The sequence below is a fragment of the Janthinobacterium sp. FT14W genome (assembly GCF_009208755.1).
GTDB classification, from domain to species: Bacteria; Pseudomonadota; Gammaproteobacteria; order Burkholderiales; family Burkholderiaceae_D; genus Janthinobacterium; species Janthinobacterium violaceinigrum.
Map to the genome: position 1 here is coordinate 1 of NZ_WFLL01000007.1, position 55,482 is coordinate 55,482.

At 66.3% G+C, this 55,482-nt stretch carries 54 protein-coding genes (1 of these 54 only partly in view); 31 read left to right on the forward strand and 23 right to left on the reverse strand.

All coding sequences use genetic code 11. From position 1 onward, the window contains the following. Positions 1-3,140, forward strand: a 3,140-nt coding sequence (locus GCN74_RS29515; RefSeq protein WP_152255982.1) for a CHAT domain-containing protein, incomplete at its 5' end; no start/stop codon positions are given. 6 nt (positions 3,141-3,146) lie between these two features. Here GCN74_RS29515 and GCN74_RS06950 read toward each other — a convergent pair. Then, complete coding sequence (locus GCN74_RS06950) at positions 3,147-3,908, reverse strand: GNAT family N-acetyltransferase (protein WP_152255983.1); 762 nt, start codon at positions 3,906-3,908, stop codon at positions 3,147-3,149. 145 nt (positions 3,909-4,053) lie between these two features. Between GCN74_RS06950 and GCN74_RS06955 the strand changes: the two genes are divergently transcribed. Further along, the gene (locus GCN74_RS06955; protein WP_152255984.1) at positions 4,054-6,378 is read left to right on the forward strand and encodes an FdhF/YdeP family oxidoreductase; all 2,325 of its coding nucleotides are present in this window, start codon (positions 4,054-4,056) and stop codon (positions 6,376-6,378) included. Here the strand turns inward: GCN74_RS06955 and fdhD are convergent. The 4 genes from fdhD to GCN74_RS06975 all read right to left on the reverse strand — a co-directional run bounded on the left by fdhD (position 6,354) and on the right by GCN74_RS06975 (position 10,780). Continuing rightward, entirely contained in the window at positions 6,354-7,172 is an 819-nt protein-coding gene (fdhD, locus tag GCN74_RS06960; RefSeq protein ID WP_152255985.1) for a formate dehydrogenase accessory sulfurtransferase FdhD, read from the reverse strand. The genes GCN74_RS06955 and fdhD overlap by 25 nt on opposite strands. Positions 7,173-7,262: 90 nt before the next feature. After that, on the reverse strand, positions 7,263-7,979 hold the full coding sequence (locus GCN74_RS06965; protein WP_193316993.1) for a hypothetical protein: 717 nt from the start codon (positions 7,977-7,979) through the stop codon (positions 7,263-7,265). A 93-nt stretch (positions 7,980-8,072) separates the two neighbouring features. Further along, positions 8,073-9,530, reverse strand: a complete 1,458-nt coding sequence (locus GCN74_RS06970) for a Ppx/GppA phosphatase family protein (RefSeq protein WP_152255986.1) — start codon at positions 9,528-9,530, stop codon at positions 8,073-8,075. A 167-nt stretch (positions 9,531-9,697) separates the two neighbouring features. Next, a complete protein-coding gene (locus tag GCN74_RS06975) occupies positions 9,698-10,780 on the reverse strand; it encodes a calcium:proton antiporter (RefSeq protein ID WP_152255987.1) in 1,083 nt (360 codons plus the stop codon). Positions 10,781-11,064: 284 nt separating this feature from the next. Here GCN74_RS06975 and GCN74_RS06980 point away from each other — a divergent pair, with 284 nt between their 5' ends. Then, complete coding sequence (locus GCN74_RS06980; protein WP_152255988.1) at positions 11,065-11,424, forward strand: hypothetical protein; 360 nt, start codon at positions 11,065-11,067, stop codon at positions 11,422-11,424. Positions 11,425-11,436: 12 nt separating this feature from the next. Here the strand turns inward: GCN74_RS06980 and GCN74_RS06985 are convergent, their stop codons facing one another. Both GCN74_RS06985 and GCN74_RS06990 read right to left on the reverse strand, forming a co-directional pair. Continuing rightward, on the reverse strand, positions 11,437-12,588 hold the full coding sequence (locus tag GCN74_RS06985) for a sensor domain-containing diguanylate cyclase (protein ID WP_152255989.1): 1,152 nt from the start codon (positions 12,586-12,588) through the stop codon (positions 11,437-11,439). A 37-nt stretch (positions 12,589-12,625) separates the two neighbouring features. Then, complete coding sequence (locus tag GCN74_RS06990; RefSeq protein WP_152255990.1) at positions 12,626-12,901, reverse strand: hypothetical protein; 276 nt, start codon at positions 12,899-12,901, stop codon at positions 12,626-12,628. Between the two features lie 218 nt (positions 12,902-13,119). Between GCN74_RS06990 and GCN74_RS06995 the strand changes: the two genes are divergently transcribed. Continuing rightward, positions 13,120-13,890, forward strand: a complete 771-nt coding sequence (locus GCN74_RS06995; protein WP_152255991.1) for a transferase spermidine synthase — start codon at positions 13,120-13,122, stop codon at positions 13,888-13,890. A gap of 153 nt (positions 13,891-14,043) precedes the next feature. Continuing rightward, positions 14,044-16,923, forward strand: coding sequence for an EAL domain-containing protein (locus tag GCN74_RS07000; RefSeq protein ID WP_152255992.1), 2,880 nt, complete (start codon positions 14,044-14,046; stop codon positions 16,921-16,923). Here GCN74_RS07000 and GCN74_RS07005 read toward each other — a convergent pair. The 5 genes from GCN74_RS07005 to GCN74_RS07025 all read right to left on the reverse strand — a co-directional run bounded on the left by GCN74_RS07005 (position 16,913) and on the right by GCN74_RS07025 (position 21,732). Continuing rightward, on the reverse strand, positions 16,913-17,161 hold the full coding sequence (locus GCN74_RS07005) for a hypothetical protein (protein WP_152255993.1): 249 nt from the start codon (positions 17,159-17,161) through the stop codon (positions 16,913-16,915). The genes GCN74_RS07000 and GCN74_RS07005 overlap by 11 nt on opposite strands. 9 nt (positions 17,162-17,170) lie before the next feature. After that, positions 17,171-18,052: a LysR family transcriptional regulator gene (locus GCN74_RS07010; RefSeq protein ID WP_152255994.1), complete on the reverse strand. Its 882-nt coding sequence runs from the start codon at positions 18,050-18,052 to the stop codon at positions 17,171-17,173. Positions 18,053-18,136: 84 nt separating this feature from the next. Further along, the gene (gene trhA, locus GCN74_RS07015; protein WP_152255995.1) at positions 18,137-18,754 is read right to left on the reverse strand and encodes a PAQR family membrane homeostasis protein TrhA; all 618 of its coding nucleotides are present in this window, start codon (positions 18,752-18,754) and stop codon (positions 18,137-18,139) included. 163 nt (positions 18,755-18,917) lie between these two features. Next, entirely contained in the window at positions 18,918-20,423 is a 1,506-nt protein-coding gene (locus GCN74_RS07020; protein ID WP_152255996.1) for an NYN domain-containing protein, read from the reverse strand. A gap of 112 nt (positions 20,424-20,535) precedes the next feature. Beyond that, a complete protein-coding gene (locus tag GCN74_RS07025) occupies positions 20,536-21,732 on the reverse strand; it encodes a dienelactone hydrolase family protein (protein WP_226938917.1) in 1,197 nt (398 codons plus the stop codon). 159 nt (positions 21,733-21,891) lie between these two features. Here GCN74_RS07025 and GCN74_RS07030 point away from each other — a divergent pair, with 159 nt between their 5' ends. Next, a complete protein-coding gene (locus tag GCN74_RS07030) occupies positions 21,892-22,263 on the forward strand; it encodes a flagellar basal body protein (RefSeq protein ID WP_152255997.1) in 372 nt (123 codons plus the stop codon). A gap of 25 nt (positions 22,264-22,288) precedes the next feature. Here the strand turns inward: GCN74_RS07030 and GCN74_RS07035 are convergent, their stop codons facing one another. Then, on the reverse strand, positions 22,289-22,888 hold the full coding sequence (locus GCN74_RS07035; protein ID WP_152255998.1) for a TetR/AcrR family transcriptional regulator: 600 nt from the start codon (positions 22,886-22,888) through the stop codon (positions 22,289-22,291). A gap of 139 nt (positions 22,889-23,027) precedes the next feature. On the opposite strand from GCN74_RS07035, the gene GCN74_RS07040 reads away from it, so the two are divergent. Genes GCN74_RS07040 through GCN74_RS07050 form a run of 3 tightly spaced genes read left to right on the forward strand, consistent with a single transcriptional unit; the run spans position 23,028 to position 25,917 of the window. Beyond that, the gene (locus GCN74_RS07040) at positions 23,028-24,089 is read left to right on the forward strand and encodes a sugar phosphate isomerase/epimerase family protein (protein ID WP_152255999.1); all 1,062 of its coding nucleotides are present in this window, start codon (positions 23,028-23,030) and stop codon (positions 24,087-24,089) included. Positions 24,090-24,124: 35 nt separating this feature from the next. Continuing rightward, positions 24,125-24,991, forward strand: a complete 867-nt coding sequence (locus GCN74_RS07045; protein ID WP_152256000.1) for an alpha/beta fold hydrolase — start codon at positions 24,125-24,127, stop codon at positions 24,989-24,991. Next, positions 24,988-25,917 carry an alpha/beta hydrolase gene (locus GCN74_RS07050; protein WP_152256001.1) on the forward strand — a complete coding sequence of 310 codons (930 nt, stop codon included), beginning with the start codon at positions 24,988-24,990 and terminating at the stop codon, positions 25,915-25,917. The genes GCN74_RS07045 and GCN74_RS07050 overlap by 4 nt, the downstream gene beginning before the upstream one ends. 52 nt (positions 25,918-25,969) lie before the next feature. On the opposite strand, the gene GCN74_RS07055 is transcribed toward GCN74_RS07050, so the two are convergent. Further along, positions 25,970-26,509, reverse strand: coding sequence for a molybdopterin-dependent oxidoreductase (locus GCN74_RS07055; protein WP_193316994.1), 540 nt, complete (start codon positions 26,507-26,509; stop codon positions 25,970-25,972). 30 nt (positions 26,510-26,539) lie between these two features. Next, entirely contained in the window at positions 26,540-28,537 is a 1,998-nt protein-coding gene (locus GCN74_RS07060; RefSeq protein WP_152256003.1) for a TonB-dependent receptor plug domain-containing protein, read from the reverse strand. Between the two features lie 289 nt (positions 28,538-28,826). Here GCN74_RS07060 and GCN74_RS07065 point away from each other — a divergent pair, with 289 nt between their 5' ends. The 8 genes from GCN74_RS07065 (at position 28,827) to GCN74_RS07100 (ending at position 37,037) form a co-directional block, all read left to right on the forward strand. Continuing rightward, complete coding sequence (locus GCN74_RS07065) at positions 28,827-29,651, forward strand: IclR family transcriptional regulator (RefSeq protein WP_152256004.1); 825 nt, start codon at positions 28,827-28,829, stop codon at positions 29,649-29,651. 38 nt (positions 29,652-29,689) lie between these two features. Then, positions 29,690-30,844: an acyl-CoA dehydrogenase family protein gene (locus GCN74_RS07070; protein WP_034782861.1), complete on the forward strand. Its 1,155-nt coding sequence runs from the start codon at positions 29,690-29,692 to the stop codon at positions 30,842-30,844. 11 nt (positions 30,845-30,855) lie between these two features. Continuing rightward, entirely contained in the window at positions 30,856-32,397 is a 1,542-nt protein-coding gene (locus GCN74_RS07075) for a class I adenylate-forming enzyme family protein (RefSeq protein WP_193316995.1), read from the forward strand. A 112-nt stretch (positions 32,398-32,509) separates the two neighbouring features. Then, positions 32,510-33,676, forward strand: a complete 1,167-nt coding sequence (locus GCN74_RS07080; RefSeq protein ID WP_152256006.1) for an ABC transporter substrate-binding protein — start codon at positions 32,510-32,512, stop codon at positions 33,674-33,676. Positions 33,677-33,781: 105 nt separating this feature from the next. After that, positions 33,782-34,654 carry a branched-chain amino acid ABC transporter permease gene (locus GCN74_RS07085; protein ID WP_141168659.1) on the forward strand — a complete coding sequence of 291 codons (873 nt, stop codon included), beginning with the start codon at positions 33,782-33,784 and terminating at the stop codon, positions 34,652-34,654. Continuing rightward, positions 34,651-35,625, forward strand: coding sequence for a branched-chain amino acid ABC transporter permease (locus tag GCN74_RS07090; protein WP_152256007.1), 975 nt, complete (start codon positions 34,651-34,653; stop codon positions 35,623-35,625). The genes GCN74_RS07085 and GCN74_RS07090 overlap by 4 nt, the downstream gene beginning before the upstream one ends. Continuing rightward, positions 35,618-36,331: an ABC transporter ATP-binding protein gene (locus GCN74_RS07095; protein WP_152256008.1), complete on the forward strand. Its 714-nt coding sequence runs from the start codon at positions 35,618-35,620 to the stop codon at positions 36,329-36,331. The genes GCN74_RS07090 and GCN74_RS07095 overlap by 8 nt, the downstream gene beginning before the upstream one ends. 4 nt (positions 36,332-36,335) lie before the next feature. Further along, positions 36,336-37,037, forward strand: a complete 702-nt coding sequence (locus tag GCN74_RS07100) for an ABC transporter ATP-binding protein (protein WP_152256116.1) — start codon at positions 36,336-36,338, stop codon at positions 37,035-37,037. Between the two features lie 39 nt (positions 37,038-37,076). Here GCN74_RS07100 and GCN74_RS07105 read toward each other — a convergent pair whose 3' ends face one another. Further along, the gene (locus tag GCN74_RS07105) at positions 37,077-38,063 is read right to left on the reverse strand and encodes an HDOD domain-containing protein (RefSeq protein ID WP_193316996.1); all 987 of its coding nucleotides are present in this window, start codon (positions 38,061-38,063) and stop codon (positions 37,077-37,079) included. 160 nt (positions 38,064-38,223) lie between these two features. On the opposite strand from GCN74_RS07105, the gene GCN74_RS07110 reads away from it, so the two are divergent. Then, on the forward strand, positions 38,224-38,808 hold the full coding sequence (locus GCN74_RS07110; RefSeq protein ID WP_152256010.1) for a DinB family protein: 585 nt from the start codon (positions 38,224-38,226) through the stop codon (positions 38,806-38,808). Position 38,809: 1 nt separating this feature from the next. Here the strand turns inward: GCN74_RS07110 and GCN74_RS07115 are convergent, their stop codons facing one another. Next, complete coding sequence (locus GCN74_RS07115) at positions 38,810-39,202, reverse strand: VOC family protein (protein ID WP_152256011.1); 393 nt, start codon at positions 39,200-39,202, stop codon at positions 38,810-38,812. An 81-nt stretch (positions 39,203-39,283) separates the two neighbouring features. On the opposite strand from GCN74_RS07115, the gene GCN74_RS07120 reads away from it, so the two are divergent. The 6 genes from GCN74_RS07120 (at position 39,284) to fghA (ending at position 43,137) form a co-directional block, all read left to right on the forward strand. Next, complete coding sequence (locus tag GCN74_RS07120; RefSeq protein ID WP_152256012.1) at positions 39,284-39,823, forward strand: GNAT family N-acetyltransferase; 540 nt, start codon at positions 39,284-39,286, stop codon at positions 39,821-39,823. 131 nt (positions 39,824-39,954) lie between these two features. Continuing rightward, complete coding sequence (locus GCN74_RS07125) at positions 39,955-40,200, forward strand: hypothetical protein (protein WP_152256013.1); 246 nt, start codon at positions 39,955-39,957, stop codon at positions 40,198-40,200. Further along, complete coding sequence (locus tag GCN74_RS07130; RefSeq protein ID WP_152256014.1) at positions 40,197-40,439, forward strand: hypothetical protein; 243 nt, start codon at positions 40,197-40,199, stop codon at positions 40,437-40,439. Before GCN74_RS07125 ends, GCN74_RS07130 begins: the two co-directional genes overlap by 4 nt. 191 nt (positions 40,440-40,630) lie before the next feature. Beyond that, a complete protein-coding gene (lepB, locus tag GCN74_RS07135; protein WP_152256015.1) occupies positions 40,631-41,302 on the forward strand; it encodes a signal peptidase I in 672 nt (223 codons plus the stop codon). A 45-nt stretch (positions 41,303-41,347) separates the two neighbouring features. Continuing rightward, complete coding sequence (locus GCN74_RS07140; RefSeq protein ID WP_152256016.1) at positions 41,348-42,211, forward strand: NAD-dependent protein deacetylase; 864 nt, start codon at positions 41,348-41,350, stop codon at positions 42,209-42,211. A gap of 56 nt (positions 42,212-42,267) precedes the next feature. Next, positions 42,268-43,137 carry an S-formylglutathione hydrolase gene (gene fghA, locus GCN74_RS07145; protein WP_152256017.1) on the forward strand — a complete coding sequence of 290 codons (870 nt, stop codon included), beginning with the start codon at positions 42,268-42,270 and terminating at the stop codon, positions 43,135-43,137. A gap of 5 nt (positions 43,138-43,142) precedes the next feature. On the opposite strand, the gene GCN74_RS07150 is transcribed toward fghA, so the two are convergent. The 4 genes from GCN74_RS07150 to GCN74_RS07165 all read right to left on the reverse strand — a co-directional run bounded on the left by GCN74_RS07150 (position 43,143) and on the right by GCN74_RS07165 (position 48,097). Further along, positions 43,143-43,808, reverse strand: a complete 666-nt coding sequence (locus GCN74_RS07150; protein ID WP_152256018.1) for a dienelactone hydrolase family protein — start codon at positions 43,806-43,808, stop codon at positions 43,143-43,145. Between the two features lie 172 nt (positions 43,809-43,980). After that, positions 43,981-46,299, reverse strand: coding sequence for a xanthine dehydrogenase family protein molybdopterin-binding subunit (locus tag GCN74_RS07155; protein ID WP_152256019.1), 2,319 nt, complete (start codon positions 46,297-46,299; stop codon positions 43,981-43,983). Further along, a complete protein-coding gene (locus tag GCN74_RS07160; protein ID WP_152256020.1) occupies positions 46,292-46,759 on the reverse strand; it encodes a (2Fe-2S)-binding protein in 468 nt (155 codons plus the stop codon). The genes GCN74_RS07155 and GCN74_RS07160 overlap by 8 nt, the downstream gene beginning before the upstream one ends. Positions 46,760-46,774: 15 nt before the next feature. Further along, positions 46,775-48,097, reverse strand: coding sequence for a cytochrome c (locus GCN74_RS07165; RefSeq protein WP_152256021.1), 1,323 nt, complete (start codon positions 48,095-48,097; stop codon positions 46,775-46,777). A 178-nt stretch (positions 48,098-48,275) separates the two neighbouring features. Between GCN74_RS07165 and GCN74_RS07170 the strand changes: the two genes are divergently transcribed. From GCN74_RS07170 to GCN74_RS07200, 7 genes are all read left to right on the forward strand, one after another. Then, positions 48,276-49,928, forward strand: coding sequence for a Na+/H+ antiporter (locus tag GCN74_RS07170; RefSeq protein WP_152256022.1), 1,653 nt, complete (start codon positions 48,276-48,278; stop codon positions 49,926-49,928). Between the two features lie 196 nt (positions 49,929-50,124). Next, complete coding sequence (locus tag GCN74_RS07175) at positions 50,125-50,706, forward strand: YfiR family protein (RefSeq protein ID WP_226938918.1); 582 nt, start codon at positions 50,125-50,127, stop codon at positions 50,704-50,706. Next, on the forward strand, positions 50,703-51,974 hold the full coding sequence (locus GCN74_RS07180) for a diguanylate cyclase domain-containing protein (protein WP_152256024.1): 1,272 nt from the start codon (positions 50,703-50,705) through the stop codon (positions 51,972-51,974). Before GCN74_RS07175 ends, GCN74_RS07180 begins: the two co-directional genes overlap by 4 nt. An 18-nt stretch (positions 51,975-51,992) precedes the next feature. After that, positions 51,993-52,496 (forward strand): OmpA family protein, encoded by a 504-nt coding sequence (locus GCN74_RS07185; protein ID WP_152256025.1) that lies wholly within the window; start codon positions 51,993-51,995, stop codon positions 52,494-52,496. Beyond that, entirely contained in the window at positions 52,493-52,999 is a 507-nt protein-coding gene (locus GCN74_RS07190; protein WP_226938919.1) for a gluconokinase, read from the forward strand. The genes GCN74_RS07185 and GCN74_RS07190 overlap by 4 nt, the downstream gene beginning before the upstream one ends. A gap of 70 nt (positions 53,000-53,069) precedes the next feature. Continuing rightward, positions 53,070-53,387: a DUF3144 domain-containing protein gene (locus GCN74_RS07195; protein WP_092712778.1), complete on the forward strand. Its 318-nt coding sequence runs from the start codon at positions 53,070-53,072 to the stop codon at positions 53,385-53,387. After that, complete coding sequence (locus GCN74_RS07200) at positions 53,387-54,328, forward strand: acyl-CoA desaturase (RefSeq protein ID WP_226938920.1); 942 nt, start codon at positions 53,387-53,389, stop codon at positions 54,326-54,328. Before GCN74_RS07195 ends, GCN74_RS07200 begins: the two co-directional genes overlap by 1 nt. On the opposite strand, the gene GCN74_RS07205 is transcribed toward GCN74_RS07200, so the two are convergent. Beyond that, positions 54,301-54,843, reverse strand: coding sequence for a gamma carbonic anhydrase family protein (locus GCN74_RS07205; protein WP_152256027.1), 543 nt, complete (start codon positions 54,841-54,843; stop codon positions 54,301-54,303). The genes GCN74_RS07200 and GCN74_RS07205 overlap by 28 nt on opposite strands. 40 nt (positions 54,844-54,883) lie before the next feature. Then, a protein-coding gene (locus GCN74_RS07210; RefSeq protein WP_193316997.1) for a CPBP family intramembrane glutamic endopeptidase crosses the window boundary here: on the reverse strand, positions 54,884-55,482 show its 3' portion. 145 nt of this gene lie beyond the right edge of the window; 599 of the gene's 744 nt are visible here — the last part of the coding sequence; its start codon lies beyond the right edge, outside the window; its stop codon occupies positions 54,884-54,886.

The window sequence follows — 55,482 nt, forward strand, 5'->3', positions numbered from 1 at the left end:
CCGTGGCCCTGCTGGATGCGGCCCCGCTCGACGCCCGCCATTGCAGCTACCTGGCCGGCTGCGCCGACACGCCGGTGGCGCTGCGCCTGCGCGGCGGCAGCATCGAGACGGCCTGGTCGCCGGACGGCGATGGACGCACGGCCTGGCAAGGCGCCGTGCCGGCCGGCGTGGAAGCCTGCTACCTGCCCGTCGCGCATGGCGACCTGCTGCTGCAAAAAGAGTACTACCCGGCCATCGCGCAACTGCTCGACAGCGGCCAGGGCGCTGGCCTGTCCCGGCGCCCGCCGCACGCGCCCGGCGGCATTCCGCCCCGCTTCCGCCCGTACGCGCCCGACGCGCAGCCGCTGTACCCGCAGCCGCAGGAACTGCTCGACGCCGCCATCGGCGCCGCCGGCCCCGCCAGCGCGCCGGAGATCTGCACGCCGCAGCTGAGCCTGTCCGTCATCCACGGCAGCATGGCTTCGGCCGACGCGCCCGTCATGAGCGGCTGCTATGCGTATGAATCGCTGCGCGGCAGCATGAGTTTCCTGGATCGCCTGCTGGCCGGCAAGCTGCAGGAAATCCACGCGCTGGGACGCTTTCCCCAGCGCCCCGACGCGGCCCTGGTGGTGCTGCAGCCCGATGCGGCGCGCCGGCCCGGCGGCGCCATCGTCATCGGCCTGGGCGCGCTGGGAGAACTGACGCCGGGCGAACTGGCGCGCGCGTTTGCCGGCGGCCTGCTCGAATACGCGTGCGTCTGCCTGCAGGTGCGCGCCGCCGGCCGCGTGCCGGCGCCGCCGGCGGGCGAACACGGCTTGCGCGTGGCCAGCCTGCTGTCCGGCTCCGGCTATGGCGGCTTGAGCATCGCCCTGTGCGCGCGCGCCCTGATCGACGGCGCGCGCAGCGCCAACCGGCGCCTGGAAGACGCGGGCATGGCTTGCCGCATCGGCCATATCGCCATCTACGAACAGTCCGAGGCGCGCGCCATCGCCGCCGCCGTGGCCATCGAGCAGATCATGGCCGAGGCCCGCTACCAGGGCAGCTTCGCGTTCGAGCAGCGCATCCGCCACAGCCCGGGCGGCTACCGGCGCATCCTGCCCAGCCTGAGCGGCGACAACGGCTGGCGCCGCGTGCAGATCGTCGCCGCGGATCTCTCGGGCGCCCTGCGCTTCACCGTGCTGACGGACCGCGCCCACAACAGCGTCGACGAAGAGCCGAACCAGCGGCAGGCCGTCGATGGCCTGATCATGGATGCCACCGACAACACCACCGACCAGCCGGGCCTGTCGCGCGCCCTGTACGAACTGATGCTGCCCAATGGCCTGAAGGCGGCCATCCCCGAGATGCGCGGCCTGATCCTGGCCGTCGACCAGAGCGCCGCCATCTATCCGTGGGAATTGATGCGCGACGAGGCGGGCAGCGAGGAAAGCCCGCTGTCGACGCGCATCGGCATGGTGCGCCAGCTGGCCAGCCTGCGCGAGCAGCCGCCCGCCGTCAGCCCGCCCAGCAACAGCGTGCTGGTGATCGGCGACACCGATTCCGGCCTGCCCGAGCTGCCCGCCGCGCAGGCCGAAGCGCAGGACGTGGCGCGCATGTTCGGCGCCTATGGCTACCAGGTGCGCGAGCTGCTGCGTCCGCAGGCGCAGCGGGTGCTGGTGCACCTGTTCGACGAGCGCTATTTCGCCATCCACCTGGCCGGCCACGGCGAAGTGGCGGGCCCCGGCATCGCCCATACGGGCCTGGTGCTGGGACCGAAGACGCGGCTGACGGCGGCGCAGGTGGGCAAGCTCAAACGCGTGCCGCAATTCGTCTTCATCAATTGCTGCCACCTGGGCGACATGCGCCCGGACGCCATCGCGCCGTGGTCGAAACTGGCCGCCAGCCTGGCCACGGCCTTCATTGAAATGGGCTCGCAGGCGGTGATCGCGGCCGGCTGGCGCATCGACGACCAGGCGGCCAGCATCTTCGCGCACAGCTTCTATCACGCCATGCTGAGCGGCGAATACTTCGGCGACGCCGTGCGGCTGGCGCGCGAAGCGGCCTACCTGCAGTTTCCCGCCTCGAACACCTGGGGCGCCTACCAGGCGTATGGCGACGACCGCTACCGTTTTCCGAACACGCAGAGCCGGCCCTGGCAGGCGCCCGACTACCACTACCACGGCCACCTGCTGGCCGACCTGGAAACCCTGCATGCGCGCCTGGCGGGCGCCGATCCTGCGCGCCGCGCGGCCATCGAGGAAAAGCTGGACAGCATCGAGGAAGCCGTGCGCGCGCGCTTCTTCGGCTGCGCCGACATCCGCGAAAACATGGCCGCCACGCGGGCCGGCCTCGGTGGCCTGGACAACACCTTGCGCGCCATCGAACACTACCGGGCGGCGCACAGCGCGGCCGACGGCAAGGTGGGCTTGCGCGCGCTGGCGCACTGGGCGGAACTGGAGATACGCCAGGGCGCGGCCCTGTGCGGCATCGATGCGGGCGCCGGCATCGACGTGCCGGCCGTGCCCGACCCGGTACAGGGACGGCAGCTGCTGCACGATGGACGCCGGCATATCGACCTGCTGGTGGCGCTGTCGCCCACGGCGCAGCGCCTGGCCCTGCTGGGACGCTACTGGGCCCTGCAGGCACGCCTGGCCTGCGCGGGGGGAGGCTCCGGCACGCCGGCCCTGCGCGCCATGACGGAAGCCTGCCTGGCTGCGCTGGAAGAGGCGCGGCTGCGCAGCGGCGTGGCCGACTGCGACCTCGTTTTCCAGGCGCTGGCGGGCGCCCTGCTGCTGAAAGCCCATGGCGACAGCGGCGCCTGGCGCGCGCTCGATGCGCAGCTGGGCGAGCTGCTGCACGACGCCATCGCGTATGCGCGCCAGCGCCACGCGGACGAACACCGCGCCATCGACGCGGGCGCCCCGTGCGCGCCGCCCTGCTGGCGGCCCTGTGGCAGGTGCCGGACGGCCGGCCCTTCGACGCGCCCGCGCGCGCCGCCTTCCTGGCGCTGTACCACGACGCCGTGCGGCGCCACGGCAGCATCGGCGAACCCGAAGCCATCGCCGTGCCCCTGCGCTTCCTGCTTGAACTGCTGCCGCCCGACAGCGCGGAAACCGGCTTGCGCGGCGCCGTGCAGGCGCTGGCCAGCCAGTTGCAGGCCTCACTGCCCGGCATTCACCTGAGCAGCCTCAGCCAGGCACCACTCCGTAGTGGCGCGCATAGCGCTCGTCCAGATTCGCCAGCGGCATCATCATGAACATGTCGGCGCTTTCGAAATCGGGGTCCCAGGCCGGTTCGCCGCAAATCCAGGCGCCCGAACGCAGATAGCCCTTGATCAGCGGCGGCACTTGCGGCTTGTGCGCCGCTTCCACCTTGTGGATGGGGAAAGGCAGGTGCGGCGTGACGCGGTATTCGGCGGGCGCCATGTGCTTTTCGGCCAGCGCCTGGTACACGGCGACGGCGTTATGCCCGCCATCGGCCAGGCTGATGCTGGCGCAGCCCACCAGATAGTCGCAGCGCTCGCGGCGCATGTATTCGGCCAGGCCGGACCACAGCAGCATGATCACGCTGCCGCCCCGGTATTTCGGGTGGATGCAGGCGCGGCCCGCTTCGACCATGCGTCCGCGCAGATTCTTCAGGCGGCTCAGGTCGAACTCGTTTTCCGAATACAGGCGGCCGATCTTGGCTGCCTTGGCGGCGCTCAGCACGCGGTAGGTACCCACCACTTTCAGGGTATCGGCGTCACGCACGATCAGGTGATCGCAGTGCGCGTCGAATTCATCGCTGTCGAGGCCATCGGCATTGGCCAGCGACGTCAGGCCCATGGTCTCGATAAACACCTTGTAGCGCAAACGCTGTACTTCGCGCAGTTCCGCCGCTGTAGTGGCCTGGCTCAGCACCAGTTGAACCGGCCTGGCCTTGGCTTCGTTTGACGCGCTGATATTTTGCATGGTTTCATCCCCTGTGATCAAGACGACTCCAGCGTACTTGTCTAATATGTCAGGAAAATGACAGCCGAATGTCATTTCCATGACGCAAGACAATGTCATGCGGGGATCGTGCATAATTACCACACTCGCCCAGCAGGAAGACAGCATGAAAGACCCGGACGCACCGCACATCACGCCCTACACCAGGCCCGCCGCCGGCTGGGACGCGCTAAAACACGTGGCCATCAGCCTGCGCCAGGAACGGGTCGCGCCCGGCAACCTGAAAGCCCTGTTGTCGCAGAACCAGCCGGACGGCTTCGATTGCCCCGGCTGCGCCTGGCCGGACCGCAACCACGCCTCCACGTTTGCCTTTTGCGAAAACGGCGCCAAGGCCGTCGCCGCGGAAGCGACCAGCCGCCGCGCCGGCCCCGCACTGTTCGCCAGCCATACCGTCGCGCAGCTGCTGGAACAGTCGGACTATGCGCTCGAACAGCATGGCCGCCTGACGGAGCCGATGGTCTACGACGCGGCCAGCGACCGCTACGTGCCCATCGCCTGGGAAGACGCCTACGCGCTCGTGGGACGCCATCTGCGCGCCCTGCCCGACCCGGACCAGGCCGCGTTCTACACGTCGGGGCGCGCCAGCAACGAGGCGGCCTTCCTGTACCAGCTGATGGCGCGCCTGTACGGCACCAACAACTTCCCCGACTGCTCGAACATGTGCCACGAGGCCACCAGCCGCGGGCTGCCCGCCACCGTGGGCATCGGCAAGGGCACGGTGACCCTGAACGACTTCGAACTGGCCGACACCATCCTCATCTTCGGCCAGAATCCCGCCACCAACCACCCGCGCATGCTGGGCGAGCTGCGCGAGTGCGCGCGCCGCGGCGGCAGCATCGTCTCCATCAATCCCCTGCGCGAACGGGGCTTGCAGCGCTTCATGGACCCGCAAAGCGCGCTGGAAATGGCGACCCTGGGCAGCACGCCCCTGGCCGGCCTGTTCGTCCAGCCCACTTTGGGCGGCGACTTCGCCCTGATCAAGGCCGTCGCCAAGCGCGTCGTCGAACATGACGATGCGGCGCAGGCGGCCGGCACGCCCGCCGTCATCGACCACGCCTTCATCCTGGAACACTGCAGCGGCTTCGAAGCCTTCCGCGACGACCTGCGCATGGAAAGCTGGGAGCTGCTGCTGCGGGAGTCGGGCGTGGCGCGCGAACAGGTCGAGGCCTTGACGGACATCTTCGTCAAGGGCCGGCGCATCATCGCCACCTGGGGCATGGGGCTGACGCAGCACAAGCACAGCGTGGCGGCCATCCGCATGCTGTCGAACCTGATGATGTTGCGCGGCCAGATCGGCCAGCCCGGCGCGGGACTGTGCCCCGTGCGCGGCCACTCCAACGTGCAGGGCGACCGCACGGTGGGCATCGAGGAAAAGCCCGCCGGCGCCTTCCTCGACCGCCTGGGCCAGGTCTACGGCTTCGAGCCGCCGCGCAAGCATGGCCACGACGTGGTGGCCACCATCGAAGCCATGCAGCGCGGCGACGTCAAGGTGTTCATCGCCCTGGGCGGCAACTTCGCCGCCGCCACGCCCGATACGCCGCTGACCTTTGCCGCGCTGCGCCAGTGCGCGCTGACGGTGCAGGTGGCCACCAAGCTCAATCGCAGCCACCTGGTCATCGGCAAGGAAGCCTTGCTGCTGCCCACCCTGGGGCGCACGGAAATCGACCTGCAGCACGGCGTGCCGCAGGGCGTGACGGTGGAAGACTCGATGAGCATGGTGCATATCTCGTACGGCCGCAATGCGCCCGCTTCGCCGCAGCTGCGCTCGGAAGTGGCCATCGTGGCCGGCATGGCCGAAGCGGCGGTGGGCAGCGCCCTGGTGGACTGGCGCGCATATGCGGCCGACTATGCGCGCATCCGCGACGACATCGAAAAGGTGTTCGACGATTTCCGCGACTACAACGCCAGGGTGGCCGTTCCGGGCGGCTTTCACCTGACGGTGGCGTCGCGCGGACGCATATGGAAGACGGCCAGCGGCAAGGCCAGCTTCCTCGTCGCCCCGCTGGACCTCGATACGCCGCTGCACCGCGCCCGCGCGCGCCATGGCGAACGCCTGATGGTCTTGATGAGCACGCGCTCGCACGACCAGTACAACACCACCATCTACGGCATGGATGACCGCTACCGGGGCGTATACGGCACGCGCAGGGTGGTCTTTGCCAATCGGGACGATATCGCCATGCTGGGTTTTGCCGATGGCGACCTGGTGGACCTGATCGGCGCCTGGGACGATGGCGTGGCGCGCCGCGCCGACGGTTTCAGACTGGTGGCCTACGACATCCCGCGCGGCTGCCTGGGCGCGTATTACCCGGAGACGAACGCGCTGGTGCCGCTGGCCAGCACGGCCGACGGCGCCGGCACGCCGACGTCGAAGTCCGTGCCCGTGCTGCTGCAGGCGGCGAAGGGTCAGATGCCGATATCGGGCGTGTAGTCGACCCAGGCATCCTGGCGGCAGAAACCCACCAGCTTCATGCCCGCCTGCGTGGCGATGGAAATGGCCAGCGAGCTGGGAGCGGAAATGGTCGCCAGCAGCGGGATGCGCATGCGCGCCGCCTTGCGCGCCAGCTCGTAGCTGCCGCGGCTGGACAGGAAGACGAAGCCGAGGCGCATGTCGATAGCGTGCAGCGCGAGATGGCCGATCAGTTTATCGAGGCCGTTATGCCGGCCGATATCCTCGAACACCTGCACGATAGCGCCGTCGGGCGTGCACCAGGCGGCAGCGTGCACGCCGCCCGTTTCCTGCATCAGCGCCTGGTGCGCGCACAAGCCGGCGGATGCGCGCGCCAGCGCGGCGGGCAGATCGACCTGGATCAGGGCCGGCGGCAGCGCTTCCGGCCGCAGGTCGAGCATGTCGATGCTGTCGATGCCGCACACGCCGCAGCCGCTGCGGCCCGTCAGCGCGCGGCGCCGGTCCTTCAGGCGCACGAAATCTTCCTGGGCGATGGTCAGCGCCACTTCGGCGGAATCGGGACGCAGAACCACTTCGCAGTCGAAGATGGCGGCGGCGGATGCGACCACGCCTTCCGTCAGCGCGAAGCCATAGGCGAACGCTTCCAGGTCGCGCGGGGTGGCCATCATGACGACGTGGGAAATGCCGTTGAAGACCAGCGCCACGGGGATTTCCTCGGCGACGTGGTCGATGGCGGCTAGGGACTCGCCCGCGCGGTGGCGGACGATGGCGCGCTCGACAAAGCCGGCGCGTTCAACAGGGGTTTCTTCTGACATGGCAACCATGGGGGAACTATCACAGGCCCCATGGTAAACCAGAATGGACAGGCAGGCGGCAGTCCGCGCGGGACTGCCCTGCCATCGCCCTCAATCCTTCTTCGGACGGCCCGTTTTCAGCTGCGGCAGGCCGGCCAGCACGTTTTGCAGTGTCGCCAGGTCGATCTGGCTGATCAGCGCCACGCCGATGCGCAGCAATTCGCTTTTCTTGATCTCGAAACCGGCCTTCAGGCAGGCTTTCTTGACCTGGCCCAGGACTTCGTATTCCGCTTCCGGCATGGTGAAGCTGTCGCGCACCAGCTTTGGCTTGCGGGCTTTTTCCTTGACGGCAGCCACCTTGGCAACGGGCGCTTTTTTCGCTGGCGCAGGCTTGACAGCCGCTTTGGCGACCGGCTTGGCTACCGGCTTGACGGCTGCTTTCGCTGCCGGCTTGACGGCGGGCTTGGCGGCGGGCTTCGCAGCAACCTTGGCCGCCGGCCTGGCAACGGCTTTCAGCTCCGCCTTGGCGACTGCCTTGGCGGCAGGCTTGGCCACGACGGCCTTGGCCGCCGGCTTGGCGACGGGCGCCTTGGCGGCGGCAGGTTTCGCCGCTGCCGGCTTCGCAACGGCCGGTTTCGCGGCCACCGGCTTGACGGCGGCTTTTGCCGCGGGCTTCGCCGCTGCCTTGGCTACCGGCTTGGCCGCAGGCTTCGCGGCAGCTTTTGCCACGGGTGCGGCCTTCGCCGCTGCCGCGTTGATCGAGGCGCTGGTGGGGAACATCGATACGGGCGCGCTGTCGGCTTTTTTTGCTGGGACGGTTTTGGTCATGGATTCTCCAATCTGACAAATAATATAAACAATATATACTGTTTTTTGAAACCTTGCTTGCTGCATATCAAGTCATGCGCACGGCATGACCCACTAGGCGCTGGCACGGATGGTGAAATCGACTCCGACCTCATCCCAGAATTCCTGCTCCTTCTCGATCCAGAACGACACGGTGGGATGGTGCGCCACCCAGCCGCGCTTGATGTCAAGCTCGATGCGGCTCTTCATGCGCAGGCGCAGCTCGCTGAAATCGGCCTCGATGCGCGCATGCATGAGCAGAATCGACAGGCGCAGCGCCAGCACGGCCTTGGCGAAATCGGGGTCGGACAGCACTTCGCCGATCTTGCGCAAGTTGCCCTTCTGCGCCAGGATCAGGCGGCTCATGGTCTTCTGTTCGCGCGTGGTAAAACCGGGCAAGTCCGCGTTTTCCACGATGTACGATGCATGCTTGTGGTAGCCCGTCTGCGAGACGGCCAGTCCCACTTCGTGCAGCAGGCTGCTCCAGCGCAGGCATTTCACCAGGGCGTCGGACGTGGGCTTGAGCTGCGCGTACATGGCCAGCGCCTGCTGCGCCACGCGCCCGGCGCGCTGCTGGTCGATATGGAATTTTTCCATGCAGCCCTGCACCGACTGCTCGCGGCGGTCGCGCTTGGTCGAGCGCAGGTACAAATCCCACATCACGCCCATGCGCAGGCCCGCCTCGATCGGCGTCATGGCGGGAATGGCCAGTTCGCGGAACAGGCCGATCAAGATGGCCAGGCCGCCGACGATGGTGCTGGCGCGGTCGGGGCGCAAGCCGGGCATGTCGATGCGGCTGGTGTGGCCCAGTTCGATGAAGCGGCGCGCCAGCGCATCGAGGCTGGCGCCCGTCAGCTGGCCATCGCCCAGCTTGTTGCGGGCGATGATGTCGGCGATCGTGCGGATGGTGCCGGAAGAGCCGTAGGCCGTCTTCCAGTGCTGCGGATGGTACGGCGGCGCGGCATCCTCGAAATGGCTGCGCGCCGACAGGATGGCGGCCTCGAACGACGGCGCGTCGATGCGCCCGCCGATGAAAAACGACAGGCTTTGCTTGACGGTGCCCAGGCTGAAGGACTCGACGCGCTCGATATCGTTGCCGCGCCCCAGTATCAGTTCGGTCGAGCCGCCGCCGATATCCATCACCAGCCGGCGTTCGCCCGGGATGGCCAGCGCATTGGCCACGCCCATGTAGATCAGTCGCCCCTCTTCCTCGCCCGAGATGATTTCGATCGGGTAGCCGATGGCCTGTTCGGCCAGCGGCAGGAAGACGGCGCCGTTGCGCGCCACGCGCATGGCCGACGTGGCCACCACGCGCACGGCTTCGAGCTCGAAACCGGCCAGGATGGCGCGAAAGCGCTGCAGGCAGGCCAGCGCCCCCTGCATGGCCGCCTCGGTCAGGTCGCCGTTGGCGTCCAGGCCGGCGGCCAGGCGTATCGGATCGCGCACGCTCTTGACCACGCGTATGGTGTCGCCATCATGCTTGCCGACGTGTAAACGAAAACTGTTGGACCCCAGGTCCACCGCTGCATACATACTGGCCTCTTGTCTTGTCATTGCTGTACCAACCGCGAAAAAAGTTGGCAAACTCAGTTGCTAAACTATATAAATCATTTAAACGATTTAAAAATCCTACCACACTACCCTCATCGTATGACAGCGGCGTGACAGGATTGTGACAAAACGGCGGCCAGCCGTGGCGCTTAGGGCACGATGGTCGTGAACAGATAGACGGCGAAAATCACCAGGTGCACCGTGCCCTGCATGACCGTGGTGCGGCCCGTGCCCAGCGACAGGGTGGCCACCATCAGCGACAGCAACAGCAGCACCGTCGACTTGATGTCGAGTCCCAGCGTAATCGTCAGGCCCGTGGCCAGCGACACCACCACCACGGCGGGAATCGTCAGGCCGATGCTGGCCAGCGCGGAGCCCAGCGCCAGGTTCAAGCTCGTTTGCAAACGGTTGGCGCGCGCGGCGCGCACGGCGGCCAGGCCTTCGGGCAGCAGCACGATGGCGGCGATGACGATGCCGACCAGGGTTTTCGGCGCACCCATGGCGGCAATCGCCGTCTCCAGCGCGGGCGCCAGCGACTTGGCCAGCAACACCACGGCGCCCAGGCACACGAGCAGCGCGCCGGCGCTGATCCAGGCGACGCTGGCCGATGGCGGCGCCGCATGCACCTCCTCGTCGCCGACGGCTTCCTTGGGCAGGAAGTAATCGCGGTGGCGCACCGTCTGCACCAGCACGAAGGTGCCGTACAGGACCAGCGAGATGACGGCGATGAAAATGAGCTGGCTCGAGTTGTAGTACGGGCCTGCGGCGCTCGACGTGTAGTTCGGCAGCACCAGCGTCAGGATGGCGATGGCCGCCAGGGTGGCCAGCGAAGCGCTCACGCCCAGCAGGCCGAAGGTCTGCTCCTTGTGGCGGCCGGCGCCCAGCAGCAGGCAGATGCCGACGATGCCGTTCAAAATGATCATGATGGCGGCAAACACGGTATCGCGCGCCAGGCCTGTCGTTTCCGGCCCGCCGGCCAGCATCAGCGAGACGATCAGCGCCACCTCGATCAGGGTCACGGCCAGCGCCAGCACCAGGGTGCCATACGGTTCGCCGATGCGGTGCGCCACCACTTCCGCGTGGTACACGGCGGCCAGCACGCTGCCGATCAGGCCGGCGACCAGCAATATCTGGTAGGCGCCGCCGAAGTTGAAGGTGGAACCGAACAGGAACAGCCAGCCGGCAAGCGGGGCGGCAAGCGGCCATACAGGCAGGGATTTGAGAATTTTCATTATGAGCCTGGCAAGAGTAGAAAAGGGGAACTGCGGTGCGGACGGCAACGGGGAGCCTGACGTGCGCCCCATAGCATAACTTGCTTAGCTTAAATGAAAGTTAGGGAAAGCACACGTTTGGCCACGGGCGCCCCGCGCCGCCGTCTCCTTGCTGCTGTGCACCTGCTTGCTACCATTAACTATAGTCCCTTTGGTAACATGCCGTTGCAATTTCCTTGTCTTTTAGTCTGCCGATGGCGCCATACTGGAGGGCACGCCTTTCCGGCACCGACCAGGGACAGACCATGATTTCAACACACAGCACCGCCATGCGCACCTTCGTTTTCGCCAGCAGCCTGCTGTGCGCCGCCGCACAGGCCGCCACGCAGGCGCCGCGCGAGGACGGGGAGCCGGCGCGCGAAGCGCAGGTCGACGCAAACTGGGCCGCCACGCCGGCGCCCGTGGCCGCCGCCCGGTGGCAGGACAGCCTGCCGCCGGCGCCGCCGGTGGCGCCACGCGAAGAAAAGATCCTGCCCCGCAGTGAATGGCTGAGCGTGGAGCCCATGAAGGCGCCTGACCATCGCTGCGATCCCGGTCTCGACGCCTTATTTTTGAGCAAGGAATGCGGCAAGGAACCCAGCTGGCTGGGTTCGCGCAAGAAGTAAGACTAAACGGATCTACATATCGAGGGGGCTGGCGCCCTGCGCCTCGACCACCCGGTTGCGGCCCGCCTGCTTGGCCGCCTGCAGCGCCTCGTCGGCCCGTTTGAACAGGCTGACGGTGCTGTCTTCCGCGCGGATGGTGGTCACGCCCAGGCTGGCCGTCAGCTGCAGCACGGCGCGCTCCGTCTTGACGGGCAGCGCTTCGACGGCGGCGCGGATGCGCTCGGCCACCATCAGCGCATCGGCCAGGGTCGTGCGCGGCAGCTGGATGGCGAATTCGGCGCCGCCCAGGCGGCCCATCAGGTCGCTGTCGCGCAGCTGCTGGCGGCAGGTGTCGACGATGGCTTTCAGCACCGCGTCGCCCACCGGATGGCCGTAGCTGTCGTTGACGCGCTTGAAATGGTCGATATTGAGCACCACCAGCGCCGTCGGCAAGCCGGGCCGGCGCGCCAGCGCCATCCATGGCGCCAGCGCCTGGTAAAAGCCGCGCCGGTTCGGCACGCCCGTGGCCCCGTCGAGCACTTCCAGGCGCGCCAGTTCGCCGCCCAGCTTTTCGCGCGACAGCAGCAGGTAGCCGAAGGCGTTCGTCAGCATCATCAGGTACAGGGCGCCGAAGCCGGCCAGCTGCATCAGTTCCGCATCGAAATCGGGGATGGTGGCGGCCAGCGCGCCGCGCGCGGCGATCAGCAGCGACAGGATGCCCATGCTGACGACGAGGAAGCGGCGCAGCATGCTCGCCTCGCGCCACTTCAGGCACAGGGCGGCCACGCCGGCCAGGAAAAAGCCCGCCACGATCAGCGAACCGCCGGCGCTGCGCAGCAGCGGCGCCACGTCGAACAGGTAGCAGGCGGCAAACAGCGCCACCGATACGCCCAGCGCCGGCAATGCATAGCGGCGCCAGTTGCTGCGCCCCGCCGCCTGCCACAGGGCGCCCGCGTCGAGCGCCATGCCGGCAAACAGCAGGCTGTTGCCCAGCAAGATGGACAGCACGTCGGGCAGCACGCCGCGGAAGTACAGCAGGCACCAGGCCACGGCCTGGCATTGCTTGGCCACCGCCCAGGTGGACAGGCTGAGCGACTTCTTGCGCTCGTACTCGAAGAAGAACAGGGCCGCGCACAGGCTCAGGTTGCCGAGCGCCAGCGCCAGTACCAGGGTCTTGATATCCATGGGTTACGCCATTGCCGCGCCAGCGCGGCACGCCAGGTCAGATTTCGTGTTCGACATTGGTGCTGCCGTCGCCGACCTTGCTGGCCCACGCCTGCACGAAATACTGCTTTTCCACTTCGCTGGGCGCCTCATGCCAGAAAACGATGAGGGTGCCCTTGTGGTCGTGGATCTGCGCTACTTTTTCAATGAAGCCGAAATTGGCGGCCTGGTCGGCCAGCGCCGCCGCGTAGCCATACACGCGCGTCAGCCGCTCGATGCGGTCAGGCTCCGTAAAACTGTTCGTCGCCGTAATGATGGGGTGATCCAAAAACATGCTTGTCTCCATGGTGCCCGACTGCGCGGCCTTGCCGCTGCGCGCCGTACGCTGCCTGGCGCCGCGCTCCGCGCTGTGTGCCGAACGGCAACAGGCGAGCCCGCCGCCGCTCCATGCGGACGCTCTGTGCGGATTAATCGGGTATGCTCACGGGAGCTTATCAGATTTCTCTGAATGCAACAAAACATCGTCCCCAGTCCACTCAGCGAAGTCGTCCCATGCCGGAAAACAGAAGCACCACCCCACAGGCCCCGCAGGTGCATACCTGCGGCGACCGGCGCCGCCTGGAATTCCAGCCCGGCATGATCCAGAGCGAAATGCTGCTGTCGCGCCCCGACCACCTGCTGCTGCGCTATGCGCGCGCCATGATGTGCTTCACCCTGTTCGTGCCCCGTCCCCGCCACATCCTGATGGTGGGCCTGGGCGGCGGCTCGCTGCTCAAATTCTGCCACCGCCACCTGCCCGACGCGCGCATCACGGTGCTGGAATTGCGCGCCGACGTGATCGCCCTGCGCGAGCAGTTCATGCTGCCGCCCGACGACGCGCGCCTGCGCATCATCGAGACGGACGCCGTCAGCTATATCCGCCGGCATCCGGGCTGCGCCGACGTGCTGCTGCTCGACGGCTACGACGAAACGGGGCTGCCGCCCGCACTGGGCAGCGCGCGCTTCTATGCGGACTGCCTGCGCACCCTGCTGCCCGGCGGCGTGCTGGTCGCCAACCTGTTCAGCTATGACGAGCACTATCCCGCCATGCTGGCGCGCCTGATGCTGACCTTCCGCGGCGCCGTATGCCAGTTCGACGGCATCGCCGGCAATAACCGCATCATCTTTGCCGCCAAGCCGCAGCAACATGCCGCCGGCCGCGCCATGCGCGTGGTGCGCCTGGTGCGCTGGCGCCAGGCGTGCGGCCTGGCGTTCCTGAACCGCCTGCTGCCGGCATGGCAATTGTGGCGCTTGCGCCGGCAGTCGGGTGCGGGCAGCGGCTGAACGCCGTCTTCGCGGCTATCGATATTGTTGCTTATTAGCAGTAATTTGGTGCAAAATCAGCATGATGGATGTGGTTTATGACAAACTACGGCCTGCGTGGGGCCGGCAGGCGCCGCCGAACCCAAGTGTCCATGAAGTGAGATAGGAAAAACCATGCTGCGTGGCCGCCTGCCATTGTCGATTTCTGCCGCGGCCGCGCTGACCTTTGCCTGCGGCGTCAGCATCACCGCCGTACTGTTCGCCGCCATCAGCCAGCTCGAATACGACAAGATGAGCCTGAGCCTGCAGCAGCGCGCCGGTGCGCGCGTGGCCGCCATCGAGCGGGGACTCGACGACGCGGTGGAGGTGCTGACCACGACGAACCAGCTGTTTAGCGCCGTCGTGCCCGTCACGCGCGAGCAGTTCCACGACTTCACCACGCCGCTGCTGCAGCGCCACCCGTTCATCCAGGCCTTCAATTTCCACCGCATCGTGCCGCATGCGCAGCGGGCCGCCTTCGAGGCCGGGCTGCGCCGCATCGCGCCCGATTACGCCATGACGGAAATGCGCGATGGCGTCGTCGTGCCCGCGACGACGCGCGCCAGCTACCTGGTGGTGGACTACCTCGTCCCCTTGCAGGGCAACCGCCCCGCCTTCGGCCTGAACGTCAGCCCGAACGGCTTGCTGGCGAACGCGCTGGAGCAGGCCATCGTCAGCGGCCAGACCACCGCCACCGGCCTGCTGGCCCTGGCGCAGGGGCCGCAACAGGGCTTCGTCATCCTGCGCCCCGTGTACCGCCACGGCCTGCCCCTGCAAACGGCGCAGCAACGGCGCGCGGCGCTGATCGGCGATACGGCGATCATCATCCGCGCGGGGGAACTGGTGCAGAAAATCCTCGCCGGCGCCGACCTGCTGGGCGACCCGCAGCTCGAACTCAGCGTCTACGCCGATGCGGGCGCCGACCCGCGCCAGCGGATCTTCCAGCACGGCCAGGCGCCTGCCGACGAACCGGGCGGCGCCTGGGAGTCGCTGCCCCGCTGGCTGCAATTTGCCTACCACAGCCATTATGACCGGGTCTTCACTTCCGCCGGCCGGCCCTGGCATGTGCGCGTGGTGGCCCATCCGCGCCCCTTCCTGGCCGATCACCTGGGCTCCCTGTTCACCGTGATCACGGGTTTGCTGTTCAGCGTGCTGACGGCGGCCTTTGTGCAGACACTGACGCAGCGCTCGCGCCGCGTGCAATTGCTGGTGGAGCAGCGCACGGCCGACCTCAAGCGCAGCAATGAACTGCTCAGCGCCGACGTGCGGGCGCGCCAGCGCACGGAGCGCGCCTTGCAGGAAAGCGAAAAGCGCTTCCGCCGCCTGCTGGCCCTGTCCTCGGACTGGTACTGGGAGCAGGATGCCAATTACTGCTTCACCCACATCACCAGCGGCTTCACGGACAAGTCGAACATGCCGCTGGAACGCTTCATCGGCATGACGCGCTGGGACAACAACCCGGAAATGCGCAATTCGCGCTGGGGCAAGCAGCATATCGCCAACCTGGAAGCCCACCTGCCCTTTTCCAACCTCGAATATGCGATGAAGGACCGCGATGGCCAGCTGCGCTGGTTCAGCATCAATGGCGAACCGCTGTTCAACGAGCTGGGCGAGTTTCGCGGCTACCGCGGCACGGGCTCCGAAATCACGGAGCGCAAGCTGGCCGAGCAGCAAATCCAGCACATCGCCCACCACGACGTGCTGACGGGCCTGCCCAACCGCGCCCTGCTGCGCGACCGCCTGGCGCAGGCGATGGCCCTGTCGCGCCGCAAGAACCGCGCGCTGTGGGTGCTGTTGATCGACCTCGACCGCTTCAAGTTCGTCAACGACAGCCTGGGACACAAGGCGGGCGACCTGCTGCTGAAAACCATCGCCGCGCGCCTGCAGTCCAGCCTGCGCGAAAGCGATACGGTGGCGCGCCTGTCCGGCGATGAATTCGTCGCCATCCTGTGCGAGCAGGCGGATGAAGTGCTCAGCGGCGCCATCGTGCAGCGCGTGATGGATGCCGTGGCCCAGCCGGTACTACTCGACGGCAAGGAATTCTTCGTCACCTGCAGCATCGGCGTGGCCGTCTACGACATGTCGCGCTACGACGCGCCCGGCGACGTGACCTTGAATGGCGAGACGCAGAACCTGATCGAGCAGGCCGACATCGCCATGTACTGCGCCAAGAAACAGGGCCGCAACAACATCAAGTTCTACACGACGGCCATGAACCAGGCCACGCTGGAGCGCCTGCGCATCGAGACGGCGCTGCGCAACGCGCTGGAGCGCGAACAGTTCGTGCTGCATTACCAGCCGCAGCTGGACCTGGCCAGCGGGCGCATCGTGGGCGTGGAAGCGCTGCTGCGCTGGCAGCACCCGGACCTGGGCATGGTGGCGCCGCAGCGCTTCATCGCGCTGGCCGAGGATACGGGCCTGATCGTGCCGATCGGCGCCTGGGTCATGCGCCAGGCATGCGCGCAGATGCAGGCCTGGCATGCGGCCGGCCTGGGCCAGCTGCGCCTGGCCGTGAACCTGTCGGCGCGCCAGTTCAACGAGCCGAACCTGGTCGCCTCGATCGCCGACGTGCTGCAGGAAACGGGCCTCGCGCCCGCCTGCCTGGAGCTGGAACTGACGGAAAGCCTGTTCATGCACGACGTGGCGCTGGCCGTCAGCCAGCTGCACGACATGAAGGCGCTGGGGGTGCAGCTGTCGATCGACGACTTCGGCACCGGCTATTCCAGCTTCGCCTACCTGCGCACCTTCCCCATCGACGTGCTGAAGATCGACCGCAGTTTCGTGGGCGACGTGGCGCGCGACGCGGACGATGCGGCCATCGTCGTCTCCATCATCGCGCTGGCGCACAATTTGAAACTGCGCGTGGTGGCCGAAGGCGTGGAAACGGCCGAGCAGCTCGACTACCTGCGCCGCCACGGCTGCGACGAGGCGCAGGGCTTTTATTTCAGCCGGCCGCTGCCCGCGCATGAAGTGGAAGCCCTGCTGCGGGCGGAAGAAACGCACGTCATGCTGTAGACGACGGCGGCAGCCTTGCCCCGAGTTCGAGCTCGTCCCAGTCATCGTCCAGGCCGGATTGCGCCAGCAGGGAAGCCACCTCCGTGGCATGCGCCGGATGAATGTCCTGCTCCGGATGCGGCCACACGAAATCGCATTCCGTGCAGACGATCACCTGCTGGCCCGTCCTGCGGAGCGTGGCGTGCACCAGGTCGCCATACTCGTCGCAGGTGGGGCATTGCATGCCATGTGCGCGCATGTCCGGACCTTACAGTTTCTGTTGCAGGAATTCGAGGAAGCAGCTGATGCGCTGCGCCAGCTGCGTATTGCGGTAGTACACGGCATGGATCTGCTGCCGGTAGCCCGTATAAAACGGCTGCAGCACCTTCACCAGGCGGCCGGCCGCGATGTCGTCCTTCGTCATGAAGTCGGACAGGCAGACGATGCCCTGGTCGTGCAGGGCCAGCTGGCGCAGGGTTTCGCCGCTGGAAGCGGCCAGCGCGGGCACGATCTGCAGGCTGTTGCCGGCGGCGTGGCGCAGCGGCCAGATATTGCCCAGTTCATATTGCGCAAAGCCCAGCAGCGCATGGCCGGACAGCTCCTCCGGCGTGCCTGGCGTGCCGTGGCGCGCCAGGTAGGCGGGCGTGGCCAGCACGTGCAGGGGGCTGGCACTGAGCGGACGCGCGTGCAGGGTCGAGTCGACCAGCGCGCCGATGCGGATGGCGATATCGGTGCGGTGTTCGAGCAGGTCGGCGATCTGGTCGTTGCTGGTCAGCTCCAGGCGGATGTCCGGGTACATGGCGCGAAATTCCGCCACATGGGGCACCACGCAATGGAGCATGAAGGGCGAGGCGGCATCGACGGACAGGCGCCCGGCCGGCTTCTGGCGGCGGATGCGGATCGACTCTTCCACGTCTTCCATCGAGGCGAGGATGGCGCGCGCCTTGTCCAGGAACAGCTGCCCCTCTTCCGTCAGCTCCATGCGCCGCGTGGTGCGCGTCAGCAGCGAGGTGGCCAGCTTGTCTTCCAGGCGCGACAGGGCGCGGCTGACGCCGGAGGTGGTTTGTCCCAGGTGTACGGCGGCCGCGCTCAGGGTGCCGCTGTCGATGACGGTGACGAAGATTTTCAGGTCGTCCGAATTGATATCCATGCTTGCCTTGCTAATTGTTGCCCACATTTCACATATCGCGCCATTATAATGGAATGGCGGCAACAGTGATGGCGGTTGGCAACGTCAGGCAACGTAGAACAAAATGGCGATAAAATGGCAGCTACTGCCGGCCAGCACGAACAGGTGCCAGATGCCGTGGCCGTGGCGCAGCTTGTGGTCGGTGGCGTAGAAAGCGATGCCGCCCGTGTAGCACAGCCCGCCTGCCACCAGCCACAGGAAGCCATTCCACTCGAGCGCCGCCAGCAGCGGCTTGATGCCGATGACGATCAGCCAGCCCATGGCCACGTAAATCACCAGCGACAGGATGCGCGCGCCTTGCGCATACACATATTCCTGCACGATGCCAAGCAAGGCCAGGCCCCAGACGACGCCGAACAGCGACCAGCCCCACGGTCCCCGCAGGGTCACCAGCATGAAGGGCGTGTAGGTGCCCGCGATGAGCAGGTAGATGGCGCAATGGTCGAGCCGCTGCAGCACCGCCTTGGCCTTGCCGCGCACGCTGTGGTAGAGGGTGGACGTGAGGTACAGGGTCAGCAGCATGGCCGCATACACGCTGCAGCTGACGATTTTCCAGGGGTCGCCCGTGCGGGCCGCCGCGACGATCAGGATGACGCCGCCGATGGCCGCCAGCGCGGCGCCCACCGTATGGGAAATGCTGTTGAACCGTTCACCGTGGTACATGCTTGACCGCCCGCCCCGTTAAAAACAGGCTCATCGTACACGCTTGGGGGAATGGTGGTGGTGCGCATGCACCGAACGTATTGATACGCAGCAAAGTTCCGGGGTCAGACCCGACGGGACTCGGCGTCCCCGTCTGACCCCAGTTCTTGCTTTGGGGCGTCAATCAATCAACTTCCGCCTTCTTGCGCGCGGGACGGCGCGCCGGCGTCTTGCGCGGCGCCTTGGCCGGCTTGTCTTCGGCCACGACAGTCACTTCCACCGGTGCCGCTTCGACGACAGGCGCCGCTTCCACCACGGCTTCCGCCGCCTTCCTGGCCGGCTTTTTCGCCGCTGCCGCCTTGCGGGCCGGCGTGCGCGGCTTGGCTTTCGGTTTCGCTTCGGCGGTCGCTTCAACTACCTCCACCACCGCTTCCGCTACCGGCTCAGGTGCTGGCACAGGCACGGCTTCCGCCACTGGCGCCACCTCGACGGCTTCGGCGCGCGCTTCGCGGGCAGCGTCGCCATTCTTGCGGCCGCCACGGCCGTTGCGGCGCGAACCGCGCTTGGCGCTGCCTTCTTCCGCCACCACCGCGGCTGCCGCCTCGGCCACTTCATGCAGCACTTCCGGCTGCGGCGCCGGCGCATACTGCTCGACGACGACCGTTTCCGCCTCGGCCACGGGCACGAAAGCCGGTGGCGCTTCGCCGCGGCGATGCTCGTTCTGCTTGCGGCCGCCACGGCCATTGCGGCGCGAATCGCGGCGGCTGCCGCCTTCGCGCTGATTGCCCTCTTCCACCGCCGCGCCCGTTTCGCCGCTGGCGACGGCCTCGCTGGCCGCATCCCCGCTCGCGGCGGCAGGCACGGCCACCAGGCCGCTGCTGCGGTAGACATAGGCGCCCGATTTTTCATCGCGGCCAAATTCCAGCAAGCCGCGCGTCTGCGCTTCTTCCAGCAGGTTGCCGAAGGTGCGGAAACCGTAGTAGGACTCGCTGAAATCGGGCTTGCGGCGCTTGATCGCCTCTTTCAGCATCGAAGCCCAGATCTTGCCGCTGTCGCCACGCTCGGACACCAGCGCGTCGAAGGTGGCGACGGCCATCTCGATCGCTTCCGTCTTGCGCGACTCGTATTTTTCCTTGCGGCGCACTTCTTCGTCGGGCGAGCGCTTGGCGGCCGGCGTGTCGCGCGCGTCGCGCTTGGCGGCCGTGCGGCGGCTTTCGCGCACCAGGTCGTCGTAGAAAATGAATTCATCGCAGTTCGCCACCAGCAGGTCCGACGTCGACTGCTTGACGCCCACGCCGATCACCTGCTTGGCGTTTTCGCGCAGCTTCGAGACGAGCGGCGAAAAATCGGAATCTCCGCTGATGATGACGAAGGTGTTAACGTGGGCCTTGGTGTAGCACAGGTCCAGCGCATCGACCACCAGGCGGATGTCGGCCGAATTCTTGCCCGACTGGCGCACGTGGGGAATCTCGATCAGCTCGAAGTTCGCCTCATGCATGGTGCCCTTGAAACTCTTATAACGGTCCCAGTCGCAATATGCCTTCTTGACAACGATGCTGCCCTTGAGCAGCAAGCGTTCGAGGATGGGCTTGATATCGAATTTTTCGTAATTTGCATCTCGCACGCCGAGCGCGACGTTCTCGAAGTCGCAAAACACGGCCATGCTGAGGTTTTCTGGGGATGACGCCATAAGGGTGAATTCTCGCTGGATGATAAGGGCGGACGGGAAGCGCAACGCCTCCCTTTTCGCCTAGTATATTCGCCCGCCCCCCGTTTCGGCGACAACTATCGTGCGCAGCCGCCTATTGGGCGCCGCCGGCCGCCCTCGCGCTGGCGCCGGCGACGGGCCAAACGACGCTTTCATCGACCGAATACAGCTGGCACGGCAGGCTGCTGCGCTGCTGGCACGAGGCCAGCGCGCGCACGTCGGGGCTTTCGCCCTCCTCGGCCCAGCCCCAGGCGCCGCTGGCCGACAGGGCAAAGGCGCGCGGCGCCGTTTTTTCCAGGAAGACGCGGTAGGCGGCGCGGCCCTGCTCTTCCAGGTAGGGCACGGCGGCGATGTCCTCCTGCGGCGCAAAATGCGTGGCGGGCGGCGGCGGCGCATCGGCCACGCGGTAGACCTGCCGTACCGGCATGCCGATCTGCTGCAGGAAGCGCTCCGTGGCGGGCAGCCACACGGCCACGCCATCGCGGCTGCCCAGGGTCAGGTGGGCGTCGCGCTTGAACGGGCCATACGCCAGCAGCTGCGCGCGTCCGCCGGAACCGGTAAAGGAATTGAACAGCCGCCGCGCCAGCGCCGGCGAAAAATACGCGTCGTTGGCGCCATACAGCCACAGGCTGGGAATGTGGTTGTAGGCGCCCAGGGTGGCGAAAGTCTTGGCCAGCGCCCCTTGCCAGTCGCAGCCGGGCATGTCGATGCGCAGCCCGCCGGCGAAATTGAGCACGCCGCGCACGCCGGGCAGCACCCGGGTCGCAAGCGCCAGCGCCGCCATGCCCCCATACGACTGGCCCGCGACGACGATGCGCTCCGGGTCGACCCAGCGCTGGCGCCGCGCATACGCGAGCGCGGCAAGCACGTCGCGCGCCTGGCCCTGGGCGTTGCCCAGCATGTCGCAGCCGAAATCGCGGTACGGGCCCGTCGAGCGGGCATACCCGGCGCGCATGGGCAGCATCACCGCATAGCCGCGGCGCACGAATTCGGTGGCCATATAGATAAAGCGCTCGCGCGCCTGCAGTTTCGCGGGCCCAGCCTGCTTGCCATGATTCATCAGCAGCAGGGGAAACGGGCCGGGGCCGGCGGGGCGGAACACGGTGGTTTCCAGCACGTCGCGCGAGCCGTCGCCGGCCGGCACCATGATGACCTGCTCGTTCAGGCGCGCGTCGAGCGGCAGTGGCGCGTGGGCAAGCTGGGCTTGCAAGGGCAGGCAGGGCAGGCCGAGCAGAAAACCCGGGAGCATGCGGCGCAGCAAGTGGAAAATGGCGGATTCCGTGGATGACATCCCTGCCAGTCTAGGCAGTGAAATGCCACGGAACAATATAAAAAAGTTACGTGATGGACATATTTTTTGCGGCAAGCACCTGCGCGAAAAATTGTTGCCTTGCACCAACCATTTTCTCCGCAGACGGGAGTAAACTAAAGGCCTTCTGAAGGAGTTGCCATGTCCATATCCGCCCTCACCACCGGTACCTCGGGGCTGACCGCCAACCAGCGCGCGCTGGATGTGGCCGCCAACAATATCGCCAATGCGAATACCCAGGGCTTCCAGCCCCAGTCGGCCGACTTCCAGGAAGCCAGCCCGGCCGGCACGGGCGTCACCCTCTCCGTCGAAGGGCGCCAGCTGGCCGCCGGCGAAAGCGTCAGCAGCGCCAATGCGAATGCGGCCAAGGCGGCCGAAAGCCGGCCCAACGGCGTGGGCCTCGCTTCCGAGCTGACGGATAACCTCGTCTACAAGGCCGGTTTCAACCTGTCGGCAAATGTCGTCAAGGCGGCCGACCAGGCCCTGGGCAGCCTGATCGACGTCAAGACCTGACGACTGCGGCTATCGAAAAAATAGTCTAATTTTTCATTTCCAGCGCCAGCGGCGCCATGGCCGGCGTGATCAGCGCCAGCAGCCGTTCGGCGGGAATGCCGTCGCGCGCCTGCACCGACAGGCCATGCAGCAGCGCCGCATAATAGTCGCCCAGCGCCTGCACGTCCGCCTCCTCTTTCAACTCTCCCGCCAGCTGCGCCGCGCGCAAGCGCTCGATGACGGCCTGCGTGCGCGCGCGGCGGTGCTGCGCCAGCCAGTCGGCGATGCCCGCGTTGTCCGCGCTCGTGTTCGTGGCAGCCGTGACCACCATGCAGCCTTGCGGCTGGCCGCTGCGCGTATACAGCAGCACGGCCTCTTCCAGCATGCGCGCCACGGCGTCGCGCGCATTCAGGCTGGCCGCCAGCGCGTGTACGGCAAACGCGCCCTCGCCCGTTTCATATAGTTCCACGGCTTCGCGGAACAGCTGTTCCTTCGAGCCGAACGCCGCATAGATGCGCGCCGAAGCGATGCCCAGCGCCGCCACCAGGTCGGCCATCGATACGCCTTCGTAGCCGCGCGTCCAGAACGCGTCGCGCGCTTTTGCCAGCGCCAGCGCGCGGTCAAATTCCCTCGGTCTTCCTGCCATTTTTATCCTCTGCTTGCAAACTGGCGGCCAGTATAACGCCTGCACGCCATACCGATTCCGCATTTATTTTGCATCACGGCCTTGACCGCGCTGCAAATTTCGCCTATTCTTTGTCGATCGACAAACAATAGGAGCCGATATGAAAACCATCCAAGGACCAAGCCTGCACCTGGCACAATTCGCCGCCGATACGGCGCCCTTCAACACCCTGCCTGCCATCGCCGAGTGGGCGGCCGGCATGGGCTTCAAGGCCCTGCAGATCCCCGCCTGGGATGCGCGCCTGTTCGACGTGGCGCAAGCGGCGCACAGCCAGCAGTACTGCGACGACCTCGTTGCCATGCTGGCCGGCCATGGCCTCGTCATCAGCGAACTGACGACGCACATCCTCGGCCAGCTGGTGGCCGTGCATCCGGCCTACGACGCGCTGTGCGACAGCTTTGCGCCGGCACACCTGCACGGCCAGCCGGCGGCGCGCACCGAGTGGGCCATCGAACAGGTCAAGCTGGCGGCCATGGCCTCGAAGCGCCTGGGCCTGACGGAAATGGGCACGTTCTCCGGCTCGTTCGCCTGGCCTTACCTGTTCCCGTTCCCGCAGCGCCCGCCCGGCCTGATCGAAGCGGCCTTCGACGAACTGGCGCGCCGCTGGCTGCCCATCCTCGACGTATGCGAAGAACAGGGCGTCAACCTGTGCTACGAAATCCACCCGAGCGAAGACCTGCATGACGGCATCAGCTTCGAGATGTTCTACGAGCGCGTGGGCCGCCATCCGCGCTGCAAGATGCTGTTCGATCCCAGCCACTTCGTGCTGCAGCAGCTGAACTACCTGGAATTCATCGACATCTACAAGGACCATATCCGCATGTTCCATGTGAAGGATGCGGAATTCAATCCGACGGGCCGGCAAGGCATCTACGGCGGCTACCAGTCGTGGGAAAACCGCGCCGGGCGCTTCCGTTCGCTGGGCGACGGCCAGGTCGATTTCAAGGCCATCTTCTCGAAGATGGCACAGAACAACTACGCAGGCTGGGCCACGCTGGAATGGGAATGCTGCCTGAAGGACCAGGAGGTGGGTGCGCGCGAAGGCGTGGCGTTCATCAACGCCCACATCATTCCCGTGACCGACAAGATCTTCGACGACTTTGCCGGCGCCCCCGTCAGCGCGCAGCAGATCAATACCCTGCTCGGCATCACGCACAACTAATCAACTAATTAACTGAATCAATACAAGGACTTGCCATGCATCAGAATGAAGACAGCTACACCCACGACTATGTGCGCATCGACGGCCAGCGCCTGCATTGCGTCACCGCCGGCACCGGCAAACCCGTGCTGCTGATCCCCGGCTGGCCGCAAACCTGGTACGCCTGGCGCCACGTGATGGCGGCGCTGGCCGCCCAGGGCTACCAGGCGATCGCCATCGATCCGCCCGGCAGCGGCCACTCGGAACGTCCGGCCGGCGGCTACGACACGGGCGCCGTTGCCGCCACCCTGCACCGCGCCATGCTGGCCCTGGGCCATGCGCAGTACGACGTGGTGGGCCACGACATCGGCATGTGGGTCGGCTATGCGCTGGCCAGCGACTTCCCGCAGGCAGTGACGAAACTGGCGCTGACGGAAGCCGTGATCCCGGGCCTGGCGCCGGCGCCGCCGATCTTTGTCGCGCCGTCCGACAACATCTTCCTGTGGCACTTCATGTTCAACCAGGTGCTGGACCTGCCCGAGATGCTCACGGCCGGCAAGGAGCGCGAATACATCCGCTTCATCCTGGACCGCTGGTCGTACCGCCGCGACAAGGTGGCCGTCGACGTGTATGCGGACGCCTATGCCACGCCGGGCGCCCTGCGCGCGGGCTTCGCCTACTACCGCGCCATTCCGGAAACCATCCGGCAAAACCTGGAGCGGGCGAAAAAGAGCCTGGCCATGCCCGTGCTGGCCATCGGCGCCGACCACGCGACGAATGACGCGCCCCTGCTGACCATGCAGGGCAAGGCGGATATATTAAAAGGCGCCATCGTCGCCGAATGCGGCCACTTCATCATGGAAGAACAGCCGGAAGCGTTCATCGCCCACCTGCTGCCGTTCCTGGCCGGAGACGCCGCATGAGCCTCGATCCGCAAGTAGCGGCCTTCCTGGCGCTGGCAAACGATGCGCCGCCGCCCGCCTCGCTGGCGGACCTGCGCGCCGCCACGGAAACGGGGCTGCGCCAGCTGCACGGGCCGCTGGAAGACGTCGCCTCGATCAGGGACTACGTGCTGCCTGGCGAGCATGCGCTGACCGTGCGCGCCTACGTGCCCGCCGGCGCGGACACAGGCAAGCCCCTGCCGGCCATCGTCTTTGCGCATGGGGGCGGCTGGTGCCTGTGCTCGCTGGACCTGTACGACAATCCGTGCCGCGCGCTGGCCAACGCCACCGGCTGCGTGATCTTTTCCGTCGACTACCGGCTGGCGCCCGAGCACAAGTTCCCCGTGCCGCTGAACGACTTTTACTCGGCGCTGTGCTGGGTCGCCCAGCATGGGGCGGCGCTGGGCATCGACGTGAACCGGCTGGCCGTGGGTGGCGACAGCGCGGGCGGCAACCTGGCGGCGGCAGCGGCCCTGATGGCGCGCGACCAGGCCGGTCCCGCGCTGGCGCACCAGCTGCTGCTGTATCCGGCGCTCGATTTCGCCTTCGACACGCCGTCCTACCAGCGCTATGCGGATGGCCATTCGCTGACGCGGGAAGCCATGCGCTTTTGCTGGTCGGCCTACCTGAACGAGCCGGCCGAGGGCGCGCAGCCCTACGCGGCGCCCCTGCGGGCAACGTCGCTCAAGGACTTGCCGCCGGCAACCGTGCTGGTGTGCGAGTACGACCCGCTGCACGACGAAGGCGAAGCCTATGCGCGGTATTTGCGCGACGACGGCGTGGCGGCGCAATGCGTGCAGCTCGACGGCATGATCCATGCGTCGATGCACATGCTGGGCCTGACGCCAGCGGCGCGCGGCCTGTTCGACATGGCGGGCAAGGCCATGCGGCAAGCGCTGGGGGCATAAAAAAACGCGCCGGGGATGGCTCCACGGCGCGTTTTTTTCCATCAGCTGCGCGTCATTCCACCAGCTTGCGCACTTCGATCCCGTTCAGCCACTTCACGTGGCGCGGGCCCGTGCGGATGTCCTTTGCCGAAATGAGGGCGATTTCGCCGTCGTTGTCGTCGAGCGCCTTGCCGTTTTTTTCGTAATAAACGATCACGCCCTCGCCGGCCGGCGCGTTATACAGCTCGCCCCAGGAAAACACCACGGCATAGCCGTCGGTGGCCGTGGCGATGATGGCGAGCTTCTTGACGTCGTTGTGGCCCGGCGCATCGAGCACCGCCTTGTCGAGAATGTCGCGCAGGCGCACGCCGCGGTAGCTGGTGATGGTTTCGGCCCTCTCGCCGTTATGGCGCGTGACGGCGATTTCCCCGCCGTTGGCCGGCGGCAGCTGGCGCAGGTCGGCCACTTTCAGGGTCAATGGCGTTTCCACCATGCCCGTCACGGCCAGCGCGTGGCTCATGTTGTCGCGCGCCGGCGGAGGCGCGGCAGACCACGCGGGTGCCGCGGCCAGCAGCGCGGCCGAAGCGAAACCGGCGGCTATTTTCTTGAACATGCTGTGTCCTTTCATTGAACAGTCAAAAAATCAGAACTGGTACTGCGCATTCGCCAGCCAGGTGCGTCCCGCGCTGGGAAAACCGTCGGACAGCGCGTAATTGCGGTCGCCCAGGTTCGCCACGCCCGCTTCCAGGCTCAAGGCCGGCAAGGGACGGTACACGGCCTTCAGGTTCACGGTCGTAAAGCCGCCCAGTTCCAGGGTGTTCGACACCCAGCATCCGCTGTTCGATTCGGCGATGGCCACCACGTCGACCTGGCGCGCCGCATGCAGCACGGCGTGCGCCGTCAGCTTGTGGCGCGGCACGTCCGTCAGGCGCGTGGCGCGGTCGCTGACGTTCTTCATGTCCGTGTAGGTGTAATTGCCGCCGAAGTCCAGCCAGGCGCCGGCACTGCCGCGCAAGCCCAGCTCCACGCCGCTGATGTGCGCCCTGCCCGCGTTCTGCATCTGCGCGCGCACGCCCGAGACGTTCGCCACGCTCTGGATCTTGTCCTTCACGTCGCTGTAGAACAGCGCCGCTTCCAGCGCCACGCCCTGCGAGTTTCCTTGATACCCCAGCTCATAATTGATCGCCTCTTCCGCGCGCAAGGCCGGGTTTTCGATATACGTGCCCAGGCGCTGCGAATAGCGGTCCTTCAGGGTCGGCAGGCGCGACTTGCGCGCCACGGTGGCGTATACGCGCGCACCGGCGCCGATCTTGCGGAACAGGCCCGCCTGCAGGTCGGTGGCCGATTGATTCTCGGGCAAGGTATAGGCATTGCCGGCGCTGTAGACGGTGTCCGGGCGCAGCGCGTTGCGCGAGACGCCCAGCGACAGTTCCGTCGCCCCGTTCAGGGCGATGCTGTCTTCCGCGCCCAGGGTCCACAAGGCATCCTTGTACCAGGTGGTGCGCACGCCCTTGGCATCGAGTTCCTGGTGTTCGTCGGCCTTGTAGCTGGCCACGAAGCGCAGGCTGTGCGCGGCCAGGCGGAACGATTCGAGTTCCACCGCGCCCCCATTCGTGCGGTCGTTATAGATACTGCGCCCGCCGCTGACGCTGCCCTGGCCGCTGGTTTTCAGGGTCGTGTAGCTGCCGTTCGTATAGGACGTGATTTCATTGTCGTAGCTGTCGTGGTACAGCCGCAGTTTCAGGCGCTCGGCCTCGCCCAGGCGCGTCTGCGAGACGAAATACACGCTTTCCTTGTTCCAGTACGGCCATTGCCAGTAGCGCGCGCCGACGGGATTGACCGATGGCGGCTGGCCTTTTTCGCCATGCTGCTTGTAGTAGCTGAGCGCGTATTCATCGCCCGCCTGCGCGCCATCGGGCGTGTAACCCACCTTGAACGACAGTTTATGGTCCTTGCGGTAGGAGTTGTTGCGCATGCCGCCATCTTCCGTGGCGGTCGGGCGGAAGTCCGACGACAGGGGAAAACCGTCGCTGTCGATGTACGACACGCCCGCCTGCAGATACCACAGGCCCTGGTTGCTGCCCACGTTGGCCGACACCTGGCGCTCGCTGCCCGAGCCGAAGCCGACGGAAGTGTCGCCCTCCAGGCGCGCCGCGGGTTTGCGTGACACCAGGTTGATGGCGCCGCCCAGGGTGTTGGCGCCATAGGCCACGGAACTGAAGCCCTTGGCCACCTGGATGGCGGCCAGGTCGCTGGTCGTGAAGCGGTTGAAATCGACGTAGCCGTCATACGGTACGTAGACGGGAATGCCGTCGATATACAGCGGCACCTGGCGCGCATCGAAGCCGCGGATGGCGACGGTTTTTTCGTTGCGCGAGTTGGTCGACAGCGATACGCCCGACAGCAAATTGAGGGCGTCGCCCACGTTGTCGCGGTTGAAGCGGCGCATCTCGGCGCGGCTCACCTGCGCGCCCACCTGCTGTTCCGCCTGGCCTGCCTGCTCGCGCTGGCCGATCACCGTCACCGTGCCCAGCACGAACGGCGCTGCCGCCTCAATGCCATCGTTGCCCGCCGTTTGCTGCGCCTGCGCCATCTGCGCCAGCGCCAGCATCACGGCACCTGCCATTACCTGTTTCAACATCGTCCAGATCTTTCCACTCTCGTTATATATCGTCTTATATAGCGATACTCAAAAAAGCGGCCACCTGTGCGGCGGCCGTCACCCAACGGCGAAATATACAGGCGTATATAGCGACGTTCAAGCGACAAGGCGGGAAACCCCTGCGCAGATCAATTTTCGAGGCAAATTTCATGCATTGTTTCATGCACCGCAGTATTTCGCTGTGCGAACGAATGTTTCACAAAACGGTTGACATGCGGGATTCGGCTAGGCAAACTGATTTCCAGGGAGCCTGAAAATGAATGCAAATATGACAAATATTCAGACCGCAGCAGATCCGGAACTCATCGTCTTCAGCGATGACGAGGAAGGCAAGGACCGCCAGTTCGTCAACGCGCTGGCGCGGGGCCTGGAAGTGCTGCGCTGCTTCCGCCCTGGCGAAGTATTCCTGTCGAACGCGGACATGGCCAAGCGCACGGCCATCCCGAAACCGACGATTTCGCGCCTCACCCATACCCTCACCAAGCTGGGCTACCTCAATTATTCGGACAGCCTGGGCAAGTACCAGCTGGGCGCCGGCGTGCTGGCCCTCGGCTACCGCATGCTGTCGAACCTCGACGTGCGCAAGATGGCGCGCCCCCTGATGGAAGAACTGGCCGAGCATGCGCAGGCGTCCGTCTCGCTGGGCACGCGCGACCGTCTCAGCATGGTGTACGTGGAAACGTGCCGCAGCAGCGCCAACGTCACCCTGCGCCTCGACGTCGGTTCGCGCATCCCCCTGATGACGACGGCCATGGGCAAGGCCCTGCTGTGCATCCTGCCGCAGGCCGAACGCGACTACCTGATGGACCATGCGCGCGTGCACGAGACGGAGCGCTGGCCGCGCATCAAGGCCGGCATCGAGCAAGGCTTCAAGGATTACCAGGACCGGGGCTTTTGCATCTCGGCCGGCGAGTGGCAGAACGACGTGCATGCGGTGGGCGTGCCCATGCTGGGTGCCGATGGCGAACAGGTGATGGCCTTCAATTGCGGCGGCCCCGCCTTCCTGCTGTCGCGCGAAAAACTCGAAGGCGACCTGGGACCGCGCCTGGTCGCCCTCGTCAAGGCAGTAGAAAAAAACCTGGGACGCGGTTAGAATGCGCGCCCCCTCACAATGACAGTTCCGAGGACCCGATGATACGCGACGAAGAAACCCTGAACATCCTGCTCGACAGCATCGCCCGTTTCGTGCGCGAAGTGCTGGTGCCGAACGAGGCGCTGGTGGCCGAAACGGACACCATCCCGCCCGCCATCGTGGCGCAGATGCGCGAACTGGGCCTGTTCGGCCTGTCCATCCCGGAAGCATACGGCGGCCTGGAGCTGAGCATGGAAGAAGAAGTGCGCGTGGCGTTTGAAATCGCCCGCACCTCGCCCGCCTTCCGCTCGCTGATCGGCACGAACAACGGCATCGGCTCGCAGGGCATCGTCATCGACGGCACGGAAGCGCAGAAACAATACTATCTGCCCAAGCTGGCGGCCGGCGAGATCATCGGCTCGTTCGCGCTGACGGAAGCGGGCTCCGGCTCCGACGCGGCGTCGCTGCGCACGACGGCCGTGCGCGACGGCGACTTCTATATCCTCAACGGCAGCAAGCGCTACATCACCAACGCGCCCGAAGCGAGCATCTTCACCGTGATGGCGCGCACGGACCCCGTCAAGCGGGGCGCCTCGGCCATTTCCGCCTTCATCGTGGAAAAGGACACGCCCGGCCTCTCGCTGGGCAAGATCGACAAGAAGATGGGCCAGCAAGGCGCGCATACCTGCGACGTGATCTTCGAGAACTGCCGCGTCCCTGCCGCAAACATCATCGGCGGCAAGGAAGGCGTAGGCTTTAAAACGGCCATGAAGGTGCTCGACAAGGGCCGGCTGCACATCGCCGCCGTCTGCGTGGGCGCAGCCGAACGCATGCTGGCCGACGCCCTGGCGTATGCGATGGAGCGCCAGCAGTTCGGCCAGCCCATCGCCGAATTCCAGCTGATCCAGGCCATGCTGGCCGACAGCAAGGCCGAGATCTACGCGGCGCGCAGCATGGTGCTCGACGCGGCGCGCCGGCGCGACAACAAGGAGGACATTTCGACGGAAGCGTCGTGCTGCAAGCTGTTCGCGTCCGAAATGTGCGGCCGCGTGGCCGACCGCTCCGTGCAGATCCACGGCGGCGCCGGCTACATCAGCGAATACGCGGCCGAGCGCTTCTACCGCGACGTGCGCCTGTTCCGCATCTACGAAGGCACGACGCAGATCCAGCAGATCGTCATCGCCCGCAACATGATCAAGGCAGCACAAAAGTGAAGGAGGCCGCGATGGACATTCCCGCCCTGCTGGCCGGCTTGCCGGCGCGCCTGTCGGCCATCCCGGCCCACTGGGCGGCGCGCGCGCCGGACGCGCCCGCGCTGCATGAAGGTGGCCGCAGCTGGACCTATGCGCAGCTGCAGCACAGCGTGGAAAGCGCCGCGCAGCTGCTGCGCGATTTGCAGGTGCGCGCCGGCGACCGCCTGATGGTGGTGGGCGAAAACGGCGCGCTGCAGGTGGCGCTGATCTTCGCGGCAGCCAGCATCGACGCGTGGATCGTCAACGTCAATGCACGCCTGTCGGCACGCGAGATCGACACCATCGCCGAGCATTCCGGCGCGCGGCGGCTGCTGTTCCTGGCCGGCGCCTCGCCGGAAGCGGCCGCGCATGCGGCACGTCTGGGCGCGGCCAGCGCCGTCACCGTCGACGGCATGGGCGGGCTGCTGGCGGGCGCATTGAACGATGCCGCCATCGCGGAAGCCTGCGTGCCAGGCAACGAACAGGTGGCTGCGCTGATCTACACGACGGGCACCACGGGCCAGTCGAAAGGCGTGATGCTCACGCACCGCAACCTGCTGTTCATCGCCGCCGTCTCCAGCACCTTGCGGGGATTGACGCGCAGCGACCGCGCCTATGGCGTGCTGCCCATTTCGCACGTGTATGGCCTGGCCTCCGTTGCCCTGGGCACCCTGCATGCGGGCGCCGCGCTGTACCTGGTGCCGCGCTTTTCCGTCGACGGCCTGCTCTCGGCCCTGAAGGACGACGAGCTGACCATCGTGCAGGGCGTGCCCGCCATGTACGCGAAACTGCTGCAAACGCTGGGCGGCGCCGGCACGCCGCTGCCCACCCGGCTGCGCTTTGCGTATGCGGGCGGCTCGCCGCTGGCGCCGTCGCTCAAGCACGAGGTGGAAAGGCTGCTGGGCACCGCGCTGCACAATGGCTACGGCATGACGGAAAGCGCGCCCACCATCAGCCAGACGCGGCTCGACGCGCCGCGCCATGACAGCTCCGTCGGCACGCCGATTCCCGGCGTGGAAGTGCGCGTGGTGGACGTGGCGGGCACGGACGTGGCGCCGGGCGCAGCGGGCGAACTGTGGATACGCGGACCGAACGTCATGGCCGGCTATTACCGCGAACCGGCCATGACGGCAGCCACCATGCGCGACGGCGGCTGGCTCAATACGGGCGACATGGCGCGCCAGGATCCCGACGGCGCCCTGTTCATCGTGGGGCGCACCAAGGAACTGATCATCCGCTCCGGCTTCAATGTGTATCCGCTGGAAGTGGAAACGGCCCTGAACGCCCACCCTTCCGTGGTGCAGTCGGCCGTGGTGGGACGCACCCTGGACGATGGCAACGAAGACGTCATCGCCTACGTGGAACTGGATGCGCAGCACCCGGTGACGGTGCAGGCCTTGCAGGACTATCTGGCGCAGACCCTGTCGCCCTACAAATGCCCGGCGGCCATCATCGTCATGGAAGCGCTGCCGGCGGCGGCCACGGGCAAGATTTTAAAGGGGCAACTGCGCCAGATGGCGCAGAACAGGCCGTAAATTCACCATTGCAGTTGGTTTCAATACACCCGACAATAAAACCCAGGCGGGTAGCTTTGCCGGCGCCGGTCCTGGCGCCGGCAAACCAAGTCACATCACCGGAGGAGATACGATGAAACGCACATACACACGCATCGCCATGGCAGCGCTGCTTGCCAGCGCCTGGATGGCACACGCCAGCGCCGACGAATTCCTGGTCGGCGCGGAAATCCCCCTGACGGGCAACCTGGCCAGGGTCGGCGCCGGCATGCAGGAAGGGATCATGGTGGCGGCCGAGGTGTTCAACAAGACCAACGGCAAGCACACCGTCAAGATCGTCACCGTCGACGACGAATCGGCGCCCGCCAAGGCCATCGCCGCCGTGGAAAAGCTGGCCAGCCAGGGCGTGGTGGCCATCACGGGCGGCTATGGCTCGAACAATATCTCGCCCGCCTCGGATACGGCCAACAAGCTGGGCCTGGTCTACATCACCTCGGGCGGCGTGGACGACAGCCTGGTATCGAGCGGGCGCAAGAATTTTTTCCGCATCAATAACACGGCCGGCTACGAAAAAGCCATGCTGGGACTGCTTGCCGACGTGGGCGCCAAATCCGTCTCCATCGTGTACTCGACCAAGGACGCCACCACGGGACTGGCGAAGGACGTGGAAAAGGCCCTGGCCGCCAAGGGCGTGAAGGTGACGACGCACTCGTTCGACCCGGCCATTACCGACTTCAAGCCCATCATCAACAAGATCAAGCTGCAGGACAAATCGGAAGTGGTGGCCATGGTCGGCTACGAAAACGACTATGTGGGCATCATCCGCGCCGCCCGCGTACTGAAGCCGAAGATCAAGGCCATGGTGGGCGTGTGGTCGCTGGCCACGCCGAAGATGGCGGCCGACTTCCCCGACCTGATGCCGAATGTCTTCGGCACGGCCCTGCTGCCCTTCCCCACGGAGTTCAAGACAGCCGACGGCAAGGCCTTCAGCGACGCCTACAAGCAGCTGTACAAGAAGGAGCCGGACTACCTGGGCCAGTTCGGCTACGTGCAGTCGATGCTGCTGTTCGAAGCGATCGCGCGCGCGGCCGACAAGGGCACCATCAAGAAAGGCGGCGTGGCCGAGGAAATGCGCAAGACGGACCGCGAAACCCTGATCGGCCGGGTGCAGTTTGCCGCCAACGGCGACAACCAGAACTTCGTGCACCGCATGGCGCAGCACCAGGACAAGAAGGTGGTCATCGTCTGGCCGAAGGAACATGCGACGGGCAAGCTGGCCTATCCGGCCCTGCCCTGGTAAACGGCAGCCTCCCCTGCACACGCGCATGCCCGCCGGGCATGCACCGATGAACGGCAGCCGTGGCGCATCTTCGCGCTGCGCCAGGCTGCCTGACGGGACGACGACATGACAGAATTAATCTTGCAAGCCCTGTATTCGGGCCTGCTGCAGGGCGGCTCCTACGCCCTGATCGCACTGGGACTGGCGCTGGTCTTCGGCACCATGAAAGTGATCAATCTGGCGCACGGCGAACTGGTGCTGCTGGCCGCCTACATCGCCTACAGCGTGGAATCGGGCCTGGGCCTGGGGCCCATGTTCGCCATCCCCATCGCGCTGGTGATCGTCAGCCTGACGTCCGTGGGCGTCTACCTGATCGTCAGCCGCATCAAGAAAGACCGCGAAATCAATTCGCTGATCCTCACCTACGGCATCGGCGTCATCCTCACCAATTTCATCCTGCTGGTATGGAAGGCCGACATCCGCTCGACGTCGTCGACCTGGCTGCAGGAAGGCATCGAGATCGGCCCGTTTTTCAGCATGCGCAGCGAAGTGATCTTCTTCGGCGTCAGCCTGGTGCTGATGGCGGCCCTGTGGCGCTGGCTGGCCACCAGCTGGTATGGCCGCGCCGTGCGCGCCGTCTCCAGCAACCGCGACGCGGCCAAGCTGATGGGCATCGACCCGGGCCGCACGGAACTCGTCTCCTTCCTCGTCGCCGGCATCCTGGCCGCCTTCGCGGGCGTCGCCCTGTTCAGCTATGGCGTGATCCAGCCTGCCTACGGCGGCGCGCTGACGGTGAAAGCCTTCATCATCACGGTACTGGCCGGCATCGGCTCCATCCCCGGCGTGCTGCTGGCCGCCGTGCTGCTGGGCGTGGCCGAAGCGCTGACCGTCACCCTGGCCAGCTCCGCGCTGCAGGAATTATCCGGCATGGTGCTGTTCCTGCTGGTGCTGTTCATCATGCCGAACGGCCTGTTCGGCGCACAACGGAGGCGCGGATGAAGCGCTCGACACTGATCTCCACGGCGGGCCTGCTGCTGGCCGCCTATCTCGCCGTGCCGCTGGCACTGGGCGGCAACCAGTACGTGATGAGCATGGTGGTGGCGGCCCTGATCATCGGCGGCGTGGCCATGTCCTGGGCCCTGCTGGGCAATCTGGGCGGCATGGTCAGCTTCGGCCATGCGGCGTTCTTCGGCGTGGGCGCGTACGTCTCCGCGCTGGCCACCGTGAAACTGGGCCTGCCGGTGTTTGCCGCCATGCTGCTCGGCGGCGCGGGCGCAGCCGTCGCCGCCGTCATCATGCTGCCCGTGCTGCGCCTGCGGGGGCCGTACTTTGCGCTGGCCATCCTCGCCTACGCCCACATCTTCCGCATCCTGGCCACGGAATGGCGTTCCGTCACGGGCGGCGCAGGCGGCATCAACAATATCCCGGCACTGCCCACCGTCTTCGGCTTCGACCTGGCCAGCAAGACGGGCGCCTACCTGGTGGTGCTGACCCTGGTGGTGGCATGCGCGTTTGCCTACAGCCGCATCCGCGCCAGCCATTACGGCATCGCCCTGCGCGCCATGCACGACAGCGAAGACGCCACGCGCGTCGTCGGCGTCAACAGCACCCTGCTGAAAGGCGCCATGCTGCTGGTGTCGGCCTTCATGGCGGGCCTGTTCGGCGCCTTCAACGCCCACTACATCAACTTCCTGGAGCCGGACTACGCATTCAACAGCCTGTGGGTGACCTTACCCATCGTGGCGGCCATCTTCGGCGGCTACCGCACGATACTCGGCCCCGTGCTGGGCGCCGTGGTGGTCTACCTGGTCGACCAGCTCATTTTCAAGTCGCTGATCCCCACGGGCCACCAGCTGGTGCTGGGCGTGCTGCTGGTGGCGATGATCGTCTTCAGTCCGAACGGCCTGCTGCCGCTGCTGCAAAAATGGCTGAAAAACGCGTTCACAGCGAAGGGGAAACAACATGCTTGAACTCGATAATGTGTCCGTGCGCTTCGGCGGCCTGACGGCCGTCGATTCCGTCACCTTAAAAGTGGGCAGCCACGACGTGATCGGCCTGGTGGGCGCGAACGGCGCCGGCAAGACCACCCTGTTCAACGCCATTTCCGGCCTGGTGCGCCCCACCGGCGGCGGCATCCGCTTCGAGGGCCGCGACATCATGGCCACGCCCATGTACCAGCGCGCGCGCCTGGGGCTGGGCCGCACCTTCCAGATCCCGCAGCCCATGCACGAATTGACGGTGCGCGAAAACCTCGTCGTGGCGCAGCGTTTCGGCACGGGCAAGGTGGACCAGCGCAAGATCGATGAAATCCTCGATTTCACGAGCCTGGCGGACAAGGCGCAGCGCGATGCGGCCAGCGAACTGGCGCTGACGGAACTGAAAGCTCTGGAAGTGGCCAAGGCGCTGGCGACGAATCCGAAGCTGCTGCTGTTGGACGAAGTGCTGGCCGGGCTGGAAACGAACGGCAAGCGCCGTTTCATGGGCATGCTGAAGGACTTGCACGCAGCCTTTGGCGTGGGCATCGTCATGATCGAGCACGATATCGAAACCATCAGCAATCTGTGCCAGCGCGTGGCCGTGCTCAATTTTGGCCAGCTGATCGCCGACGGCACGCCGGATTGCGTGTTCCGCGACCCGGCCGTCATCGAAAGCTACACGGGAGCCGCGCATGCTTGAAACGATGCTGGAAATAAGCAAACTGCGCGCCGGCTACGGCGCCATCAACGTGCTGTGGGACGTGTCGCTGTCCATCCGGAAGGGCAAGCTGACCACCATCATCGGCCCGAACGGGGCCGGCAAGACCACCCTGCTGCGCGCCATCATGGGCCTGCTGCCCGTGGGCGCGGGCAGCATCGCGCTGGACGGCCACGCCATCAACGGCACGCCCACCTGGAAGATGAGCGACGCCAGGGTCACCATGATCCCCGAGGGCCGCATGACGTTCCGCGACATGAGCGTGGAAGAAAACCTGATCATGGGCGCCTTCCCCAAGGAGCACCGCAGCCACATGCCGGCCCGCCTGGCCGAAGCCTACGCCATGTTCCCCCGCCTGCACGAGCGGCGCAAGCAGCTGGCCGGCTCACTGTCCGGCGGCGAGGCGCAGATGCTGGCCATGGCGCGCGGGCTGATGTCGGACCCGTCGCTGCTGATCATCGACGAGCCGTCGCTGGGCCTGGCGCCGCTGGTGGTCAACGAACTGTTCGAGATCCTCGCGCGCCTGAACGACGGCCGGCGCACCATCATTTTAGTGGAGCAGAACACGGCGCGCGCCGTGGGCGTGGCCGACCACGTCTACCTGATGCAGAGCGGCAAAGTGGCGCTGTCGCAGCCGGCGCTTGATGTCGACCTGGAACACCTGCATGCGCTGTATTTCGCCCGCTAAACAAGGTGATCGGCGCGGGGGCTGAGCGGCCTGCGGCCGTCACTCCTCGTCGTCGGCCAGTTTGTCGAACACCTGCAAGTCCGCCTTGCCGAGTCCGGCCATCACGAAGGGATCGTCGGCAGGAAAGCGGCCCGTATCGACCAGCATGCGCAGCTTGCTCAAGCGCTCGCCCTGCGCCAGCGCTTGCGCCTGCGGATCGGCGTCGGCCTCGGCACCGGCCTGCCCGATCGCGTGGGTCACGGACTCGGGGAACTCCCACAATTCGGCGATCTTGACCGACAAGATGCGCGCCTGCGCAAATACCTGGGCGATGAAGGCGTCCGACTGGGGAAACGCGTCGGGCGCATGCATCTGGTCGATCAGCCGGAACGCCACCACCAGGCCGACATTGGCCATCAGCCCCGCCAGATAGGCATCGAAGGCGTTTGCCTGCAGTGCAGGCGCGAGCAGGTTGGCCGCCAGCGCGCATTTCTCGGACTGGCGCCAGATCAGCGGCGCCGTGCGGATGGTCAGCCCGCCGCTTTGCATGCTGACGATGGGACGGAAGGCGACGCGGGCCAGCAGCATGCGCATGCCGTTTTGCCCCAGCAGCATGATGGCGCCTTCCATATTGTTGATCGACGGGCTGGCGTTGTAGCGCGAATGGTAGCAGGGGCGGTTCGCTTCGCGGAACACCTCGGCGACCAGCAGCACATCCTGGGCCAGTTGGCGCGACAGCTCGGCCGCGCTCATGTTTTCATTTTGCAAGGTCCGCATCAACTGCGGAATGATGGCGGGAATGCGCGGCACCAGCGCGGCGCCGGCGACCGGTTCACGGGCCAGCCGCGTCAATTCGTCCAGGATTTGCTGTTCGGACTGCTGTGACGCCTGCGCCGACCCTGCGGCCGCCAGCCAGCGGTAATAGATGGCATCGATTTCGGCGATGGTGGCTGGCGGCCCCGTCATCTCGGGCGCCGCCGCAGCCGTGACGGGCGCAGGCTTGCTCTTTTCGTCGCCGCCGTTCAGTAATTTTCCTATCCAACCCATTTTGCTATCCAGCCCCATATGCATCACTATCGCGACATCCGCGCCGCGATTTTACTTGATGACGGCAGCGCCGGTGCGGCGGGCGTGGCCGGCCTTGTCCAGCCGCCGCAAGCTGCTACAGTAGCACTCCCGCAGGTCCCCCTGCTTTGCAAGGCAAATCATGAACAATATGCTGGCCCGGTACGTCACCGGCCAGGCGTATAACAACGCCTGGGCCAACCACCGCCTGCTGAAGGCATGCGCCCAGCTGACCCAGGCCGAGTTCCAGGCCACGCGCGTCAGCTTTTTCCCCACCATCCAATTCACCCTGAACCACATCCTGACGTGCGACTGGTTTTATCTCGACGCGCTGGAGCGCGAGCTGCGCGGCGAGGCGCCCCATGCCGACTGCTATGTATTCTTCGAACAGGACGAACCGTTTAGCGATTGCGCCGCACTGCAGGCGGCGCAGCGCGCATCGGACTTGCGCCTGATCGCCCATTGCCGCAGCCTGTGCGACGCGGACCTGGCGCGGCCCGTGACGATACTGCGCGACACGCCGCAAGTGGACACGCGCCTGCGCATGCTCGCGCATGTGTTCCAGCACCAGATCCACCACCGGGGGCAGGTGCACGCCATGCTGGCCGGCACGCGCATCGCGCCGCCCCAGCTCGATGAATTCTATTGCGCCGGCGAAGCGGGCGAGCGGGCGCAGGATTTTGCGGAACTGGGCTGGACGGAAGCGGACGTGTGGGGAGCGCGCTGACTTATTCCCCGGCGTGGCAGCACACGCACAGCTTGTTGCCATCGAGGTCGCGGAAGTAGGCGCCATAGTAATGGGCGTGGTAATGGGGCCGCAAGCCGGGCGGCCCTTCGCACACGGCGCCCAGCGCCAGCGCGGCCTGGTGGCAGCGGTCCACCTGCGCGCGGCTGGCCGCCAGCAAGGCCGTCATCTGGCCGTTGCCGGGAGCGGCCGGCAAGCCGTCGTGCGGCGCCGTCAGCACGAACAGGGGCCGCGGCGCGTCCTGCGCCATCCAGCCCGCCCAGGGCTGGTCCCGGTCATGGAATTTTTCGATCAAGCCCAGCTCTCCCAGCAGGGCCGTGTAGAACGCGTAAGCGCGGGGAAAGTCGTTGGTGCCGAGGCAGAGATGGGACAGCATGCTGCTCCTTCATGAATTCATGCATGTGCGGCGACATGCGCCAGCTGATTATAGTGGCGCATCGCTTTCCCTCATGATCCCATGCCAGACCTCGACCGCCTTCAGCTGCTTCCCCCTTCCAGCGCCGACCTTCCCGCCTTGCTGGCCTTCGAACTGGAAAACCGCGCCTATTTTGAAAACTGGGTCACGGCGCGCGCGCCGTCCTACTACGGGCAGGAAGCCATCGCCGCCGCCATCGGGCAGGCGCAGCGCGAGCGCCAGCAAGACCTCGCTTATCAGTACCTGGCCAAGCTGGACGGGCAGATCATCGGCAGGGTCAACCTGACGGCCGTCACGCGCCCGTATTTCAACAAGGCAGTACTCGGCTATCGCATCGGCGAACGGTTCGGCGGACGCGGCTACGCCACGCGCGTGGTCGCCCTGCTGCTGGAAGAGGCATTCGGTCCACTGGACCTGTGGCGCCTGGAAGCGACGGCGCGGCCGCAAAACCTGGGCTCGCTCGCCGTCATGCAGCGCAACGGCTTTCATCAGTATGGCAAGTCGGACCAAGCCATGTTTTTCCAGAATGCCTGGTCGGATTTGCTGTATTTTGAGCGGCGCAATCCGCAAGCCATGGCCTGAGATGGCGTATTTTTCCGGCAGCAATGCGACTTTGATCCTGTCACCGGCGACTTTGTGGCAACGCAAAGCAGCGCGATATTGAACTGATAACGTCAAGGTTCGGGAATTTCCCCACTCTTGCCAAGTCCGACATGAAATTGCGGCTACGCCTGTTCGAACACGTGGTGCTGGCATTGGCCGTCGCTATCTTTGTCGCCGCCATCGTGCTGGCACGCATCACACAGTGGGCTGAAACGCAGGCACTGCCCGCCTATCCCGTGCAGGGCATGCACCTGGTTGGCAAGGTGCTGTTTTTCCTGGACGGCTGCGTCGTCATTGCCGTCAGCAGCATCCTGGCCACCCGGCTCTTCCGCATACTCACCAAGGAGGATTTATGAACGACCTTCACTACCTGTTTACGCTCCAGCATCCTCGCCGCTTCTGGTACAGCGCCATCGTCATCGCCGTGGCCTCGGCCATCCTGCTCGGTCCCTGGCTCGACAGCAGTCCCTGGCTGGTGGCGATCCCCTTCGTGGCCGGCGGCCTGCTGATGGCGCTCGGCGAGCTGTGGGATGACATGCACGGCAAGCGCCTGCAAAACGGTGACGACGCGCATGCGCCTTGCCGGCATCCCTGAGGCAGGATGATGCGTGCACGCAACAGCGATACGCCATCGCGCACGCCGTCGCCGCCATTTTCCTGCGCATGGGCCTCCCCATTGCCCTCATTTAAGACTCGCTTCAGTCTCGCCGTGCATCGTGAACATGTCGCCAGCGGCAATGGCGCCTCCCTCCACCATCACGGGTACCGCCCGGCGAAAGAACCGCTATGAGCACATGGATGCGCGCCAACAAAGGTTTCTTGATGTTTCTCCTGCTGTTCGGCGTGTTCCGCACGGCCGTGGCGGACTGGAATCCCATCCCCTCGGCCTCCATGCGCCCCAACCTGCTCGAAGGCGACGTGGTCTTCGTCAACCGCCTGGCCTTCAACCTGAAAGTGCCGCTGACGGACATCGTGCTGCAGCGCCTGGGCGAACCGCAGCGGGGCGACATCGTCACCTTTTCCTCGCCGAAAGACGGCACGCGGCTGATCAAGCGCATCGTCGCCCTGCCAGGCGACACGGTGGAAATGCGCGAAGAGCAGCTGGTCATCAACGGCCAGCCCGCCCAGTACACGGCGCTCGACACGGCACCGGAAACCATCGCCCACGTGGGCCAGCTGACGGCACAGCGCATCCGCGAGCGCAACCAGACCGAGCAGCACCTCATCCAGGTCTTGCCGCAGATCGCGGGCGCCGCGCGCAGCTTTGCTCCCGTGACGGTGCCGGCCGACCATTTCCTCATGCTGGGCGATAACCGCGACAACAGCGCCGACTCGCGCTATTTCGGCTTTGTGCCCCGCGCGTTGCTCATCGGCAAGGCCGAACGCATCCTCGTCTCGGCCAACATCGAGGAGCATTGGCAGCCGCGGCTGCAGCGTTTCGGCATGAAGCTGGAATAAGCCCCCTTGCAACGGCGCCGTGCTTTTCGGTTAGCATGGCGCATCATGCAAAACTTTCCCACCGCCAGCCAGCTTCACGCCAGCGACGCTCCTGCCCTCGATCAGCTGGCGCAGTTCCTGCACCACCATCCCGACGTGCTGTTGCTGACGGGCGCCGGCATCAGCACGGCGTCCGGCATTCCCGCCTACCGCGACACGGAAGGCGTGCGGCATGGCAACGCCCCCGTGCAAGGCCCCGACTTTCGCCGCCAGGAAGCCGTGCGCCGCCGCTACTGGGCGCGCAGCATGGTGGGCTGGCCGACCCTGGCGCGCGCCGCGCCAAATCCCGGGCACCTGGCCATCGCGCAACTGGGCCAGCGCCAGCGCATCGGCGGCCTGGTCACGCAAAACGTGGATGGACTGCATCAGCAGGCAGGCAGCGCCGCCGTCACGGAATTGCACGGCAGCATACACGGCGTGGTCTGCCTCGATTGCCAGGCGCGCCACACGCGCCGCCTGATCCAGGATCAGCTCGAACGCGACAATCCGCACCTGCTGGGCGCCACGGCCACGCCGACGCCCGACGGCGACGCCTTGCTGGAGCCGTCGCAGCTGGCCGCCTTCCACGTGCCCGCCTGTCCCCGCTGCGGCGGCACCCTGCAGCCCGACGTGGTGTTTTTCGGCGATGGCGTGCCCGCCGCCTGCGCGGCGGAGGCCGAGAACAAGATGCGCGGCGCCAGCGCCCTGCTGGTAGTTGGCTCGTCCGTCATGGTGTATTCCAGCTTTCGCCTGTGCCGCATGGCGGCCGAAACGGGCAAGCCCGTGGCCGCCATCAACCTGGGCAAGACGCGCGCCGACCATTTGCTGGCATTCAAGACGGAAGCGCCGGCACAGGACATCTTGCCTGCATTAGCGGCCATGTTGGCCTGATCCCGACTCAGCGCCGCGTCACTCTCGCTATACTGTGGGATTGACGAGGAGAATTCATGCTGGAACTGTTGAGTGAACACGCCTGTTTTGGCGGCGTACAACGCTTTTATCGCCACGATGCGCAAACCATCGGCTTGCCCATGCGTTTCTCGGCCTTCATTCCGGACACGGCGCCGGGCGCCACGGCCAGCACCAGGCGCCCCGCCCTGTTTTACCTGGCGGGCCTGACCTGCACGGAAGAAACTATCATGATCAAGGGCGGCGCCCAGCGCGTGGCGGCCGAGGAAGGCCTGATCCTGATCGCGCCCGATACCAGCCCCCGTGGCGCGAACATCGCGGGCGAGAGCGACGCGTGGGATTTCGGCGTGGGCGCCGGCTTTTACGTGGACGCCACCGTGGCGCCATGGAACAGCCATTACCGCATGTACAGCTACATTCTGGAGCTGCGCGCCCTGCTGGAGCAGGAACTGGCCATCGACGCGCAGCGCACGGGTATTTTCGGCCACTCGATGGGCGGCCACGGCGCGCTGGTGCTGGCCTTGCGCAACCCGGAACTGTTCCGCTCCGTTTCGGCCTTCGCCCCCATCGCCGCACCGAGCCAATGTCCGTGGGGCAAGAAGGCGTTCACGGGCTACCTGGGCAGCGACGCGGCCAGCTGGCAGCAGTACGATGCCAGCGCGCTGATGCGCACCCTGCAGGGCCAGCCCGCACTGTTTCCCGAAGGCATATTGATCGATCAGGGCCTGGCCGACAAATTCCTGCCCGAGCAACTGTTCCCCGACGTCTTCGAAGCGGCATGCCGCGACGCCGGCCAGCCCCTGCAGCTGCGCCGCCATGCCGGTTACGACCACGGCTATTACTTCATCGCCAGCTTCATGGAAGAGCACGTGCGCTTCCATGCGCACACCTTGCGCGCCCTTGCCTGACCGGGCTATTGCGTGGTGCTGGTATGCCCGTTGAAATGGCGCGTGTACCAGTCCGTGGCCAGCAGGGCGGCCTGGTGCCGCGTGTCGGGGCCGCCCGGCGCGGCGATCTGTTCCAGTTGTTTGTCGCAGCGCAAGGTGGCGAACGCCATGCGGTTCAGGCCAGCCACGTCGGGGTCGCGCCCGCCCACGATCAGCAACGACGGCACGCGCACGTTTTCCAGCGCCGCCTTGCCGGCCATTTCCACCTGGCCATCGCAGACGGCCAGCGCGGCGATTTCCCCGCTGCGCCATGCCGCCAGCTGCATCACGACGGCCGCGCTGGTGCCGTAGCCATACAGGCCGCAGGGCAAGCGCCGCGTGGACGGGTCCACCTGCAGCCAGCCCAGGGCTTTTTCCAACTGGCGCGCCAGCAGCACGATATCGCTGCGCACGAAATACGCATGGCCATTGCTGCCGCCGCCGGGCTCGACGCCGCCCTGGTCGAAGCGCAGGGTGGCGATGCCCGCTCGCAGGAAATCCTGGGAAGTGGCGTGGCTGGAGGCGCCCAGGTAATCGCTATCGGCGCCCGCGCCGTGGGCAAACAGGACGATGCCGACCGGGCGTTCGGGCATTTCAAGCACGCCGTCCATTTGAAGTTCATCGGCTGTGATGCTGACAAATTGTTCTTGCATGGCTGCCTCCGCTATCGAGCTGGGATCAAGCTCACATCAAGCTGAAATCACACTGCTGTTGCGCTGATTTTGCCGGACCGGGCGCCGCCTGCGCGCCTTGAGCGGCAAGCCTCAGTGTACCAGTCTGCGTCCGTTCACGCGCGGCGCACGGCAAATTTGCCACGCGCCGGCATCAGACGGCGCCGTGCCGGTCCAGCCCCTTCAGCACGGCTTCCGGGCGGATCGGCAAATGCCGCACGCGCGACGCCACGGCGGCGAAGATGGCGTTGCCGATGGCAGGCGCCACGGCCGTGGTCGGCGGCTCGCCCATGCCCGTCGCCGTCTGCGTGCTGGCAACAAATTCAATATCGAGCTCGGGCACGTCGGCCATGCGCAGGGGCGTGTAGGTATTCAGGTTGGTATCCTTCACTTCGCCATTCAGGAAAGCCGTGCCTTCATGCAAGGCCATGCTCACGCCCCACAGGGCGCCCCCTTCCGCCTGGGCCAGCGCCCCATCGGGATCGACGATGCTGCCCGCGTCGATGACCATAAACAGCTTTTCGACTTTCACCATGCAAGTGCTGCGGTCCACTTTCACTCTGGCAACGCAGGCCGTCCAGGTGGGCATGTCGCGCTCCTGACCGAACGTGGCGGCGATGCCCAGGCCCGTGTCGGGCGGCATGGCCGTGCCCCAGCCGGCCTTGTCCGCCACCCGCTGCAGCACGTGGGCCAGGCGCGCGGCGCCGCCGACGGCATTCGGCGCGCTGCCCGCATTGCGGCCCGTCGCCTGCAGCAGGGACAGACGGAACGCCAGCGGATCGACCTTGGCCGCCTGCGCCGCCTCATCCATGAAACTTTCCACGGCCCAATTCGTCCAGCCGGGACCCACGGAGCGCAGCCAGCCGGGGCGGAAACTGCTGTTGGCCAGGTCGTTCGACACGGCCCGCACGCGCTGCGCGCCCACCGTGTACCAGTGGTCGGCGCCGGCGATGGCAAACGGGTCATACGGATGGCCCTGCTTATCCTTGGCCAGCAAGGCCGGTATCATCGCTTGCGTGGGCCAGCCCGCGCTGGCCTCGTGCACCATCGCCGACACCTTGCCCGCGTCGTCGAAGGCCATGCGCACATGCTGCACGGACGGCGAACGGGGCGAATCGAAACGGGCGTCGTCGGCCCGCGTGCAGATCATCTTGACGGGACGCCCCACGGCTTGCGCGGCCAGCGCGGCCGGCACGCAGTAATCGCCGTTGAGGCGCCGCCCGAAACCGCCGCCCAGCAGATAGGTATGCAGCATCACCTGGCTTTCCGGCACCTTCAAGGCCTGCGCCAGCACGGGCAGGATCAGCGATTGCCACTGGTTGCCCGCATGGATGTGCCAGACGCCGTCGACTTCCTGCGCCACGGCATTCACGGGTTCCAGCTGGAAATGCAGCACGGTGCTGGTCGTGTAATGGCGTTCCAGTTGCAGGCTGGCATCCTTGAACGCCTGCTCCACGCCGTCGTCGTCGACCACGCGGGCGCCCAGCGTCGCATCGGCCAGCTGCTTGGCGGCGTAGTTGACGATATCCTGCTCCGACACGTGGGCAGCCGCGCCGGCCCGCCATTTCACCTGCACCAGGTCGGCCGCGCGCATGGCGGCCGCATACGTGTCGGCCACCACCATGACCCAGCCGGGCACCGTGCCGCTGGGGTCCTGCAAGGCCACCGAGCGCAGGTAGCCCTTGACCTTCTTCGCGGCCGTGTCGTCGATGGACACCACTTTTGAGCCGTAGCGCGTGGGCGGGATCTTCGGACGCGCATACAGCATGCCCTCGATGTGCGCATCGATGCCGTACACGGCCGTGCCATTCGTCTTCGCGGGAATGTCGAGCGCCTGCACGTTCTGGCCGATCAGGCTGCGCTGCTGCGGCGTCTTCAGCACGATGGCCTTCAATTGTTCCGGCGTGTACTGGCGCGCCAGCTTGCCACGGCGCACGATGTCGCCATAGCCGATCGACCGTCCCCGGCCATGCACGGCGCCCAGCCTGGCGTGGCAGGCGGACACGGGCACGCGCAGCAGGCGCGCGCCCTCCTCGACCAGCGCCAGGCGCCCGGCCGCGCCGGCACGGCTGAGCGGGTCGAAATTCTGCCAGACGGACCAGCTGCCGCCCGTCACCATCAAGCCCCATTTCGGGTCCGTGTCCACGTAATGCAGGCGCACCTTGCTCCAGTCCGCTTCCAGTTCCTCGGCCACGATGCGCGCCAGGGCCGTGCCGATGTGCTGGCCCATTTCCGCCTTGGCGATATTCACGGTGACGATGCCGTCGCCGCCGATCTCGAACCAGATACTGGGGTCGAACACGGGCGCGGCGGGCCTGGCAGGCGGCACGCGCGCCACTTTGCTGTCGGCCAGGGAACTATCGGCGCGCAGGAAAGCCAAAGTAAACCCCGTGCCGGCGGCGGCGATCAGGAAACCGCGCCGGCCCAGCGAGCTGGGACGGGCAGCAGAATTTTCTTTCGGCAATTTAAACACCGGGCGCCTCCTGCATGCCGGCCGCCAGCTTGATGGCCTTGCGAATGCGCACATACGCCATGCAGCGGCACAGGTTGCCGCTCATGACGGCATCGATATTCGCATCCGTCGGCTGCGGATAGTCGCGCAGCAAGGTTGCGGCCTGCATGATCTGGCCCGACTGGCAATAGCCGCACTGGGGCGCCTGCGTGGCGACCCACGCCCGCTGCAGCGCGTGCGTGCCGTCCGGCGACAAGCCTTCGATGGTGGTAATGGCGCAGCCCGTCACGGCGGCGATGGGCGTGATGCACGAGCGCATGGCGCGGCCATCCACATGCACGGTGCAGGCGCCGCACATGCCGATGCCGCAGCCAAACTTGGTGCCTGTCAAATGGGCCTCGTCGCGCAGCACCCACAGCAGCGGGGTTTCGGCATCCACTTCCGTGCTGAAGGGCTGGCCATTGACGATAATCGTATGCATGATGTCTTTCAGTAATTACTTGGCGGCACCAGGTGCCGCACGGGTGGCGGCACGCGCGCGCGCCACGGCCCCTTCCAGGTTCGTCCAGGCGGGCTGGTGGCTGCGGCTGCGGCGCAGATAGGCGGCCAGCTGGGCCACGTCGTTGTCCGTCAGCGAGGCGGCAAAGCCGGGCATCAGCACGCCGGACATGGCCGCATCCTTGCTAATGCCGTGCAATATCACCTGGATCAGGTTGGCGGGATCGGGCGCGCTCACGGCGCTGTTCAGGCTCAGCTCCGGACGCAGGGCCACGGGCCGGCCGTCGCTGTTCGAATGGCACGACGCGCAGGCGGCCACGTACAGGCTGGCGCCGCGGTCATTGTCGACCAGGCTGACCCGCTGCGAACGGGCGATGCCCGCCTGGATCACGGCGTCGGCGTCCACCTTGCGCCCGGCCGCGCCGGAAACGCCCGCAAAATACACGGACAGCGCTCGGATATCGCTATCGGGCGAGGCGCCCATGCCTTCGTGCACGACGGCCGACATGGGCCCGGCCGCCACGCCGTGCAGGGCCGTCGCCCCCGTGCGCAGGAAGGCATACAGCTCATCCTGCGTCCACGGCAGCGGCGCCGTGTTGGCGCTGGTCAAGGCCGGCGCGTACCAGCGATCGATGGACGCGCCCAGGTAAGTCGAAGCGGCGATCTCGGCGCCCAGCGCATTGCGCGGCGTGTGGCAGGCGGCGCAATGGGCCAGGCCTTCGGCCAGATAGCGGCCCCGGTTCCAGTCCAGGCCTTGCGCAGGATCAAGCTGGAATGTCGCCGGCTTGAAAAACAGCAACTTCCAGCCCGCCTGCAAGGGCCGCAGATTCAAGGGAAACGGCACGGTATTGGCGGGCGCAACCGCGTACACGGGGGGGCGCGTCATGAAATACGCGTACAGGGCCGTCAGGTCCGTCTCCGAGACGAGGCTGAAATGGGTGTACGGAAAGACGGGATACAGGTGGGCGCCATCGCGGCCCACGCCTTCGCGCATGGCCCGCTGGAACGCGGCCAGCGACCAGCGGCCGATGCCCGTTTGCGCGTCGGGCGTGATATTCGTCGCATAGACCGTGCCGAACGGCGTGGCCAGGCCGTGGCCGCCCGCGTAGTCGGCGCCGCCCGTGGCCGTATGGCAGGCGGCGCAATTGCCCATGCCGGCCAGGATGCGCCCCCGCTCCACCACTTGCGGGGAGAATGCCGTGGCGGCAGGCGGGTTGACGGGCGCCAGCGCGGGGCGCCAGTAATACAGGTAGGCAGCCAGCGCCGCCGCGATGAGCAGTGCCAGCAACAGCAGCAGGCCGGTGAAGATTTTCTTGAGCAAAACAGGAGTCCGGTAAAAGGCCAGGTACGCGCCTGCCGCGCACGGACGGCGGCGGTAGCGCAGATTGTGACAATCTTACCGCGATTGTGACTTGTTGTATGTACGCAATGACACGCAGGCAACGCCGCGGGCGGGCTGCGCCTTATAATCAGCGTTTCAGCACGCCGCCGCTCTCTTCATGCATACCGTTACCATTATCCTCATCCTCGTCCTGACCGTCGTCCTGTGCGGCTTCATCGCCCGCTCGCGCTGGGTCAAGCTGCCGCTGCCCCTGATCCAGATCGCCGGCGGTACGGGATTGGCCGTGTTTGGCGTGCAAGTGCCGCTCGATCCCGACATTTTCTTCCTGCTCTTCATTCCGCCGCTGCTGTTTCTCGATGGCTGGCGCATTCCCAAGGGCGCCTTCTTTTCCGATGCGCGCTCGATCCTGATGCTGGCCATCGGCCTCGTGCTGTTTACCGTGCTGGGCATGGGTTTCTTCATCGACTGGCTGATTCCCAGCGTGCCGCTGGCCGTCGCCTTCGCGCTGGGCGCCATCCTGTCGCCGACGGACCCCGTGGCCGTGTCGGCGATCGCGGCCGGCAACCCGATCCCGCCGCGCCTGATGCACATCCTCGAAGGCGAATCCTTGCTCAACGACGCCTCGGGCCTGGTCTGCTTCACGTTTGCCGTGGGTGCCATGATGACGGGCGGCTTTTCCATCGGCGCCGCCTCGCTGAGTTTCCTGCAGGAAGCGGGCGGCGGCATCGTCATCGGCCTGGCCATCTCGTGGGGCGTGGGCCTGGCAAATAAATGGCTGGTGAGCAAGGTTGGCGAAGAGCCGGGCCTGCAGATCCTGATCAGCATCCTGATTCCGTTTGCCGCCTACCTGGGCGCCGAGCAGATCCACGGCTCGGGCATCCTGGCTGCCGCCACGGCGGGCGTGTCCATGCATTACGCCGACCTGATCGGCCGCCCGCTGGCCGCCACGCGCACCCAGCGCAAGGCCGTCTGGGATACCGTGCAACTGGTCCTGAATGGCGTGATCTTCGTCATGCTGGGCGCGCAGCTGCCCGCCACCGTTGCCGGCTTGCCCGCCGCATCGATGGAAGTGGGCGCCGGCAGCGCCTGGAAACTGCCCCTGTTCGTCGTCGCCATCACGGTGGGCCTGACCTTCATGCGCTTCCTCTGGGTCTTCATCTCCATGAAACTGACCCTGTTCAAGCACCACAAGAAAATGGCGGGCGAACCGAAAGACGCGGCCCTGCTGGCGCGCCCCAGCCTGCGCCTGCTGCTGGTGGCGTCGTTTGCGGGCGTGCGCGGCGCGCTGACCCTGGCCGGCATCCTGACCCTGCCCTTGTTTTTGCCTGATGGCAATCGTTTCCCCGCGCGCGACCTGGTCATCTTCCTGGCCATGGGCGTGATTCTGCTGTCGCTGATACTGGCCAGCGTCACCCTGCCCCTGCTGACCAAGGGCCTGGTGTTCGCACCGCCCGCGCGCCGCTCGACGGAAGAGCGCAATGCCCGCGCCTCTGCCGCCGAGGCCGCCATCGCGCGGCTGGAAAAAGTCTGCGAGGGCATCGACAAGAATGACAAGCAACAAGTCGTCACCGAGGCGGCCAACCGCCTGATCGAAGCCTACCGGCGCCGCCTCGCGTATGGCGAAAGCAGCAACGACGAGGCGATGCGGCTGCAGGAACTGGCCCGCGCCGAGCGGGCGCTGCGCCTGGAAGCGCTCAACGCGGAGCGCGACGAACTGTTCCGCCGCCGCATCTCGGGCGAACTGGACGACACCATCCATTTGCGCCTGCTGCGCGAAATCGATTTACTGGAGGCGACATTGGAAGAATAGCAACACTCTGGCCCGCCGCGGCAGTGTTGATAAGTAATTCTCATGGCAAGGAATGCAAGTTTTAACATTCGTGTTTATAATGCAAGGTTGTATGGCGTAGCGCCGTGATTTACTTTCAGCATGGACTTCCGTAGAGTCTGTACTGATGAGTAACTATTTGACTAGCCACCCGACCCGAATAAAGACACCCGACGCCGTGCCCTCCTCTCCCCGCCACCGGCAGCGCACAGCGCTGCCTGCCCTGCTCGCCCTCGTGCTGCTGGCCGCGCTGCTCGCCGGCACGGCGCTGGCGCCGGCCGCGGCATGGGCGCAGGCGGGCGCGGCGCTTGACGCCAGGCGGCCAGCCGAGGTGGCCCAGGTCCTGTTCGGCATCATCAGCTACGTGCGCTGGCCCGTGGCGCGCCCCGAAGTGCGCGTCTGCATGCTCGGCACGCCCCGTTACGGGGCGGCCATCGTCGATACGCCCGCGTCCAGCCTGGGCCAGCGCATCCGCGTGAAAATCCCGGCGGCAGCGGCCGCGGCCGGCGAATGCGACGTCGTCTACCTGGGCAGCCTGCCCGATGGCGAACGCGAACACCTGCTGGCGCAAGTCATCGGCAAGCCGATTTTATCGGTGGCCGAACCGGGCACGTCCTGCACCGTGGGCACCATGTTCTGCCTGCGCCTGTCCGAGGCGCAGATCGGCTTTGACGTCAACCTCGACGCCATCGCCCGCAGCGGCCTGCGCGTGCATCCGAACGCCTTGCAAATTGCACGTCGCAAGGGACCGCCGCCATGAGCGCCAGCCTGCCCCGCCAGCTGGCACGCAAGCCCCGCCCCACGCTCGACAGCGTGCTGCGGCGCGCCCACCTGAGCGTATCGCTGATCGCCGTGCTGGCGGCCGGCCTGACCCTGACGGCCGTGGCGCTGCTGGCCCTGCGCGTATATTCGGACCAGAACCTGCGTCTGGTGGCCCGCTCGATGAGCTACACGGTGGAAGGGGCCGTCGTCTTTGGTGACCCCATGGCCGCCCGCGAAGCGCTGGCCTTGATCGGCGTCAATGAAGATATCGACCAGGCGCAGGTGAGCGACAAGGCCGGCAAGGTGCTGGCCCACTGGGAACGGGGCGAACACGGCACGCGCTACTACATCGAACGCGCGCTGACGGGCTGGATGCTGCCCGATTCGCTGTCCTTCCCCATCACGCGCAATGACCAGGCCATCGGCAGCATCACCTTGGTGCCGCACAGCCGCAGCCTGCTGCCCTTCCTGCTCAGCGGCCTGACCTGCCTGCTCGCTTGCCTGCTGCTGAGCCTGGCCGTGGCCGTGCGCCTGTCGCGCCGCATGGAAACGGAAATCACCTCGCCCCTGCGCCACCTGGCGGAAACGGCCCACCGCGTGCGGCGCGACCGCTCGTTCGAATTGCGCGTGCCGCCGGCCAATATCGCCGAACTGAACCAGCTCAATGACGACTTCAACGCCCTGCTCGATGAACTGGAAGCGTGGCAAAGCCATCTGCAAAAGGAAAACGCCTCGCTGTCGCACCGCGCCAACCACGACAGCCTGACGGGCTTGTCGAACCGCGCCTTCATGGAAGCGGAGCTGGAGCGCGCCATCCTCGAAGCGCGCATCGGCAACGGCAAGGTGGCCGTGCTGTTCCTCGACAGCGACCGCTTCAAGTACATCAACGATACCTTCGGCCATGCCTCGGGCGACCGCGTGCTGGTGACGATAGCGGCGCGCATCAAGCAGCAATTGCGCGAAGGCGACCTGGTGGCGCGCCTGGGCGGCGACGAATTCGCCATCCTGCTCAAGCCGCTGCGCAACAGCAGCGACGCCATGCACATCGCCGACAACATCATCGCTGCCATGGCGCAAGCCATTGAGTTGCCTACAGGCAACAGCATCGTCAGCTCGCTCACGATCGGCGTGGCCGTCTTCCCCGATCACGCCGTCGATGCCGCCTCGCTGGTGGGTGCGGCGGACGAAGCCATGTACCGCGCCAAGCAGGCGCAGCGCGGCACGCGCCAGGTGGCGCGCCTGCCGCAACCCCACACTCACCCCTGACCCCCAAGGAGCAACACCATGCAATTCCTCTACAAGCAATTACGCCTCGGCTTCCTCGGTCTGTTCATGCTGGGCCTGCTGGCCGCCTGCCAGAACACGCCGGAGAAAAAACCGCTGTTCAACGCCGAGCAAGTCGCCACCTTGAAGGAACAGGGCTTCAACCAGACGGACGAAGGCTGGGAACTGAGCTTTACCGACAAGCTGCTGTTCGAATTCGACGCTGCCAAGCTGACGCCGCCCAGCCGCACCGCCATCCAGAAAATCAGCGCCGCCCTGCTGAAAGTGGGCATTACCCACATGCGCGTGGAAGGCCATACGGATAACGAAGGCACGGAAGCGTACAACAACAAGCTGTCGCTGGCGCGCGCCAACGTGGTGGCCGACGCCATGAGTGTCTCGGGCATTCCACGCGACAACATCATCGTCAAGGGCCTGGGCATGAGCAAGCCCGTGGCCTCGAACGCCAGCAAGACGGGCAAGGCGGAAAACCGCCGCGTCACCGTCATCGTCTCGGCGCCATGAGCGTGGGCGCGCCCGCCGTGCGCTGGGTCGTGATGGGCGTGTCCGGCTGCGGCAAGAGCGCCGTCGGCACCCTGCTGGCCGGCGCGCTGGGCCTGCCCTATGTGGAGGGCGACGACGTGCACTCCCCGGAAAACGTGGCCAAGATGGCGGCCGGCATGGCGCTCGACGATGCCGACCGGGCCGGCTGGCTGGCCGCCCTGCGCCAGCGCATCGCCACGGCCCGCGCGCAAGGCGGCGGCCTCGTGGTGTCCTGTTCCGCCCTGAAACGCGCCTACCGCGACGTGCTGCGCGAAGGCGACCCGGCCCTGCGCTTTGTCCACCTGGACGGTCCCCGCGACGTGCTGGAGCGCCGCATGCAGCGGCCCGGCCATTTCATGCCGCCCAGCCTGCTCGACAGCCAGCTGCGCACCCTGCAGCCGCTGCAGGCGGACGAGGCCGGCATCGTGCTCGATATCCGCCAGCCCCTGCCCGTTTTGCTGGCACAGATCCTGCAGGCGCCCTGACAGGCGGCGCGCGGCTGGACAGCCCGCGGCCCCCTGTGTAGACTGGCGCGCACTTTCATGAGGGATTTTTATGAGCACACCAACGACAAAACCAGCACCGGGCCCGGAATTCTGGGAACGGGCCGACCAGGTCATCGCCCTGGCCAACGAGCAATGCATGCACAGCGGCGGCAATGAAGTCGCCACCTCGCTGCTGTACGCAGCCGCCCGCTTCAACGCCTTCCTCGTCGCCAGCAAGAGCAACGACGTGGCCAAGATGCAGGCAGAGAAGGAAGGCGCCGTGGCCTTCTTCACGGAACAGTACAAGCGCATGCTGACCGACAACTTCAACGATTACATCACCAACTTCGACAAGTACACGCAACCGTCGTCAGCCCCCAAGGGCTGATGCCGACGGCCAGCCTGGACAGCCACCGCGTCCGCGCCCGCCACGCCGGCGCAGTGCTGGACGGTACGGTGCGCTACGCGCCTTTGCCGTCCCTGTGGCTGGCGGCCATGCTGGCCGGCGCCCTTGCCGGCGCCCTGCTCGCCTTCAGCTGGACGGGCGTGGCGCTGTTTCTCGTCAGCACGGCCATCGTCCTGCTGTTCGGCCATTCGCTGGGCAGCCACCGCAAGCTGATCCACGACAGCTTTCAATGCCCGCAGTGGCTGGCCTACCTGCTCGTCTACCTGGGCGTGCTGGTGGGCCTCAGCGGTCCGCTGGGCCTGCTGCGCCAGCACGACCTGCGCGACTATGCGCAGCGCCTGCCCGACTGCCATCCCTATCTGCGCCACGGCGCCGGCTTCTGGCGCGATGCCTGGTGGCAACTCCACTGCCGCCTACAGCTCGCCCATCCGCCGCACATCGCCATCGAGCCGCGCATCGCGCACGACGGCTTTTACCGTTTTCTGGAAGCCACGTGGATGCTGCAGCAACTGCCGTGGGCCGTGCTGTGCTTTGCCTGCGGCGGCTGGGGCCTGGTGTGCTGGGGCGTCTGCGCGCGCGTCAGCGCCGGCGTGCTCGGTCATTGGCTGATCGGCTACTTCGCCCACAACCATGGGCAAATGCACTTTCACGTCGATGGCGCCGCCGTGCAGGGCCGGAACATCCGCCTGACGTCGCTGCTGACCATGGGCGAATGCTGGCACAACAACCATCACGCCTATCCCGGCTCGGCCAGGCTGGGCCTGCTGCCGGGCGAATGGGACCCGGGCTGGTGGGTGCTGCTGCTGTTGCGGCGCCTGGGCCTCGTCTCCGGCCTGCGCCTGCCGCACGACCTGGCGCCGCGGCCGGAACTGCGCCGGCTTGACGTCTCCCCCGCTCAGGCGTCGTCGCGGCCCGCCAGGTAATTGTTCTTCACGCGCACATAGTGCTCGGCCGAATAGCGCAGGTAGGCGATCTCGGCCTGCGTCAGCGCGCGCACCTTGGCGGCGGGGCGGCCCACGTACAGATGGCCGCTTTCCAGTACCTTGCCCGGCGACACCAGGCTGCCCGCGCCCAGCATCACGTGTTTTTCCACCACCACGTCATCCATGACGATGCTGCCCATGCCGATCAGGCATTCGTCGCCGATGGTGCAGCCGTGCAAGATCACGGAATGGCCGATGGTCACGTACTTGCCGATGGTCAAGGGAGAACCGTCGGGCTTGGCGGCATTCTTGTGCGACACATGGCCCATGGAAAAGTCCTGGATATTGCTGCCCTCGCCGATGACGATGCGGTTGACGTCGCCGCGCAGCACGCTGTTGCACCAGATGGAACAGTCGTCGCCGATCTGCACATCGCCAATCACTTGCGCCGTGTCATGCAGGTAGACGCGCTCGCCCAGCACGGGACGGGTATTCAGGTAGGAACTGACAGGCATGGTATTTTCACTTTCACTTCATCAAATTAATCCACAGGCATCACACCCAGCCGGCCGCCAGCGCAAAAATCGCCAGGCCATGGGCCAGGGACGCGCCCAGCAAGCCGGCACGGCAATATACCAGCCCTGCCACCACGCCCTCGATCACGGTAAACACGAGGATGGGCGCACCCACCTGCGTGACGGTGGTGGCGAGAAAAGCATGGCACAGGCCAAACAGCAGGCCCGACACCAGCGCCGCGCGCCAGGCCGGCAGCCAGGCGCGCAATTGCTGCTGCAGCAAGCCCCGGAACAGCAGTTCTTCATAACAGTTGGCCGCCAGCGCAAAACCCAGCAGCAAGGGCAGCATGGATGGCGCGACGGGCGCCAGCGACGGCAAGCCGGACAGGGCTTTCAAGCCCGTCGCCAGCGCGACGACCAGGGCGGCGCCCGCCACGCCCAGCAGCACGGACAGGAGCGGCCGCGTGCCCAGCCAGCGGATCTGGCGGCGCGCCTCGCTTTCCAGCCAGCACGTGCTTGCCACCAGGGCCAGCGACATGGCGCCCAGCGCCAGCAGGACCGGCGGCGGCGCCGTGAAGCGCAAGCCGCCCGCCGCCACCTGCCAGTAGCCGTGCGCCGTCATCGCGTCGCGCGCCAGCA

What these genes read in the sequence shown, in the direction of transcription:
- GCN74_RS06950 (WP_152255983.1), bottom strand. Translation starts at nt 3,908, where the DNA reads ATGCAAAATATCAGCGCGTCAAACGAAGCCAAGGCCAGGCCGGTTCAA.
- GCN74_RS06955 (WP_152255984.1), top strand. Translation starts at nt 4,054, where the DNA reads ATGAAAGACCCGGACGCACCGCACATCACGCCCTACACCAGGCCCGCC.
- fdhD (WP_152255985.1), bottom strand. Translation starts at nt 7,172, where the DNA reads ATGTCAGAAGAAACCCCTGTTGAACGCGCCGGCTTTGTCGAGCGCGCC.
- GCN74_RS06965 (WP_193316993.1), bottom strand. Translation starts at nt 7,979, where the DNA reads ATGACCAAAACCGTCCCAGCAAAAAAAGCCGACAGCGCGCCCGTATCG.
- GCN74_RS06970 (WP_152255986.1), bottom strand. Translation starts at nt 9,530, where the DNA reads ATGTATGCAGCGGTGGACCTGGGGTCCAACAGTTTTCGTTTACACGTC.
- GCN74_RS06975 (WP_152255987.1), bottom strand. Translation starts at nt 10,780, where the DNA reads ATGAAAATTCTCAAATCCCTGCCTGTATGGCCGCTTGCCGCCCCGCTT.
- GCN74_RS06980 (WP_152255988.1), top strand. Translation starts at nt 11,065, where the DNA reads ATGATTTCAACACACAGCACCGCCATGCGCACCTTCGTTTTCGCCAGC.
- GCN74_RS06985 (WP_152255989.1), bottom strand. Translation starts at nt 12,588, where the DNA reads ATGGATATCAAGACCCTGGTACTGGCGCTGGCGCTCGGCAACCTGAGC.
- GCN74_RS06990 (WP_152255990.1), bottom strand. Translation starts at nt 12,901, where the DNA reads ATGTTTTTGGATCACCCCATCATTACGGCGACGAACAGTTTTACGGAG.
- GCN74_RS06995 (WP_152255991.1), top strand. Translation starts at nt 13,120, where the DNA reads ATGCCGGAAAACAGAAGCACCACCCCACAGGCCCCGCAGGTGCATACC.
- GCN74_RS07000 (WP_152255992.1), top strand. Translation starts at nt 14,044, where the DNA reads ATGCTGCGTGGCCGCCTGCCATTGTCGATTTCTGCCGCGGCCGCGCTG.
- GCN74_RS07005 (WP_152255993.1), bottom strand. Translation starts at nt 17,161, where the DNA reads ATGCGCGCACATGGCATGCAATGCCCCACCTGCGACGAGTATGGCGAC.
- GCN74_RS07010 (WP_152255994.1), bottom strand. Translation starts at nt 18,052, where the DNA reads ATGGATATCAATTCGGACGACCTGAAAATCTTCGTCACCGTCATCGAC.
- trhA (WP_152255995.1), bottom strand. Translation starts at nt 18,754, where the DNA reads ATGTACCACGGTGAACGGTTCAACAGCATTTCCCATACGGTGGGCGCC.
- GCN74_RS07020 (WP_152255996.1), bottom strand. Translation starts at nt 20,423, where the DNA reads ATGGCGTCATCCCCAGAAAACCTCAGCATGGCCGTGTTTTGCGACTTC.
- GCN74_RS07025 (WP_226938917.1), bottom strand. Translation starts at nt 21,732, where the DNA reads ATGTCATCCACGGAATCCGCCATTTTCCACTTGCTGCGCCGCATGCTC.
- GCN74_RS07030 (WP_152255997.1), top strand. Translation starts at nt 21,892, where the DNA reads ATGTCCATATCCGCCCTCACCACCGGTACCTCGGGGCTGACCGCCAAC.
- GCN74_RS07035 (WP_152255998.1), bottom strand. Translation starts at nt 22,888, where the DNA reads ATGGCAGGAAGACCGAGGGAATTTGACCGCGCGCTGGCGCTGGCAAAA.
- GCN74_RS07040 (WP_152255999.1), top strand. Translation starts at nt 23,028, where the DNA reads ATGAAAACCATCCAAGGACCAAGCCTGCACCTGGCACAATTCGCCGCC.
- GCN74_RS07045 (WP_152256000.1), top strand. Translation starts at nt 24,125, where the DNA reads ATGCATCAGAATGAAGACAGCTACACCCACGACTATGTGCGCATCGAC.
- GCN74_RS07050 (WP_152256001.1), top strand. Translation starts at nt 24,988, where the DNA reads ATGAGCCTCGATCCGCAAGTAGCGGCCTTCCTGGCGCTGGCAAACGAT.
- GCN74_RS07055 (WP_193316994.1), bottom strand. Translation starts at nt 26,509, where the DNA reads ATGTTCAAGAAAATAGCCGCCGGTTTCGCTTCGGCCGCGCTGCTGGCC.
- GCN74_RS07060 (WP_152256003.1), bottom strand. Translation starts at nt 28,537, where the DNA reads ATGTTGAAACAGGTAATGGCAGGTGCCGTGATGCTGGCGCTGGCGCAG.
- GCN74_RS07065 (WP_152256004.1), top strand. Translation starts at nt 28,827, where the DNA reads ATGACAAATATTCAGACCGCAGCAGATCCGGAACTCATCGTCTTCAGC.
- GCN74_RS07070 (WP_034782861.1), top strand. Translation starts at nt 29,690, where the DNA reads ATGATACGCGACGAAGAAACCCTGAACATCCTGCTCGACAGCATCGCC.
- GCN74_RS07075 (WP_193316995.1), top strand. Translation starts at nt 30,856, where the DNA reads ATGGACATTCCCGCCCTGCTGGCCGGCTTGCCGGCGCGCCTGTCGGCC.
- GCN74_RS07080 (WP_152256006.1), top strand. Translation starts at nt 32,510, where the DNA reads ATGAAACGCACATACACACGCATCGCCATGGCAGCGCTGCTTGCCAGC.
- GCN74_RS07085 (WP_141168659.1), top strand. Translation starts at nt 33,782, where the DNA reads ATGACAGAATTAATCTTGCAAGCCCTGTATTCGGGCCTGCTGCAGGGC.
- GCN74_RS07090 (WP_152256007.1), top strand. Translation starts at nt 34,651, where the DNA reads ATGAAGCGCTCGACACTGATCTCCACGGCGGGCCTGCTGCTGGCCGCC.
- GCN74_RS07095 (WP_152256008.1), top strand. Translation starts at nt 35,618, where the DNA reads ATGCTTGAACTCGATAATGTGTCCGTGCGCTTCGGCGGCCTGACGGCC.
- GCN74_RS07100 (WP_152256116.1), top strand. Translation starts at nt 36,336, where the DNA reads ATGCTGGAAATAAGCAAACTGCGCGCCGGCTACGGCGCCATCAACGTG.
- GCN74_RS07105 (WP_193316996.1), bottom strand. Translation starts at nt 38,063, where the DNA reads ATGGGTTGGATAGGAAAATTACTGAACGGCGGCGACGAAAAGAGCAAG.
- GCN74_RS07110 (WP_152256010.1), top strand. Translation starts at nt 38,224, where the DNA reads ATGAACAATATGCTGGCCCGGTACGTCACCGGCCAGGCGTATAACAAC.
- GCN74_RS07115 (WP_152256011.1), bottom strand. Translation starts at nt 39,202, where the DNA reads ATGCTGTCCCATCTCTGCCTCGGCACCAACGACTTTCCCCGCGCTTAC.
- GCN74_RS07120 (WP_152256012.1), top strand. Translation starts at nt 39,284, where the DNA reads ATGCCAGACCTCGACCGCCTTCAGCTGCTTCCCCCTTCCAGCGCCGAC.
- GCN74_RS07125 (WP_152256013.1), top strand. Translation starts at nt 39,955, where the DNA reads ATGAAATTGCGGCTACGCCTGTTCGAACACGTGGTGCTGGCATTGGCC.
- GCN74_RS07130 (WP_152256014.1), top strand. Translation starts at nt 40,197, where the DNA reads ATGAACGACCTTCACTACCTGTTTACGCTCCAGCATCCTCGCCGCTTC.
- lepB (WP_152256015.1), top strand. Translation starts at nt 40,631, where the DNA reads ATGAGCACATGGATGCGCGCCAACAAAGGTTTCTTGATGTTTCTCCTG.
- GCN74_RS07140 (WP_152256016.1), top strand. Translation starts at nt 41,348, where the DNA reads ATGCAAAACTTTCCCACCGCCAGCCAGCTTCACGCCAGCGACGCTCCT.
- fghA (WP_152256017.1), top strand. Translation starts at nt 42,268, where the DNA reads ATGCTGGAACTGTTGAGTGAACACGCCTGTTTTGGCGGCGTACAACGC.
- GCN74_RS07150 (WP_152256018.1), bottom strand. Translation starts at nt 43,808, where the DNA reads ATGCAAGAACAATTTGTCAGCATCACAGCCGATGAACTTCAAATGGAC.
- GCN74_RS07160 (WP_152256020.1), bottom strand. Translation starts at nt 46,759, where the DNA reads ATGCATACGATTATCGTCAATGGCCAGCCCTTCAGCACGGAAGTGGAT.
- GCN74_RS07170 (WP_152256022.1), top strand. Translation starts at nt 48,276, where the DNA reads ATGCATACCGTTACCATTATCCTCATCCTCGTCCTGACCGTCGTCCTG.
- GCN74_RS07180 (WP_152256024.1), top strand. Translation starts at nt 50,703, where the DNA reads ATGAGCGCCAGCCTGCCCCGCCAGCTGGCACGCAAGCCCCGCCCCACG.
- GCN74_RS07185 (WP_152256025.1), top strand. Translation starts at nt 51,993, where the DNA reads ATGCAATTCCTCTACAAGCAATTACGCCTCGGCTTCCTCGGTCTGTTC.
- GCN74_RS07190 (WP_226938919.1), top strand. Translation starts at nt 52,493, where the DNA reads ATGAGCGTGGGCGCGCCCGCCGTGCGCTGGGTCGTGATGGGCGTGTCC.
- GCN74_RS07195 (WP_092712778.1), top strand. Translation starts at nt 53,070, where the DNA reads ATGAGCACACCAACGACAAAACCAGCACCGGGCCCGGAATTCTGGGAA.
- GCN74_RS07200 (WP_226938920.1), top strand. Translation starts at nt 53,387, where the DNA reads ATGCCGACGGCCAGCCTGGACAGCCACCGCGTCCGCGCCCGCCACGCC.
- GCN74_RS07205 (WP_152256027.1), bottom strand. Translation starts at nt 54,843, where the DNA reads ATGCCTGTCAGTTCCTACCTGAATACCCGTCCCGTGCTGGGCGAGCGC.